The sequence below is a fragment of the Streptomyces sp. MS06 genome, assembly GCF_047200655.1.
Classification (GTDB): Bacteria; Actinomycetota; Actinomycetes; order Streptomycetales; family Streptomycetaceae; genus Streptomyces.
Genome location: NZ_JBJZOJ010000002.1, coordinates 1 through 56,908, shown reverse-complemented (window position 1 = coordinate 56,908; position 56,908 = coordinate 1). Strand labels below are relative to the sequence as shown.

Sequence of the window (56,908 nt, the reverse complement as noted above, 5' to 3'; positions counted from 1 at the left end):
CGTGGTGCGTCCACCACAAGGATGGACGTGGCGTGGGGTGGCGAAGTGTGGCGTTTCGCCGTTCCGTGTATTTCTCTCCGCCTCCGCCACGGGAGGATGGGGCACGGTCGTCGGTGGATAGGACGTCCGTGCCGGACACGAGGTTCCGGGCGGCCCCCACCACCCAAGGTCCTTACCAAGGTCCTTACCGAGTACGTACCCATCACGACCGTTGTGACGCTCTGTGGAGCAAGCCCAGTCGACCGCAATCACCCTTTACCCGAGGCAGTTTTCAGCCAACTTAGCCAATCCGCAAGGGGTTACCGGCGGGAGCCGCCGAAAGTCCCGCACCCCTCTCGGACACCAGGAATCCCAGCAGGACAATGCTGGACATCCCCTCACGAGTGCGTGTACATGTGGAGACACTGCTACCGGCGCAGAATGACATGGGGGTCTGCGATGCCTTTGAGCAATACGCACCGGTCGGAAAGCCGGACGCCATGAACGCCCCGCACCCTTCGAAAGTGGCTGGAATCGATTCAACGGTTCCATCCCCCGCACACACTGTCGCGCCCGCGCCCGCAGGCCCCGACAGTCCGCACGTCCCCCCGCCGCACCCGCCCGGCGCACTGCTCCAGGACCGCCTTGCCGGCTGGGTGTCGGACCTGACGACACTGCACGAACTCACCGAGCGCCTCGCCCGCACCGACACCCTGGACGGCGCACTGCGCGAGGCGCTGCGCGCCGGCGCGGCCCTCGTGGGGGCCCGGCGCGGACTCGTCGTCCTGGAACCGGCCGACGGGCAGGGCCCCGACAGTACTACCGGTCTGGGTCTGGCCCGCTCCGACCTGGGCCACATCGAGACCGTGCCGCGCAGCTCGCTGTCGTACGGCAGGATCCTCGACGGCCTGCCCGGCTGCGACGGCGCCGTCGCCCAGCCCGACCTGTTCGCCGAGGACGGTCTCCACCCACGGCACCGCGAGGTCGCCGCCCGCCTCGGCTACGCCGCCAGCTACGCCCTCCCGCTGTCCACCGAGGCGCTCGGACGGCTCGGCGCCGCGGTCTGGCTGTACGACGAGCCGGCCGAGCCGTCCGAGCGCCAGGAGCACCTGATCGGCCTGTACACCCGCTACGCCGCCGAACACCTCGCCCGGCTGCTCGACGTGGAGCGCTCGCGGGCCTGTCTGGCGACGATCTCCGAGGAGCTGCTGCCGTCCCGGCTGCCCAGGATCGCGGGCGTGCAGCTCGCCGCCCGCCGCCGCACCGGTCCCCGCGGGGGCGGTGACTGGTACGACGCGCTGCCGCTGCCGGACGCGGCGCTCGGCCTGGCGGTCGGCTCGGTGACCGGCTCCGGGCCCAGTGCGGTCGCGGCGATGGGCCGGCTGCGGGCCTCGCTGCGGGCGTACGCGGTGATGGAGGGCGAGGACCCGGTGGCCGTCCTCTCCGACCTGGAGCTCCTGCTGCGCCTGACCGAGCCGGCCCGCTCGGCGACCGCGCTGTTCGCCTACTGCGAGCCCACGCTGCGCAGGATGACCCTGGCCGGGGCGGGACACTGCCCGCCGCTGCTGATCGGCGAGCGGCGCACGGAGTTCGTGGAGACGACCGTCTCCGCCCCGCTGGGGATGCTGTCCTGCTGGGAGGCGCCCAGCGTGGAGGTGGCGACGGAACCCGGCGAAACGGTGCTGCTCTACACCGACGGGCTGCTGCACCGCACCGGCGACTCCGCCGACCGCGCCTTCGCCCGGTTGCACGCGGCGGCGGCCGCCGCGCCCCGCGCGGTCCGCGAGGACCCGGACGCCGTCGCCGAGCACGTGTTGCGCACCGTGCTGCCGGACGGCTTGGCCGACCAGGACAGCGAGGAGGACGTGGTGCTGCTCGCAGCACGCTTCGAGTGACCTCCCCGGACCGGGCGGCAGCACGCCTCGAGTGACCTCCGGAACCGGCCGGCAGTGGCGTCGGTAACAGGTCCTCCGCCCCTGGGCCCCTTCCGTACGACCGTACGATGGAGGGGGTCCAGTGCCGTATCCAAGGAGGAACCGTGGCCGAAGAGCTCCCGGACGACAAGAACCCCGCAGCTCCCGAGGCGGGGCCGGAAGCCTCCGAGGAGGAGCCCGTCAAGCAGCGGAAGAACGGCCTCTACCCGGGTGTGTCCGACGAGCTCGCCGAGAGCATGCGGTCCGGCTGGGCCGACACCGAGCTGCGCGACCTGGAGCCCATCGCCCAGGCCGCCGAGACCGCCGCTCGCCGAGCCCGGCTGTCCGCCCGCTTCCCCGGCGAGCGGCTGGTCGTCCCCGCGGGCAACCTGAAGACCCGCTCGAACGACACCGAGTACCCCTTCCGCGCCTCCGTCGAGTACGCCTACCTCACCGGCAACCAGACCGAGGACGGCGTACTGGTGCTGGAGCCGCGGACCCTGCCGGACGGCAAGCCCGCCCACGAGGCGACGCTCTACCTGCTGCCGCGCTCGGACCGGGAGAACGGCGAGTTCTGGCTCTCCGGCCAGGGCGAGCTGTGGGTCGGGCGCCGCCACTCCCTAGCCGAGTCGGAGCGGCTGTACGGCATCCCCGCCGACGACGTGCGCGAACTCGCCGGCAAGCTGCGCGAGGCCACCGGACCGGTGCGCGTGGTGCGCGGGTACGACGCCGGCATCGAGGCCGCGCTGACCGACAAGGTCACCGCCGAGCGCGACGAGGAGCTGCGGGTCTTCCTCTCCGAGGCCCGGCTCGTGAAGGACGCCTTCGAGGTCGGCGAGCTGCAGAAGGCCGTCGACTCCACCGCGCGCGGCTTCGAGGACGTGGTGAAGGTCCTCGACAGGGCCGAGGCCACCACTGAGCGCTGGATCGAGGGCACGTTCTTCCTGCGCGCCCGCGTGGAGGGCAACGACGTCGGCTACGGCACCATCGCCGCCGCCGGCCCGCACGCCTGCACGCTGCACTGGGTGCGCAACGACGGGCCGGTGCGCTCCGGGGACCTGCTGCTGCTCGACGCGGGCGTCGAGACGCACACCTACTACACCGCCGACGTCACCCGCACGCTGCCGATCGGCGGCCGCTTCAGCGAGTTGCAGAAGAAGATCTACGACGCCGTGTACGAGGCCCAGGAGGCCGGCATCGCCGCCGTGCAGCCGGGCGCCAAGTACCGCGACTTCCACGACGCCGCCCAGCGGGTGCTCACGGAGAAGCTGGTGGAGTGGGGTCTGGTGGAGGGCCCGGTGGAGCGGGTACTGGAGCTGGGCCTGCAGCGCCGCTGGACCCTGCACGGCACCGGCCACATGCTCGGCATGGACGTCCACGACTGCGCGGCCGCGCGCACCGAGACGTACGTGCAGGGCGTGCTGGAGCCCGGGATGTGCCTGACGGTCGAGCCGGGGCTGTACTTCCAGGCCGACGACCTGACGGTGCCGGAGGAGTACCGCGGCATCGGCGTGCGGATCGAGGACGACATCCTCGTCACCGAGGACGGCAACCGGAACCTGAGTGCCGCGCTGCCGCGGCGGTCGGACGAGGTCGAGGCGTGGATGGCCTCGCTGCGCTGAGCGGGTGACGGAGTCGGCGGCCGGAGCACCGGGGGTGCCCGGCCGCCGACTCCGTCCCCGGTCCCGTCGTCTCCCGGTCCCGTCGTCTCCCGTCGTCTTCCGGTCCCGGCCGGAACGTTCGGGACCGCCGCCTGCGGTGCCGGGCTGCGGTGCCGGGCTGCCATGCTCGCCACCGTGCCCGGCTGCCGGCCGGGCCGGGCACCGCCGGGCGGCCGCGGGCGAGTGGCCGGTCGGCTGCCCGCGGTGCGGTTCAGACCGCCATCAGGTCAGACCGCCATCAGGGGGGCGTTGTCCCGCCATTTGAGGATCTTGTCGAAGCGCACCACCGCACCGCGTTGCCCCGGCTCACCGCCGATGTCCACGTGGTCGGCGAGTTGCCTGATCAGGTAGAGGCCGCGGCCGTGCTCCTCGTCCTCGTACGGCCGGCGGAGGCCCCGGTCGGCGACGGTGAATCCCGGTCCGGAGTCGGAGACTTCGATACGGCACCGCTCGCCGTCGAGGTGGGCGGTGACGCGGTAGGCGCCCGGCGCGGCGTCCCCGCCGTGCTCCACGGCGTTGGCGCAGGCCTCGCTGAGGGCGACGCAGAGGTCGTGGGACACGTCGGGGTCGACGCCCGCCGTCTCCATCGCTCCGCGCAGCAGACGACGGGCGAGCGGCACGCTCGCGGCCTCGCGCCGCAGCTGGAGGGACCACCAGATGCTCATGCTCCCGCCTCCCGGCTGCCGCTCGACATACGGATACGTATTGCCGTGCCGACCCACGAGTAAGCACGGATTTGACGTGATGCCGCCCATATGGGGGATGTGCCGAGGGCGGCATTCCGTGTATGTGGCACTCGACCGCTTCACTACCGCGGGACGCGATCTCCCGTATGTACGGAATTTCGGACCTGGCGTCGGGGCCCTGCGGGGGCAGTGGAATGATGGGCCCGCCATGTCTGCCCCCCAGCCGCCCTCGGCGCGAACCGGACGCGGTGTCCGGCTCCTGCGGGCCGCGGTGTTCGCCGCGGTCTGCGTCGTGCTGGCCGCGGCCGGCCACGCCCTGGCGTCCGGGGCAACCGTGCCGCTGTGGTCGCTGGGCGCGGGTTTCCTGGCAGCACTGCTGATCGCGGTGCCGCTCGCCGGTCGCGCGCGTTCACTGCCGGCCATCGCCGTACTGCTCGCCGTCGGGCAGACGGTCCTGCACACGCTGTTCGGCCTGGGCCAGCAGGCCGCCGCGGCAATCGCCCCGCCCGCCGCGAACGGGCCGAACGGGGTGAGGTCCGCCGCCGACGCCGCGCTCATCGCGCGGGCGTCCCGGCTGGTGTGCGGGCACACCGCGGCCGCGCTCAGCCCGGCCCAGGCGCGGCGCATCCTCTCCGAGGCGCGGGTCGGCACGGGCGGTCCGGTTCATCAGCCGGACGCCCTGTTCGGCTCCGGGGGCTGCTCGGGGTCGCTGGTGCCCTCGCTGCCGATGCTGCTCGGTCACGTGCTCGCCGCGATCACCGCGGGCTGGCTGCTGCGCCGTGGCGACCTCGCCCTGCTGCGGATCAGCGAACTGGCCTCGCTGTCGGCCCACGGCGTCGCGGAGGGCGCACTCGTACGGGCCCTGCGCGCGGCACTCGCCCTGGTGCTCGCCCTGCTCGCCGGACTGCCCTCGGCACCGCAGCGCGGCCCGCGTCCGCCGCGGCCCGCGGAGCTTCCGCCGGCGCGTCCGCGTGCGCCGATGCTGGAGCACACGGTGATCCGCCGTGGCCCACCGGCCGCCGACTGCCGTCTCGCCGCCTGACGCGACGCCACCGCGACCCGCACTCCGGGAAACGAGTCCGGGCGAAAGGGCGTCCGCCGTCGAGCGGCCCGCGCCGCTACGCGCGTACCACCTTTCGTCCCCGCAGACCCGCAGACGCACAGAACGCAGACGTGCAGAGGCGCAGAAGCGCAGTTGCACAGACGCGAAGACGGGTCTGCCTCGTTAGCCTCACTCGAAGTGGAGTGCTGCCTTCCATGAAGGTCTCCCGCATTGCGGCCGCCGGCGCGGTCGCCGCGACCACCGTCCTCGCCCTGGGTTCCCCCGCGTTCGCCCACGTCACCGTCCGGCCGGAGGGGGTGGCCGCCAAGGGCGGCTACGCGGTCATCGACTTCAGGGTGCCCAACGAGCGCGACAACGCCTCGACCACCAAGCTCGAGGTCAGCTTCCCCACCGACCACCCGCTGGCCTCGGTGATGCCGGAGCCGGTCCCCGGCTGGCAGGCCGAGGTCACCCGGTCCACCCTGGCCAAGCCGCTGGAACTGCACGGGAAGAAGATCTCCGAAGCCGTCTCCAAGGTCACCTGGACCGCCACCGGGAAGGGCATCGAGCCCGGCTACTTCCAGAAGTTCCCGCTGTCCGTCGGCGCCCTGCCGGAGGACACCGACGAACTCGTCCTCAAGGCCATCCAGACGTACTCCAACAAGGAGGTCGTGCGCTGGATCGAGGTGGCCCAGGACGGCCAGGAGGAGCCGGAGAACCCCGCTCCGGTGCTGCAGCTGTCGGCCGCCGGCGACGCGGACGCGCACGGCTCCGCCGGGGCCCGGAAGGCCTCCGACTCCTCCGGCGGCAGCACGGCGGCCGCCGAGGCCTCCGACTCCTCCGGCGGCAGTGACACCATCGCCCGGATCCTCGGCGTGGTGGGCATCGCCGTCGGTGCCGCGGGCGTGGCGTACGGCGTGCTCGCCGGTCGCCGGCGCGGCGGCACCGCCTGATCCCTGTCCGACCGCGGCGCGCACGGGGGCCGTCGCAGGGCCCACCGGCCCGGACCGACGCCCCCGGGCGCGCCCGACCCCGCCAAGCAACCTCGGGAACTCTCCTCCATGCGTACGAAGACCTTTGCCGCGGCGGCCCTGCTCGCCGCCGCCTCCCTGACCCTTTCCGCCTGCGGCAGCAGCGCCGGCGACGGCGACGCGGTCGCCTCGGTGTCCCAGGACTCCGCCTCGAACCAGGCCGTCACCGTCCTCGACCAGCCGTTCCAGAAGCCGGAACTGGTGCTGACCGACACCCACGGCAAGCAGTACGACCTCCGCAAGGAGACCGCGGGGAAGCCGACGCTGATCTACTTCGGCTACACGCACTGCCCCGACGTCTGCCCCCTGACCATGAACAACATCGCCGTCGCGAAGAAGCAGCTGTCCGCGGCGGACCAGGCCGAGCTGCGGATCGTGTTCGTCACCACCGACCCCGAGCGGGACACCCCGACCGAGCTCGGGACCTGGCTCAAGGGGATCGACCCGCAGATCGTCGGCCTCACCGGCGACTTCACCACCATCCAGGCGGCCGCCCGCAAGCTCGGCATCTTCATCGCGGCGCCGCACAAGGACAAGAACGGGAAGATCGTCTCCTCGCACGGCACCCAGGTGATGGCCTTCTCGCCGAAGACGAACGCCGGGTACCTCGTCTACAACAAGGACGCGACCGTCGACGACTACACCAGGGACCTCCCCAGGATCATCAAGGGGGAGAAGCCGTGACGCGGTCCGCGGCGTCCGCGGCATCCGCGGCGGCGCCGACCGGAGCCCTGCGCAGCGGGAGCGGCAACCCGACGTCCGCGGCGCTCGGGCAGCGGGTGAGGCAGGGCGACAGGGCCCGTCTCGCACCGCACCTCGCCGGGTCCGGCACCGTCCGGGGCGAGATGCCGGTGACGTCGGCGACCCGTGTCCCGGCGAACGGGCGCTGAGGGGCCGACACCGTGACGCCGACCCCCGCTCCCCGCCTGCGGACCCTGATACTGCTGCTCCTGGCCGTCACCGGCGCCCTGCTCGCGGGTGCCGCACCGGCCTCCGCGCACGCCGCGCTGACCGGCAGCGACCCCGCGCAGGGGGCGGTGGTGGGGATCGCGCCCACCCGCGTCTCGCTGACCTTCTCCGAGGAGGTCGCGATGGGCGACGACGCACTGCGCGTGCTCGACCCGCGGGGCAACCGCGTCGACGCGGGCCGCCCGGCTCCCGCCGGCGGAACGACCTACTCCGTGGCGCTCCGCGGCGGGCTGCGCGACGGCACGTACACCGTGACCTACCAGGTGGTGTCGGCCGACAGCCACCCCGTCTCCGGCGCCTACACCTTCTCCGTCGGCGCCCCCTCCCGGACCGTCGTCTCCCTCACCGGTCAGGGCGCCGGCGGGGGTCTGGTCGGCGCGCTGTACGGCATCGGCCGGTACGCCTCCTACGCCGGCTTCGCCCTCCTCGTCGGTGGAGCCGCGTTCGTCCTGGTCTGCCTGCCGCGCGGGTCCGGGGTGCGCCCCGTTCAGCGGCTCGTGGTCTCCGGGTGGGTGGCGCTGACCGCGGGAACCCTGGGACTGCTGCTCCTGCGCGGCTCCTACACCACCTCCGGCAGGCTCCGGGACGTCGCGGACATGGGGCTGCTCGGACAGGTGCTGCACACCGGGACCGGTACCGCTCTGGTCTCCCGGCTGCTGCTGCTCGCCGCGGCCGCGCCGCTCGTCGCGGTGCTTTTCGGGTCCCACCGGAAGCGCGAGGGGGAGGAGCGGTGGGGCGTCGCCTCCGGACCGGCGGTCGGCGGCCTCGCCGTCGCGGTCGGGCTCGCCGCGAGCTGGGCGACGTCCGAGCACGCCTCGACCGGGCTCCAGTCCGGCATCGCCGTGCCCGTCGACGTCGTCCACCTGCTGGCCGTCGCCGCCTGGCTCGGCGGACTGGCCGCGCTGCTCGTCGCGTTGCAGGGCGCCCCCGCCGGGGCGCCGGTCGATGGCCGGGCCGTGCGCCGCTTCTCGGCCGTCGCTTTCGGCAGCGTGGTCGTCCTGATCGCCACCGGGACCTACCAGTCGTGGCGCCAGCTCGGCTCCCGGGCCGCCCTGACCGACACCTCCTACGGCCGGCTGCTGCTGGTCAAGCTCGGGCTGGTGGCCCTGCTCGTCGTCCTCGGGCGGTTCTCCCGGCGCTGGACGGCCCGACTGGCAGCCACGGCGCCGGTCCCGGCAGGCCAGCCGGAGCGGGGGTCCGCGGGCGTCCGACGGGGGACGGGTCCGGCCGCCCGCCCCGAGCGGCCTTCGGACCCGCTCGCCGCTCCCAGGTCGACGGCGGGTGCGGACCCCGGCCCCGAGCGGGCGGCGGGCAGCGGCACGGGCGCTGCTCCCGGTCCGGCAGCGGATCCGGCCGCCGGATCCGAGGGAGCCGGGGATGCCTCAGGGCACGCGGGGCCGGGAGGCCCCGACCCCGAGCGGGCCGCGCAACTCGCGCGGCAGCGCGCCGCCAGGGAGGCCGCGCTCCGGAGGCGGCTGCGCGACGCGGACCCCAACCGGTCCGGGTTGCGCCGCTCGGTGCTCGCCGAGGCGGCCGTCGCCGTAGTCCTGCTCGCCGTCACCACCTTGCTGACCCAGACCGAGCCGGGACGCACGGCCGAACAGGCACGGGCGGCCGCGTCCGCAGCGCTCCCCGCCACCACCGCCTCGCCGGCGCAGCAGGTCCTGGACATGCCCTTCGACACCGGCGGCCGGAACGGCAAGGGCGTGATCAGCATCGGTCTCGCTCCCGCGCGGCCGGGCCGGAACACGATGCACCTCCTCGTGACCGACTCGGACGGCCGTCCCCTCGACGTCCCCGAGATCAAGGCGGCCTTCACCCTGAAGGCCAGGGACCTCGGACCGCTGTCCGTCGTCCCCGACCACATCGCCACCGGACACTGGTCGGCGAGTGGCGTGCAGCTCCCCCTGGCCGGTGTCTGGAAGGTCGCCGTGACCGTGCGGACCTCCGACTTCGACCAGGTGACCGTCTCCAAGAACGCGCAGATCGGCTGAATCAGATGACCGACCAGTCCCCTTCCGAGACCCGGACCCCCGCCGACCGGCCCTCCTCCGCGGGCGCCCGCACCGGGGAGGGCCTGTCCCGGCGCACGCTGCTCGGCACCGCCGGTGCCGGCGGTCTCGTCCTCGGCGCTGCCGGCGCGGCCGTCGGATACGCCGCGGCGCCCTCCCAGGCCGCCGCTCCCCTCACCTCGGTGGGATCGGACCGGGCGATGTTTCACGGGAAACATCAGCCCGGTATCACGGAGGGTCTCCAGGCGCGAGGCCACATCGCGGCCTTCGACCTGGCGGCGGGCGCGGGACGCAAGGAGGCCGCCGCACTGCTGCGCCGCTGGTCGCAGACGGCCGAACGGCTGATGGCTGGAGAACCGGCGGCCCACGGCGACACGGATGTGGCCCGGGACGCAGGCCCCGCGTCGTTGACCGTGACCTTCGGCTTCGGCCGCAGCTTCTTCGGCCGGACGGGCCTGGAGAAGCAGCGCCCGGGTGCCCTCGACCCGCTGCCCGCCTTCTCCTCCGACCGGCTCGACAAGGCTCGCAGCGAGGGTGACCTGTGGGTGCAGATCGGCGCGGACGACGCCCTCGTCGCCTTCCACGCGCTGCGTGCCCTCCAGCAGGAGGCCGGCACCGCCGCCCGCCTGCGCTGGCAGATGAACGGCTTCAACCGCACCCCGGGCGCGACCGCCCGCCCCATGACGGTCCGCAATCTGATGGGGCAGGTCGACGGCACGCGTAATCCGCAGCCGACCGAGACCGACTTCGAGCGGCGGATCTTCGTACCTTCCTCGGGAGAGCCGACCTGGATGGCGAACGGCTCCTACGCCGTCGTCCGCCGGATCCGCATGCTCCTCGACGACTGGGAGAAGTTGTCGGTCAAGGCTCAGGAGGACGTCATCGGGCGCCGCAAGTCCGACGGTGCGCCGCTGACCGGGGGCACCGAGACCACCCCGATGGACCTCGACAAAACGGACGGGAACGGCGACCTCGTCGTACCGGTCAACGCGCACGCCCGGATCACCCGGCCCGACCAGAACGGCGGCGCGGCCATGCTGCGGCGCGGGTTCTCGTACCACGACGGCTTCGACGCCGAGGGGGTGCCGGACAGCGGCCTGCTGTTCATCTGCTGGCAGGCGGATCCGCTGCGCGGTTTCGTGCCCGTCCAGCGCAAGCTCGACCGGGGCGACGCGCTGTCGACCTACATCCGCCACGAGGCGAGCGGGCTGTTCGCGGTGCCCGGCGGAGCGGCGAACGGCGAGTACGTCGGCCAGCGCCTGCTGGAGGGATGAGTTCCACGGCGGGTCCCGGCACGTCACCCCTGAGAGGGGCGGTGGCCCGAGGGGCGCGCCGGGTCGGGACAGGCCCATTAGGGTGAAGTCATGCCAGCCAGCTATGCGTACCTCGGCCCCGAGGGCACTTTCACCGAAGTCGCCCTGCGCACCCTCCCGGAGGCCGCGACCCGGGAGCTGATCCCGTACGTGTCCGTGCAGTCCGCACTCGACGCGGTCCGCGGGGGCGAGGCCGAGGCCGCGTTCGTGCCGATCGAGAACTCCGTCGAGGGCGGCATCACCACCACCCTCGACGAGCTGGTCGCGGGCGCCCCGCTGATGATCTACCGCGAGGTGCTGCTGTCGATCACCTTCGCCCTGTTGGTCCGCCCCGGCACCGACCTGTCGGACGTCAAGACGGTGACCGCGCATCCGGCTGCCCAGCCGCAGGTGCGCAACTGGTTGAAACGGAACCTCCCCGACGCCCTCTGGGAGTCCGCGGCCTCCAACGCGGACGGCGCCCGCCTGGTCCAGGAGGGCCGATACGACGCCGCCTTCGCGGGCGAGTTCGCGGCGGACCGGTACGGGCTGGTGCCGCTGGAGACGGGCATCCACGACGCCGAGAACGCCCAGACGCGGTTCGTGCTGGTGGGCCGGCCCGCTCGGCCGGCCGCGCCGACCGGCGCGGACAAGACGTCCGTGGTGCTCTGGCAGCGGGACGACCATCCGGGCGGGCTGCGCGACCTGCTGGGCGAGTTCGCCACCCGGGGCATCAACCTGATGCTGCTCCAGTCCCGGCCGACCGGAGCCGGCATCGGCAACTACTGCTTCTGCGTGGACGCCGAAGGCCATATCTCCGACCGCCGGGTCGCCGAGGCGCTGACGGGGCTCAAGCGGATCTGCCTGGAGGTGCGCTTCCTCGGTTCCTATCCGCGTGCGGACGTGGTCGCGGGTGACGTGGACGCACCCCGTCCGGGAACCTCGGACGAGGAGTTCGTGACGGCGGCGGACTGGGTGGCGCGCTGCCAGGACGGCCGTTTCTAGCCGGCACCGTCCGTCCTACCTGCATATATTCGTTATCCACAGCGGTTATCCACAGGTTGGCTTCTCGACCTGGGGACAAGTCGACACGCAAGCGGCGCCCAGTCGACAAATCGGCCTTCAATGCCGCGACGGGGCTTCTGTCACCCGAACCCCCCTTCGTCCACCGTTTTCCTTCGATCAACCCGCAAGAGCGAACACCTTCCACTCGAAAGTGCGGACAAAAGAGGTATGCGCCGGGAATCCCAAGGCCCGGACAGCACACCGGATTGATCAATTCCGGAATCCACAGATCTTCCTCACACCCTGTGGATAACTTTTCGAACGTTGTGGACCGCTGTGGACGGCGGCACCCAAGTCCCCCTCCTCGCAAGGGAATCCGGTCAACCCCGAGCCCCCGAGGTGCCTCGTCCCGGGGAGCGGGACAGCACCGCTTGACACGATGAGCAATTGCCCTGATACGGAATGTAAGCCGCAATTCGGCCGTCCGCGAATAGCGAGTCGTGAGCCGCCACCCCGCACCGGTAGCCTGGGGCGCGTGATTGACCTTCGTCTGCTCCGTGAGGACCCCGACCGTGTGCGCGCTTCGCAGCGCGCCCGTGGAGAGGACGTCGCGCTCGTCGACTCCCTCCTCTCCGCCGACGAGCGGCGCAGGTCGTCCGGCGTCCGTTTCGACGAGCTGCGCGCCGAGCAGAAAGCGCTGGGCAAGCAGATCCCCAAGGCCTCGGCCGAGGAGAAGGCCGAGCTGCTCAAGCGCGCCGAGCAGTTGAAGGCCGACGTCAAGGCCGCCGACGCCGAGCGCGACGCAGCCGACACGGACACCCAGCAGCTGCTGCTCCAGCTCGGCAACCTCGTCCACCCGGACGTCCCCGTGGGCGGCGAGGAGGACTTCGTCACGCTGGAGACGCACGGCGAGATCCGCGACTTCACCGCCGAGGGCTTCGCGCCCAAGGACCACCTGGAGCTCGGGCAGCTCCTCGGCGCGATCGACGTCGAACGCGGCGCCAAGGTCTCGGGGTCCCGCTTCTACTTCCTCACCGGAGTCGGCGCGCTGCTCGAACTGGCTCTGGTGAACGCGGCGATGGCGCAGGCCACGGCGGCCGGCTTCACCCCGATGCTGACCCCGGCGCTGGTCCGCCCGCAGTCCATGGCCGGCACCGGCTTCCTCGGCCAGGCATCCCAGGACGTCTACCACCTCGACAAGGACGACCTGTACCTGGTCGGCACCTCCGAGGTGGCGCTGGCGGCCTACCACATGGACGAGATCATCGAGTCCGCCCGGCTGCCGCTGCGCTACGCCGGCTTCTCGCCCTGCTTCCGCCGCGAGGCGGGCTCGCACGGCAAGGACACCCGCGGGATCTTCCGCGTGCACCAGTTCGACAAGGTCGAGATGTTCTCCTACGTCGCCCCGGAGCAGGCGCAGGAGGAGCACCGGCGCCTGCTGGAGTGGGAGAAGCAGTGGCTGAGCTCGCTGGAACTGCCGTTCCGGGTGATCGACGTCGCCACCGGTGACCTCGGCGCCTCCGCCTCCCGCAAGTTCGACTGCGAGGCGTGGATCCCGACGCAGGGCAAGTACCGCGAACTGACCTCCACCTCCGACTGCAGCGAGTTCCAGTCGCGCAGGCTGTCCATCCGCGTCCGCGAGGACAAGCGGGTGCGGCCGCTGGCCACGCTCAACGGCACGCTGTGCGCCGTACCGCGCACCATCGTGGCGATCCTGGAGAACCACCAGCAGGCCGACGGTTCGGTGCGGGTGCCCGAGGTCCTGCGGCCGTACCTGGGCGGCCGGGAGATCCTGGAACCGGTGAGCGCGTGAGCCGCACCGCCCCCGTCGCGGACTTCCCGTACCGGCTGATCGCGACCGACCTCGACGGCACACTGCTGCGTTCGGACGAGTCGGTCTCGCGGCGCACCCGCGACACGCTGGCCGCGGCCGCCGCCGCGGGCGCCGCGCACATCGTCGTCACGGGGCGCGCGGTGCCGTGGACCCGTCACATCCTCGACGACCTCGGCTATCAGGGCCTCGCCGTGTGCGGGCAGGGCGCGCAGGTGTACGACGCCGGCGCCCACCGCCTGCTCACCTCGGTCACCCTGGACCGGCAGCTCGCCGGCGTGGCCCTCGCCAAGATCGAGGCGGAGGTCGGTCCGCTGTACCTGGCGGCGAGCCGGGACGGGCTGGACGGCGAGGTGCTGGTCGGTCCGGGCTACACGGTGCAGGGCCGGCTGCCGGCGACGCCGTTCACCGACGCGTCGGACCTGTGGACCGCACCACTCAACAAGCTGTACATCCAGCACCCGAGGCTGTCCGACGACGAACTCGCCGAGGCCGCCGTGGGCGCGGCCGGCGGCTTCGTCACCGTCACCATGGCCGGTGAGGGCATCGTCGAGCTGCTTCCGCTCGGCCTGTCGAAGGCGACGGGCCTGTCCCTGGCGGCACGCCGCCTCAAAGTGAAGGCCGCCGACACCATCGCCTTCGGCGACATGCCCAACGACGTCCCGATGTTCGCCTGGGCCTCCTACGGCGTGGCCATGGCCAACGCCCATGAGGACCTGAAGGCGGTGGCCGACGAGACGACGTCCTCCAACGAGGAGGACGGGATCGCGGCCGTGGTGGAGCGGTTGCTGGGCTGACAGCCGGTCGGACGGAGCGCGGGCCGGTGCCCTGCCACTCGGTCGATCCTCCGGGTGGGCGGCCCACGCGAACGCGGGTTCGCGTGCTCGAAGCGGCCGCCCCGGGCGGCTCTCCCGCGGGGCTCGACGGCGGAGTGACTACTCCGGAGCCTGCCGCGGGCCGCCCTGCCGGGAATCGGGCGTACTGCCGTGCATGGACACCGCCCGACTCCTCTCCCCGTCGGTGACGCCGCGGACGTGCGGCGGACACGGCACCACTGTGCCGGTCCCGCACACCGCGCGCCACTGGATTTCCCGGCGGAGAAACCGGGCGGCCTCCCGGCGGAGGGCAACGGCCTCCCGGCGGAGGCGGCGGCCCCCGGCGGAGGAGCACGGACGGCTACCGGCGCCGCCATCTGCGCCGTCGCGCCTTGCCGAAGAACCATCCGGCAGGCGGCTCGTCGGACCGCCAGGGCTGCGGCTCCGGCTGCTCCCGGCGCCAGCGTGCCGCGAGCATCCGGGCACGGGCGGACGGCTCGGAGGCCTCCGCGGACCGGACGAAGTCCTCGTCCAGGACGAGGCCGTCCCATTCCGCGCCCGGGAGCGGATCGGCTCCGCCTCCGTGCCCCGGCCGATAGCCGTCGCGCCCGGCTCGGGCCCGGTCCTTCCCGGCAGGGTCCTCGCCCGTGCGGGCCCGGTCCTCGCCACGGCGCTCCCCGGCACGGGCCCGGTCGTCCCCGGGCCGCGCGCCGTCCGCCCGGCGAGGGGTGCCGTCCGCCATGCCGTCCTCCCGTTCCTCTACGCGACAGGTCCGCTTCGCCCAGTGTGCCCGCGCCGGGGTGAACTCCCCGTCAAGGTCGCCCGCCCGCTGCCCGGCGCCCGCCGCTACTCCTCCCCCGCCAGTGTCAGCGACCGGAGTTTCTGCCCCGCGTACCAGGTGGCGAGCACGGTCACCGCGACGAGCAGCACGGTGGCCGTGGTCAGGCCGACGTCGGAGGTGACCAGGTCGCCCCCGGTGACCCGGTGGGCGACGGCCAGCGACCACTGCTGGATGCTGAGCGTGCGCGCACCGGCCACCAGGGAGCCGAACAGGGCCTCCCAGACGAGGGCGTAGACGAGCCCGAAGACCACGGCGTGCCGGGACACGGTGCCCAGGAGCAGGAAGACGGCCGTGTAGGCGATGGAGGCGACCAGCGCGGCCACCGTGTAGGCGACGGCGATCTGCTGGCCGTTGCCGTTCAGCACCAGCCCGGCGATCAGAGTGGGGACCGCCGAGAACACCATCGTCACCGCGATCGCGACGACGAGCTTGGTGAGGATGATGGTCGGCCGCCCGATCGGCTTGGCCAGCAGGTACACCACGGAGCCGTCGTCGATCTCCGGGCCGATCGCCCCGGTGCCGGCGATGACGCCGATGATCGGCACCATGGTGGCGAGCGCGAACCCGCCGAGGACGTCGGCCGCGGTCTGGTCGTCGGCACCGGTCAGTCCGCGGACGACCGCGGCGATCACGATGAGCAGCAGCGGCAGCGCCCCCAGGACGAGGGCGCGGCGGCGGCCGAGAAGGGCCCGGTAGGTGAGCCGGGCGACGGTGGGGTCGTACATCTTCGGCCTCCTACGCCGCGACCAGATACGAGAAGACGGACTCGAGGGACTCGTCGGACGGCGAGACCGTGAGCAGCCGGATGCCGTGGTCCCGGGCCACCCGGGGCAGCAGGGCGGTGAAGCGCGGGAAGTCGACGGCCTGGACGCGCAGCGCGCCCTCGGCGAGGTCGAACTCGATCCCGGACGTGGACGGGTCGGCGATCAGCGCGGCCGCGAGGGCGCGGTCGTCGCTGGAGCGGACCAGGTAGCGGTGCGGGCGGTCGGTCATCAGGCGGCGGATCCGGCGGAAGTCACCGCTGGCCGCATGCCGCCCGGCGACGATGACCTCGATGTGCCGGGCCAGTTGTTCGACCTCCTCCAGGATGTGGGAGGAGAACAGCACGGTGCGGCCCTCGTCGCCCATCCGCCGCAGCAGTTCCATCAGCTGCATGCGCTGGCGCGGGTCCATGCCGTTGAACGGCTCGTCGAGCAGCAGCAGGGACGGGTCGTGGACCAGGGCGCTCGCCATCTTCACGCGCTGGCGCATGCCCTTGGAGTAGGTGGCGATCTTCCGGTCCTGCGCGTACTCCATCTCGACCGTGGCCAGCGCCCGCCGGGCGGCCTCGGCTCCCAGCCCGTGCAGTTCGGCGTTGGCGACGACGAACTCGCGGCCGGTGAGGAAGTCGTACATCGCCTCGCGCTCCGGGACGAGGCCGATGTGCCGGTAGATCTCCTCGTTGCGCCACACCGGCCTGCCGTCGAGGGTGACGGTGCCGGTGGAGGGGGCCAGGAAGCCGCCCATCATGTGGATGAGGGTGGACTTCCCGGCGCCGTTGGGCCCGAGCAGGCCGGTGACGCCCGGGCCGATGGTCATGGTGATGTCGTTGACGGCGACCACGTTGCCGAACCAGCGGGAGACGTGGTCGATGGAGAGGGTGCTCATCGGCGCAGGCCGTTCTGCGAGGGTGACGGTGACGGACGGGTGGCGGGCGCGATCACAGTCCCGCCTTCCGGTAGCGGCGGATCAGCAGGCCGTAGCTCGCGGCGACCAGGCCGAGGCAGAGGAGTAGGTACACGGCTCCCTGCGCGCCGGTGGGGCCCTGGCCGCCGGGGAAGGCGCTGGAGGCGCCGAGGAAGGCGGACTGCACGCCGTCGATCAGGGTGACGGGCGAGAACAGGCCGAGCCAGGCGACGGCACCGGTGCTGTCCTGGTGGAAGGCGATGGCCTGGACGACGGAGACCGCGCCGTAGGAGATGATCAGCACGGCGATGACGGCGGCGATACCGAAGCCGCGGCGCGGTGTCAACGACGCGATGACCAGGCTGATCCCGGCGAACAGCAGCGAGAGCAGCGCCACGGAGAGCAGCCCCTGCGCGCAGCCGGCGGTCTGGTCGGCGAAGTCGAGCTTGGCCAGCAGCGCGCCCGCGTACAGCACCAGCAGCGGTGCCGCGGTCAGCACGAACAGGGCCGAGGCGAGGGCGGCGTACTTGGCACGGACGTAGTCGGCGATCTCGATCGGCCGGGAGAAGTACAGCGGAACGGTCTTGAAGCGCAGGTCGCGGGAGACCGACTGGGGCGCCTGGGAGGCGACGTACAGGCTGATGACGGCCTGCATCACGATCGCGTACCGCGTGTAGTCCAGCGGCAGCTCCTTGGCCTTGGTGGCGACGGCGACCGCGACCATGATGGCGGCCGGCACGCACATCACCACGAACAGCAGCATGGGCAGCACCTTGGACTTCACCGAGCGGCCGAGGCCGTAGGCGCCGCGCAGGGACTGCGAGTAGAGGGAGCGGGTGGCGTAGGAGCGGCCGAGGCGGGGGCCGTCGTAGCCGCGGTAGCCGATGTCGTGGATGCGGCTCTCGTCGCCGCGGCCGGCGGCTGCCGTACCGGCGGCCGGATACTCAGTCGCCATGGACGGCGGCCTCCTTCCGCGCGACCTGCGCGTGCTCGTGCTCGTGCCCGTCCTCGTCCCGGAAGACCTCCGCGATGTGGTGCCGGCGCTGTTCCATGCGCACCAGGCCCAGACCGAGGTCGGCGACGAGGTCGCGCACCAGGTCGTAGGTGTCCTCGCCGGCCGCGGTGAGCAGCAGCGTGCGGCCCGCGCCGGGCAGCGCGCCGCCGTCCTGGACGGCGGCGCCGCGGGCACGCAGTGCCTCGCGCAGCGCGGCGGTGCCGTCGGGGTGTTCGTCGCTGTCGGTGACCTCGATCGCGAGGGTGGTGGTGGTCTGGGTGAAGTCCGTGGTGGAGCTGGAGCGCAGCAGTCGGCCGCCGTCGACGACCACCACGTGGTCGCAGGTGCGTTCCAGCTCGCCGAGCAGGTGGGAGGTGACCAGGACCGAGATGCCGAAGTCGCGGTGGATGCGGCGGATCAGGCCCAGCATCTCGTCGCGGCCGACCGGGTCGAGGCCGTTGGTCGGCTCGTCGAGGAAGACCAGTCGCGGATCGTGGACCAGGGCCTGGGCCAGTTTGACGCGCTGCTTCATGCCGGTGGAGTAACCGCCGATGGGGCGGTAGCGCTCCTCGTAGAGCCCGACGTGGCGCAGCGTGTCCGCGGTCCGCTCGCGGGCGGCGGACGGCGGCAGTCCGGACATGCGGGCCATGTGCACGACGAACTCGGTGGCCGAGACGTCGGGCGGCAGGCAGTCGTGCTCCGGCATGTAGCCCACGCGCTCGCGGATGGCGGCGCCGTCCGCGGCGACGTCGAGGCCGAGCACCTCGGCGCGGCCCTCGGAGGCGGGGGACAGCCCCAGCAGGATCTTGATCAGGGTGGACTTGCCGGCCCCGTTGGCTCCGACGAGTCCGGTCACACCGGGCCCGATCTCCATGGACAGCCGGTCGAGCGCGGTCACCCGGGGGAACCGCTTGCTCAGGCTTTCGGTCACGATCACAGTCACGTCGTCGACGGTAGTGAGCCGCGCCGCGGTCGTCATCAGACCGCAGAGGCGTCCTGACGTCAGACCCAGGTCGTACGGGACCCTAGGGGATCCCCTGCCGGAGGGGCACACGCGGTCGGGGACGCCCGCTCGGAAGCGCTCGCCGGGGGTTCTCGGAGGCGCGCGATCGGGAGCGCCGCGCTCCCCGCACCCTATTGACGTCACGTCTAACAACTGACAGATTCACTCCCGTCACATGACGGGCACGTACCGCAGTCGACGAGGTCAGGTGGGGTGCTGGTGGGCACGGCAACGGCAGTGGCTCGGGGAGTCGCCACCGAACTGGAGGGCTTCCGGCGGGTGCAGCGCCTCGCCTACGCGTGCGCGGAGGCGGTGGCCGCCCGGCTCGAACCGGGCGTGACCGAGCGGGAGGCGGCGCGGATGCAGCGGGCGTGGCTGCACGAGCGGGGCGTACGGGACTGGTTCCACTTGCCGTTCGCCTGGTTCGGCGACCGCACGGCGTTCGCCGGTTTCCGGGTGCCGCTGCAGTTCTTCCCGACCGACCGCCGCCTGGAACCGGGGATGCCGTTCATCCTGGACATGGCACCCGTGCACGAGGGCTGCACGGCCGACGTCGGCTACTCGGGTGCGCTCGGCGCGAACCCCGTGCAGAGCCGGCTGATGGCCGACCTGGAGGCACACCGCGAGCTGATCCTGCGCGAGGTGCGCGAACGGCGGCCGCTGCGCGAGATCTACCGGGACGTCGACCGCCTCATGGTCCGCCAGGGATACGCCAACCGGCACCGCGCCTACCCCTTCGGGGTGATCGCGCACAAGGTGGACCGGATCAGCGCACGGCGCTTCTCACCGCGGGTGTTCGGCTTCGGCACCCGGGCCCTGAAGGGGCTGGCAAGCGACGCGCTGCACGGCCACCGCGAGGGCTGGTCCCCGCTGTGGTCGCCGTACCGCTTCTCCGACCACCCGCCGCAGCCGGGCCTGTGGGCGGTCGAACCGCATCTGGGCTTCCGCGGCACCGGCGCGAAGTTCGAGGAGATCCTGGTGGTCACCGACTCCCGGGACCCCGAGCAGAGCGCCTACTGGCTGGACGACGACCTGCCGCACGTGCGGCGCTGGGCGGAGGAGAAGTGAGACCGACGGGCATGCGTGAGCGCCGGGTGCGCAGTGGCGACGTGGAGCTGTGCGTGGCCGAGCTGGGCGATCCGGGACGGCCGACGGTGGTCCTGGTGCACGGCTACCCGGACAGCAAGGAGGTGTGGTCCGAGGTGGCCGGGCGACTGGCCGAGCGGTTCCACGTCGTCCTGTACGACGTGCGGGGCCACGGCCGCTCCACCGCGCCCCGCCCGCTGCGCGGGGGCTTCACGCTGGAGAAGCTCACCGACGACTTCCTTGCGGTGGCGGACGCGGTCAGCCCGGGCCGGCCGGTGCACCTGGTCGGCCACGACTGGGGCTCGGTGCAGTCCTGGGAGTTCGTGACGGTGCGGCGGACGGAGGGCAGGATCGCCTCCTTCACCTCGATGTCCGGGCCGTCGCTGGACCACTTCGGCCACTGGATCGGCCGGCGGCTGAGGCGCCCCACGCCCCGCCGCGTCGGGCAACTCCTCGGACAGGGCGCCAAGTCCTGGTACGTGTACCTGCTGCACACCCCCAAGCTGCCCGAACTGGCCTGGCGCGGACCGCTCGGCAAGCGCTGGCCGAGGATCCTGGAGCGCTTCGAGGGAGTACCCGGCGGCGACTACCCCACCTCCTCGCTGCCCGCGGACGCCGCGCACGGCGCCTGGCTGTACCGCGACAACGTGCGGTCCCGGCTGCGCCGACCGCGACCCGACGCGCACGCCCACGCGCCGGTGCAGCTGATCACCCCCCAGGGCGACGCCTTCCTGTCGGAGCGGCTCTACGACGAGCTGGGGGACTGGGTGCCGGAGCTGACCCGCCGCACCCTGCCGGCCAAGCACTGGATCCCGCGCACCCGGCCCGACCGGGTGGCCTCCTGGATCGGGGAGTTCGTCACCGCCGTGGAGGACGAGCAGCCCCGGCCCGCGGCGAGCGGCCGGTACGCCGAACGCTTCGGCGGGCAGCTCGTCCTGATCACCGGTGCGGGCAGCGGCATCGGCAGGGCCACCGCGTTCGCCTTCGCGGAGGCCGGGGCGCGGGTGGTGGCGGTCGACCGGGACGCGGAGGGCGCGGCCCGTACCGCCGAGCTGGCACATCTGATCGGAGCGCCGGAGACCTGGGCGGAGACCGCCGACGTCTCCGACGAGCAGGCCATGGAGAAGCTCGCGGAGAAGGTCCACAGCGCGTACGGCGTGGTGGACGTGCTGGTCAACAACGCCGGGATCGGCCTGTCGGGCGGCTTCTTCGACACCGGCACCGAGGACTGGCGCAAGGTGCTCGACGTCAACCTCTGGGGCGTCATCCACGGCTGCCGCCTGTTCGGCCGGCGGATGGCGGAACGCGGGCAGGGCGGGCACATCGTCAACACCGCCTCGGCCGCCGCGTACCAGCCCTCCCGGGCCCTGCCCGCCTACAGCACCTCCAAGGCGGCGGTGCTGATGCTGAGCGAGTGCCTGCGCGCCGAGCTGGCCGGACAGGGCATCGGGGTGACGGCGATCTGCCCCTGGCTGGTGAACACCAACATCACCGCCACCGCCCGCTTCGCCGGCTCGGACCCGGCGGAGGAGCGGCTCCACCAGCAGCGCACCGCCCGCCTGTACGGGCTGCGCAACTACCCTCCGGAGAAGGTCGCCGACGCCGTTCTGCGTGCCGTGGCGCGCAACGACGCGGTGGTCCCGGTGACGCCGGAGGCGCGGGGGGCGCATCTGCTGGGCCGGTTCGCGCCGGGGCTGCTGCGGGCGGTCGCGCGGTTGCGGCCGCCGGTGTGACGTGCCGGCCGCCCGGTCGTGGATCAGTTGTCCACAGAAACGCCAACCGGCCTGTGGATAACTTGACTTGACTGTGGATCAAACCTGCCGGAGAAAAAAGAATGCGTGATCCGCGTCTCCTCGCCATGCTGAGACCATGGACGACAGACGCGTGGTCAAGGTGTCGAAGTACCTCTCACGGCATCTGCGCCACCGGCCCGACCGCATCGGGCTCACGCCCGACGCGGCAGGGTGGGTGGAGATCGACGTCCTGCTCGCGGCGGCCGCGGCCCACGGCTTCCCGCTCACCCGCGAGGAGCTCGACCTCGTGGTGGCGCTCAACGACAAGCAGCGCTTCGCCGTCGAGGGGGACCGGATCCGTGCCAGCCAGGGCCACAGCATCGACGTGGACCTGGGCCTGCCACCGGCGACCCCGCCGCCGTACCTCTACCACGGCACGGTGGCCCGGAACCTGGACGCCATCCGCGCCGAGGGCCTGCGGCCCATGGGCCGGCACGACGTGCACCTCTCCGCCGACCGGGAGACCGCCGCCCGGGTCGGCGCCCGGCGCGGCCGCCCGGTCGTGCTCGCCGTGGACGCCGGCGCCCTGCACCGCGACGGCCACGTCTTCCACGTCAGCGCCAACGGGGTGTGGCTGACCCGGGCGGTCCCGGCACGCTACCTGCGGCCCACCGGGCCGCACTGAACGGAGCACGCAACCCCTGATCCGGGCCGCACCGACCCAAGCGCACAGCCACCCGCACGGGCCGCACCGACCGAAGCAGGCTGCCACCCGCACGGGCCGCACCGACCCGGACACGCGGCCACCCGGCCGGGCCCGCCGGTCCCGCGGCCGTCTGCGGGACACCGGACGGCGCAGGGGCTTCGCGCCCGCCGGGCCCCCGCTGCCCGGCCCCGCCGCCCGGTCCCGGCCCGGAAGGCGGACGGTGGCAGGCCGGTCGGCGGGTGCGCCTCACCGGGGATAGTTGCCGAGCCTGCTGGTCAGGGTGGCCAGGGTGGAGGCCGCCTCGGAGGCGTCGTCGACCCCGGAACCCCTGCCGTCGATGCCCAGCATGGTGACGACGTTCCCGGACCGCACGAACCACTCCTGCGCATCGGACGGCAGGTTGTTCTCGCTGGCCGGTGCGCCGCCGGCCTCGCGGGCCACACTGCGGTAGGCGAACCCGTCGGGGCCGGCCGCGGTGCGGGTGATCCGCCAGGTGACGTCGGTACCGGTATCCAGGTCCTTCGTGTGGCGCGCGTTCATGGCGTCGGCGCAGCCCAGGTAGTCCTCCCGGATCAGGTCCAGGGCGTGCTGCGCGGCGTCCGCGTCCTTGAAGTAGAAGGTGTCCTGGAACGCGTAGGCCTGCGAGTCCCGGGAGCTGCCGGCGGTGGCGTCGAACTCCCGCACCTCGATCGTGGCGTCGTGCAGCACGTCGTTCACGTCATGGGGCCCGCCGCAGACCCACAGCCACTGGAAGACGTTCGGGACGGACACGGGCTTCGCCTCGTGGGCCCGCCACCCGAACTCGTCGCCCAGCGGCACTTCCGAAGCGGTCAGCCACGTGCCGGGCACGTACCGGCCGGGAGTGGCTCTGGCCCCCTCGGCGGTCGCGGTGGGCGTGTCGGGCACGGCGGGAGGGCGGGCGGAGGAGGACGGCGTCGCGGGCGGCGAGGAGGACGGCGAGGAAGCCGACGAGGACGGTGAGGACGTCGGCGACGCCGTGGCGGTCGGACCGGACCGGGTCGGCGACGGCACCTGCGACACCGTGGTCGCCGGCTGGACCGTGCGGCCGCCGGTGACCTCCGTACGGTCCAGGGCGACGTACCCCAGGACACTCGCGGCGGCGAGGCCGACCAGCGGCAGCGCGACGGTGTAGAGGTGCCGGGTGCGCCGCACGGTCCGGGCGGGCGGAGCCGCCGGACGCAGATCGTGCACGCCGACCTCCTCGGCGCGGGCCCGCAGCGCCATCCGCAGCAGTGTCTCCGTCGGGCTGGGCACCGCGTTCCCCTCGTCGTCGGTCGGGCCGGCAGCCGACCTGCCCGCGGCCTCACCGGTCGGGAGGCCGTTCGCGTCGTCCGGCCGGGCGGCTTCGGTGGTTTCCACGGCTTCGGCGGCTCCGGCGGCTTCGGCGGCTTCGGCGGCTCCGGCGGCTCCGGCGGCTCCGGCGGCCTCGGTGCTGAGAGCGGCGGCGGGGCCGCGGTCGGGGCCGGGGCCCGGGGGGTGTGCCGGGCCGTCCGTCGGGGGCTGCACGGCCGCCGGGGTGTCGTCTCCGGCGCCACGGAATTTGCGGAATCGATTCATCGCACGTGTTCCAGCTTCTTCTCAAGAGCGTCCAGGGCCCGGCTGGCGGTCGACTTGACGGCGCCTCGGGAGAGGCCGAGGGTCTCGGCGATCTGCGCCTCGGTCAGGTCCGACCAGTAGCGCAGCACCAGCACCTCCCGCTGGCGGGTGGTGAGCTGCTGCAGCGCCACGAGAACGCGGCGGTGCTCGTCGTGGTGGACGGCGTGGTCCTCCGCGGAGGCGGCGTCCGGCTCGTGCGGGGGCACGTAGGCGCGCGCCGTCTGCCGTCGCCGCAGCACCGAGCGGGCGTTGTTCACCACCGCGGTGCGCAGGTAGGCGAACGGGTTGTCCAGGCCGTCCAACCGCTCGCCGTGGCGCTGGTACAGCGCGGCGAACGCGTCCTGGACCACGTCCTCGGCGATCTGCACCTCGTCCACCAGCAGGACCGCGAGGCGGACCAGCCCGAGCCGGTGAGCGTGGTAGAGGTCGGTCACCGTCGGACGGGGCTCCTCCTCGGACCGGTCGGCGCCGCCGCGCAGCAGCCTGAACCGCGGGCGGCGCGCGCCGGCGGCCCCGCCCCCGGGGCCGGCCCGGTCGATCGCGGCGCCGTCCGCCGTCTCGGCGCCGGCTCCGCCGGCCGCCTCGGCCCGGGTGCCGAACAGCACCAGGCGCAGCCATCCGGCAGCACCGCCGGTGCTCTGCCCTCTCCGGTACGGCTCGACCACCGGAGCGTAGGCACTCAGCACTGACATACATCCCCCCTGGGACAGTTCACTTGATCATCAGAGACTATGCGTGGTCGCGGCGGCGGCTCCGGACCGCCCCGAAGGCCAGGAAGCCGAGCGCGGCGGCGACCAGGCCGGCGAGCAGGACCGACGTGGCCCGGCCTCCGCCGGTGGCCGCCGCGGCCGCGACCGGAGCGCTCATCGCCGTGTCCGGGGCGGGCTGCGCGGCGGCCGGGGGGACGCCGTCCGGCACCGTGCCGGCGGCCGGCCCGGTGGACGCCGGGGCCGGGGCGGCAGGTTCGGCGGTCGCCTCGGCGGCGGGCGTCCGCGCGGCGGGCCGGGCAGCGACGGGGGCGGGCTCGGCGGCCGAGGGCCCCACGGCGGCCGACGGGGTGCCGGAGGCGGCCGGGGTGCCGGAGGCGGCCGGGCGGGAAGGCTTCGCCGCCGGGCGGACGATGTCGACGTTCCGGACGGTCACCGGCCCCGACGGGGGCAGTTGCAGGGACCCGTCGGCGGAGACGGCGTCGTAGAGCTGAAAGGAGTGCACGGCCGGCGGGAGACCGGGTGCCACCGTCAGCCGGAAGGTCCCGGTCCACCGGGCGCCCGCGGCGAGCGCGTGGTCGACCAGCGCGCTGTCGACGCTGAACGTCGGGTCGCAGCCGACCGCCGTCGGAACGGTCTTCCAGACACCGCCGACAAGGGCCTCCAGACGGGTGTTCCGCGGGCTAAGCCCACCGTCCTCGGTCCAGCCGTAGATCCCGAGTTCGACGGAGACGTTCTCGTAGTCCGCGCCGGTCCCGTTGTACTCGGAGAGCGTGAAGGTCCACGGCTCGCCGACGGTCAGCGGGCCGTGGGCGTCGCTGCCGAGCGTGAGGATCCCCTGGTGCGTCCCGGGCTTCTCCGCCGGCTGATCGCCCGGACGGACGACGCGGTGCGCGCCGCCGCAGGTCGTCGGCGCGGCGGCCTCGTCGGCCGCCGCCGCGTCGGCGGTGCCCGCCACCGTCGCGAGGGTGGCGGCGGCAAGGATGACATTCTTCGTGAAACGCCTGGAAAAGGGCGTACGCATGACAGGGTCCCCCTGGGATCGGCTGGGTTGGTGGTGAACATCGGTCCGCGGGTGTCGGTACCGGACTCACGGGCCCCGCTCGCCGGCCCGGCTCACCGGCCCGACTCGTGGGCGCCGCTCGTGGGCCCGTTCCCCGCGCCCTCGAACCTAAAGACGTCCATCCCCCACGGGGGTTGCAGGTGACCTCGGAAGTTTTTTCGCGGGCCCGGAACCCCGGCCGGCAGGGGGCGCCCCACCGCGCCCGATGCCCGTTTCCGGGGGAAAGGACCGGTCAGGGCACTACGCTGAGGGCATGCGGGTACTGGTTGTCGAGGACGACCCCGGGATCGCGGACCTCCTGGTGCGCGGGCTGCGCCGAGCCGGCTACACGGCCGGCAGCGTGTCCAGCGGACACCAGGCGCTCGCGGCCGCGCCGGAACCCGATGTGGTGCTCCTGGACCTGGGGCTGCCCGATCTGGACGGCGTCGACGTCTGCCGGCGGCTGCGGCGCCGCTCGGACGTGGCGATCATCGTCGTCACGGCCCGGGGCGAGGAGGGCGACCGGGTCGCCGCACTCGACGAGGGGGCCGACGACTACCTGGTCAAGCCGTTCGGCCTGGCCGAGCTGCTCGCCCGCATCCGGGCCGTGCTGCGGCGCGTGCATCCCGTCGACGCCTCGGGCCCGGAGGTACTGCGCCACGGCCCCCTGGAGATCGACCTGCGCACCCGCAAGGTCACCGTGGCGCAGCGGGAAGTGGCGCTCACCCCGAAGGAGTTCGACATCCTGGAGTCGCTGGCCGTCGACCCCGGCCGGGTGGTGACCCGGCAGGAGATCCTGGAGCGGGCCTGGGACGCCCACTGGTACGGGCCGACGAAGGTGCTGGACGTCCACATCGCGGCCCTGCGGCGCAAGCTCGACGTCCCCGGACTGGTCGAGACGGTGTACGGCAGGGGCTTCCGCCTGGGAACGGCGGACGCGGACCCGGCAGGACCCGTACGGCGATGACCCGGCGGATCGCACTGTCCGTCATGGCCCTGATCATCGTGGTCCTGGCACTGGCCGTCGTACCGCTCGGGCTGTCGCTGGTGGGACGCGAGCAGACCTCCTTCCGGGACAGCACCGAGGCGGCGGACCAGGCCATCGCGTCCGCCGCGGAGGAGTACCTCTCCGACCGCCGCTCCCCCGCCTCCCTGCAGCAGTTGCTGGTGCGGACGGAGCAGACCGGCGACTGCGCCGCGGTGTTCGACTCCCGCGGGCGCCGCACGGCCGCCACCCCCTGCCCGGACCAGACCGAGGGGGAGGCCGAGCGGGCCGCCGAGGACTGGGCCGCGCTCGCCCGCCGGGTGATCGACGCGCCGGCGACGGTGACCCTGGAGCGCGACGACCGGCTCCTCGTCGCGGTACCGGTCGGCGACACCGCACAACCCGTCGGCGCCGCCGTGCTCTCCCGGTCGACGGAGCCGATGAACGAGCGGATCTCCGCGATGTGGTGGCGGATGGCGCTGCTCGGCGTCACCGGACTCGCCGCCGGCGCGCTGCTCGCCGTGACCCTGGCCCGCTGGGTCGGCCGCCCGCTGCGCGCCGTGGACGCCGCGGCCCGGCAGCTCGGCGAGGGCGACCTGGAGGCCCGGGCGGCCGGCGGCCGCGGACCGGACGAGGTGCGCAGGCTCGCGGCGACCTTCAACACCATGGCCGCCCGGCTGGAATCGCTGATCCACGGTCACCGGGTCGTGGTCGCCGACGTCTCGCACCAACTGCGGACCCCGCTCACCGCGCTGCGGCTGCGCCTGGACGTCCTCGCGGCGGACGCCGACGACGACACGGCCTCCGAACTCGCCTCCGCCCAGGAGGAGATCGCCCGGCTGTCCCGGCTGGTCGACGGGCTGCTGGCGGTGGCCCGCGCGGAGAACGCGGTACCCCGCCCGGTTCCGGTACGCGTCGACGAGGTGGTGGAGGACCGGCTCGCCGCCTGGAGGCCGGTGGCGACGGAGCGGCACATCGCACTGACGTCCCGCTGCCGGCCCGGGCTGACCGCCGGGCTCGGTGCGGGCGACCTGGAGCAGGTCCTCGACAACCTGCTGGCCAACGCGCTCGACGCGCTGGGCGAGGGCGCCCGGGTGCACCTCGAGGGGCTGGCCCGCCGCGACCGCGCCGTACTGACGGTGGCCGACGACGGCCCCGGGATGAGCGCCCCCGCACGCGAGGCCGCCTTCCACCGGTTCGGCAACCCGGAGGCCTCGGGCACCGGCCTCGGACTGGCCATCGTGCACCGGCTGATCACCGCCAACGGCGGCACGGCCCGCCTGGAGGAGACCCCGGGCGGCGGCCTGACCGTCGTACTGGACCTGCCCGCGGCAGGTCTTAACCAGTTCTGAGGATTTCCTGAACGCGTTCCTGAACGGCCGCACGGCAGGGTTGAAGTCGGAGAACACCTCACTGCGAACCTGCAGTCGGAGAACACCTCGCTGCCGAGGAGTCAAGCCATGCCTCTCCCCGACCCCGCCGTCCGAGCCGCCGTGCACCGGCGCGCACAGGGACGGCGTCGCGTGGGCAAGACCACCCGCTGGGTGCTGGCCACCGCCGTCGCCGGCACCGCCGCGCTCGGCGCCGGATACGCGCACGCGATCCCCGGCACCCACCCGGCACCGGCCTCCACCACGCCCGACAACGGCACCAGCAGCACCCAGGGCGGACTGCGCGCCCCCGGGCAGGCTCCCGGGACGACCTCGCAGGCGCCGCAGACCCAGTCGGGTGCGTCATGACCGCCCCCGTCACCCGGCCGCCGAGCCGGGACCCGGCCCGCACCTCGATGCGCGCACTGGGGACCACGGCCGTACTGCTCACCGCGGACCCGGCCCGGGAGGGCCGGGCGCTGGACGTGCTGCGGGCCGAACTCGACGCCGTCGACGCCGCCTGCAGCAGGTTCCGCGGCGACTCCGAACTCAGCCGGGCCAACGCGGCAGCGGGCACCGGCCGCCCCGTCCCGGTCGGGCCGCTGCTGGCCGAGGCCGTGGACGCGGCACTGCGCGCCGCCGAACTCACCGGCGGCGCCGTGGACCCCACGGTGGGTCCGGCCCTCGTCGCCCTCGGCTACGACCGGACGTTCCGCGAGGTCCCCCCGACCGGACCGGAACCCGTGCTCAGGCCCGCCCGCGGCTGGCGGGCGGTCGGCTGGGACCCGGCACTGCGGCTGCTGCGGCTGCCCGCCGGAACCGCCCTCGACCTGGGCGCCACGGCCAAGGCGCTCGCCGCCGACCGGGCGGCCCGCCGGGCGGCCCGGGCGGCCGGCTGCGGAGTCCTGGTCAACCTCGGCGGCGACCTGGCGGCGGCCGGGCCGCCCCCGGACGGCGGCTGGCGGATCGCCCTCGCCGACGACCACGCCGCCCCGCTCCCCCGGCCGGGACCGGTCGTCACCGTTCGGGACGGCGGCCTCGCCAGCTCGGGCACCGCGGTCCGCACCTGGCGGCGCGGGGGCCGGCTCCGGCACCACATCGTCGACCCGGCCACCGGCGACTCGGCGCCCGAGGTCTGGCGGACCGTCAACGTGGCCGCCGCCACCTGCGTGGACGCCAACACCGCCGGCACCGCGGCGGTCGTCCTGGGCGAGCGGGCCCCCGGCTGGCTGCGCCGCACCGGCCTGCCGGCCCGGCTGGTCCGCCCCGACGGACGCGTACTGCGGGTGAACGGATGGCCCGCCGACCCGGGGGGAGGCCCCCGATGACCGGCTCCGCAACCGCCCTGAGCGCACTCGCGTCCGGCCCGAGCCCGCTCTGGTACGCCACCCGGGCCTCCGGCACGGCCGCGCTCGTCCTGCTCACCGCCACGGTCGCGCTCGGTGTCGCGGCAGGCGGGCGGTACGCGCCCCCGCGGATCGCCAGGTTCGAGGTGTCCGCGCTGCACCGCAACCTCTCCCTGCTCACCCTGTCCTTCCTCGGCCTGCACATCGCCACCGCCGTCGCCGACGGCTACGCCCACATCGGCCCGGCGGCCGCCGTCGTACCGTTCGCGTCGGCGTACCGGCCGCTGTGGGTGGGCCTCGGCGCGGTGGCCCTGGACCTGCTGCTGGCCGTCGGGGTGACCAGCGCCCTGCGCCACCGGCTGGGTCGCCGCAGGTGGAAGGCGGTGCACTGGCTCGCGTACGGGGCCTGGCCAGTGGCGATGTTCCACGCCGCCGGCACCGGCACGGACACCCGGCTGGGCGCCCAGCTCCTGCTGTACGCGGGCTGCCTGCTGACCGTGCTCGCCGCGGTCGGATGGCGGCTCGCCCGCGCCGCCGGAGCCTCCGGGCGCCGGGTCCGGCTCTGGGCGGTGCCCGCCACGGCGCTGGTGCCGGTGGTGCTCACCGCCTTCCTCGCCGCCGGGCCCCTCCGGCCGGGCTGGGCGCACCGGGCCGGCGGCTCCGTGCCCGCCACCGCCCCGGCCCGAACCCCCGACCGGCCGAGCACATCACCCACGACCACCCCTCAGCCGACGACCGGCGAGGACGACACGGAGGGAGGGGACGGCGAGTGAACCCCGACACCGTCACCACGTCCACCGCGCCGGGCATCCGACCGCCGGACGGCCCCTACGGCATCCGCCTGCTGCACGGCTGGTACCGGACCGGCGGGCCCGCAGGCCTCGCCGAACACCTGGACCGCTACGGGCCCGCCCCGCTGGCAACCGCACGCGGATCGCTGGTGGACGCCGTCGAGCGGGCCGGGCTGACCGGCCGGGGCGGGGGCGGGTTCCCCACCGGCCGCAAGCTCGCCGCGGTCGCCGGAAAGCGGGGGCCCGCCGTCGTGATCGCCAACGGCATGGAGAGCGAGCCGGCCAGCCGCAAGGACGCGACGCTGCTCCATCTCGCCCCGCACCTGGTGCTCGACGGGGCCGTGCTCGCCGCGGAGGCGGTCGGCGCCACCGCGGTGCACGTGTGCCTGGCCCGCACCCGCGAGGACCAGCACGGCGGGCTGGCAAGGGCGCTGGCGGAGCGCCGGCGGGCCGGGACGGACCGCGTCGCGGTGCACGTGCACACCCTGCCGCACCACTTCGTCTCCAGCGAGGAGACCTCGCTGGTGAACTGGCTGAACGGCGGTGAGGCCCGGCCACAGGCCACCCCGCCCCGCCCGTTCGAGAAGGGGGTCGACCGGCGCCCCACACTCGTCGACAACGTGGAGACCCTGGCGCATCTCGCGCTGATCGCCCGCTACGGGCCCGGCTGGTTCCGGGAGTACGGCACCCCCGAGGCGCCGGGCACCACCCTGGTGACGCTGTCCGGCGCGGTGCGCTCCCCGGGCGTGTACGAGGTCCCGGCGGGCAGCCCCGTCACCGGGGCGCTGGACGCGGCCGGCGGGCCCACCGGACGACTCGGCGCGGTGCTCGCGGGCGGCTTCTTCGGCCACTGGCTGCCCGTGCCGTTGGAGGCCGCGGCCCTCGGCCGGGGCGCCGGGGTGCTGGCGGCGCTGCCGGAGGAAGCGTGCGGTCTCGCGGAGACCGCCGCGGCACTGGGCTACCTGGCGGCGCAGAGCGCCCGGCAGTGCGGACCCTGCCGGCTCGGACTCCCCACCGTGGCCGAGGACTTCGCCGAACTGGCCTGGGGGCGGTCCGTTGCCGCGGCGCTGGACCGCCTGAACCGGCGCCTCGGCCTCCTCCCCGGCCGCGGTGCCTGCCGCCATCCCGACGGCGCCGCCCGGCTCGCCGCCTCCGCGCTGCGGGTCTTCGGCGACGACGTGCACCGGCACGCCCGCCACGGGCCCTGCGCCGCCGCGCACGCCCCGCTGACCCTGCGGGTGCCCGCCGCCCGGCCACCGGAGGAAGGGGAATGGCGATGACCCGGGAGCGCGCCCTCACCATCGACTTCACCGCCTGCGACGGCCACGGGCTCTGCGCCGAGCTGCTGCCGGAACTCGTCGAGCTGGACGAGTGGGGCTACCCGGTGTTCCGTGCCACGACCGTCCCCGCCGGGCTGGTGCGCGATGCCCGCAGTGCCGTCGCCGCCTGCCCGATGATGGCGCTCCGGCTGACCCCCGCCCCCGCCCCCGACCGGGCCGGGCCACCGGGCGGCACGGCCCGCCGGGAACGCACGCCGGAGGCGGGACTGCGCTGAACCTGCGGTCCGGGACGGCCGTCAGGGGCGGCGGGCGACCACGGTGACCGCCCCCGCGCCGACCACCACCAGGGCGAAGCCGGCCCCGAGCAGCAGACCGGACGAGTCGCCGCTGCCGGTGGAGGCGAGCTGCGGCACGGCGGAGGCCGCCGTGGAGGGGAGTGCGGTCGGCGAGGCCGGCGCGTCTGCGGTTCCCGTCGTCGCCGCGGCCTGCGCGGCGGTACGACCGGCTGCCGGAGTCGGGTCGGTCTGCGGGGGCGCGGTCTCGTCCGGGGTCTGCGCCGGTGCGGTGCTCTCGGCGGGGAGGCGGACGATGTGGAGGGTGTGTCGCCGCACGGTGCCGGAAGGCTCGGTACCGAGGAACACGACGATGTCCCGCTGGTCGGCCGGCGCCTTGTCGGAGAGCGCGACACGGAACAGGAAGCGGGCGGCGTGGCCGCTGTCGAGGTGCTGCGCGAGGACGGACGTGTCGGGGTTGATGACCGGGTCGCAGGAGTGGTGCACCGGGAGGGTCTTCCACTGTCCGCCGGTCATGACCTGGACCGTGAAGTCCTCCGGTCGGAGGTTCGTGGGACCCCCTGCGCCCGAGCCCGACTCCAGGTTGTCGAAGCCGAGCACGGGCCGGAGGTCCTCGTAGGCCGCTCCGGTGAAGTTCGCCATCTCCACGGAGAGTTCGACCGGTGCACCCCCCGCGGTGAGGGAGCTGGGCGTGCCCGGCAGGAAGGAGATCTCCGGGTCGCCCTCGTGCTGGGCGGTGGCCGGGGCCGACGCGGTGGTGTCGCCCCCTCCGCAGGCGGCCCAGGCCGCCGGAGCCCCCGCGAACAGCGGCACGGCCGAGCCGAGCACGGCGGCGGCGGCCGCGGAGACGAGGAAACGGGAACGGCGGCGGTTGAAGCGGGCAGACATCGGAGGACCCCCTGGAACACGGACACGGACACGGACACGGACACGGACACGGTGGCGAACACGGACGCGGTGGCGGCATGGCGGCGTGGCGGCTTGGAAGTGCGTCCCGCCCCCTCGCCGCTTTCGCGGCGGAAACCCGGCGGACGCTCTGTGATGATCCTCTCACCGCGATGTCGCTTCATGATCGACACCTCGTCACGGCGGCGTAACAGGCACCGTTCCGTGGGCGCACCCGACCGGGCGCGGCCGGCCGGACGGGGCCCGGCCGCGGCGTGCCCGACCGGAGCGTGTCCAGCCCTGGCGTGCCCCGAACGGAGCCTTCCCGCCAGAGGACGCCCATCCGAGACGTGCCCCGAACGGACCGATCCCACCAGAGGACGCCCATCCGAGAGGTGCCCCGAACGGACCGTTCCCGCCCAGGCGTGTCCGGTTCGCGGAACCTGCGCGCCGGGCCGCTTCAGCCGAGTTGGGCGAGGGCCTCCGTGGCGATGGACTCGAACACGGTCGGGTCGGCGGCGAAGTCCGAGTCGGGGATCGGCCAGTGGACCACGATCTCGGTGAAGCCGAGCTCGCGGTGGCGGCCCGCGAAGTCGACGAAGGCGTCGAGCGACTCCAGTGGCCCGTTCCGGTCCGGGGTGAAGCCGTGGAGCAGGATCCGGTCCAGGTCGGCCGGATCACGGTCGATCTCCGAGCACGCCTTGCCGAGCTTCTCGATCTGGCCGCGCAGCGCACCCACCGACTGCTCCGGGGTCCCCGTCTCGTACAGCTTGGGGTCACCCGTCGTCACCCACGCCTGCCCGTAGCGGGCGGCGAGCCTCATACCGCGCGGACCGGTCGCCGCCACCGCGAAGGGGAGCCGGGGCCGCTGGGTGCAGCCGGGGATGTTGCGGGCCTCCTCGGCCGTGTAGAAATCGCCCTGCTGCGAGACCGCCCCCTCGGTGAGCAGCCGGTCCAGCAGCGGTACGAACTCACCGAACCGGTCCGCCCGCTCCCGCGGCGTCCACGCCTCCTGGCCGAGCACCGCGGCGTCGAAACCGTTGCCGCCGGCCCCGATACCGAGGGTGATGCGCCCGCCGGAGATGTCGTCGAGCGAGATCAGCTCCTTCGCCAACGTCACGGGGTGCCGGAAGTTGGGCGAGGTGACGAGGGTGCCCAGGCGCATCCTGTCCGTGGCCGTTGCCGCGGCCGTGAGAACGGGCAGGGCGCCGAACCACGTGCCGTCCCGAAAGCTGCGCCAGGAAAGGTGGTCGTAGGTGTACGCGGCGTGGAAGCCGAGTTCCTCGGCGCGCTGCCACTTGGCGCGGCCTCCCCCGTGCCAGGGGTCGACGGGAAGGATGACGGTGCTCAGGCGCAGACTCATGCCACCGAGCCTACGTCCGACGCGGGCGCGCCTTCCCGTGCTCCCGAGCCCTGACGGCCGACGCTCCGACCGGAGTTCCCCGGGAGGGCGACGCGGCTGTCGGGCCGAGGCGAGCGGCGCTTCCCGGCTGCCGCTCGCGCCGCGGTACGGCCGGCGTTCGGGGCCCGCCGATGTCGTCTGCGCCTCATCTGTGCGGACTTCTGCACGGGCGTGCAGGCATATGCGGGACAATGGGCGGGTGACCTCAGCGACCCGACAGCCCGAGACCCCGGCCTCCACCGTCCCGCCGCGGCTGATCGCCACCGACCTGGACGGCACCCTGCTGCGCGACGACAAGTCGGTGTCCCCCCGCACGGTCGCCGCGCTGGCCGCCGCCGAGCGGGCCGGCATCGAGGTCTTCTTCGTCACCGGCCGCCCCGCTCGCTGGATGAACATCGTCAGCGACCACGTCCACGGCCACGGCCTGGCGATCTGCGGCAACGGCGCCGCCGTGGTCGACCTGCACGGCGGCCCGGGCGCCCACCGGTTCGTGAAGGTGCGGGAGCTGGCCCGCCGGAACGCGCTGGACGCCGTACGGCTGCTCCGCGAGGCGGCCCCGGGCACGGCGTACGCCATCGAGCAGACGTACGGCTTCCACCAGGAGCCGCACTACCCGAAGCTGCACATGGAGGTCCCCGACATCCTCCTCGCCGCCGAGGAACTGCTGGACCGGCGGGGCCCCCTGCCCGACGAGCCGGTGCTGAAGATCCTCGCCCACCACGCCTCACTCGACCCCGACGCCTTCCTGACCCTGGCCCGACTCGCCCTCGGCGAGCGCGCCGCCGTCACCCGGTCCAGCCCCAGCGCCCTTCTCGAGATCAGCGGCCCCGGCGTCTCCAAGGCGAGCACGCTCGCGCTGTGCTGCGCCGAACGCGGCATCTCCCCCGAAGAGGTCGTCGCCTTCGGGGACATGCCCAACGACGTCGAGATGCTGTCCTGGGCGGGCCGCTCGTACGCCATGGGCAACGCGCACCCCGACGTGCTCGCCGCGGCGTCCGGGCGGACGGTCGCCAACAACGAGGACGGGGTGGCGGTCGTCATCGAGGAACTGCTGGCCGGGCTCCCGTAGTCAGCCGACCGGCACCCCGCGCGCGGCCAGCCACGGCACCGGATCCAGCGCCGATCCCATCTCCGGGGTGACCCGCACCTCGAAGTGCAGGTGCGGGCCGGTGGAGTTGCCGCTGGTGCCCGACTGGCCGATCCACTGTCCGGCAGCCACCCGCTGCCCCTGGTCCACGGCGACCGCCGCCAGATGCGCGTACTGCGTGTAGTAGCCGCCGGTGTGCTGGATGACGACCTGGATGCCGAAGGCGCCTCCGCAGGACACCCTCACCACGTGGCCGGCGCCGACCGCCCGCACCGGTGTGCCGATCGGCACCGCGAAGTCCTGCCCCGTGTGCCGGTGCGCCCAGCGCGCGCCACCGCTGCCGAACCCCGCGGAGAGCCGGTACGTCCGCACCGGCGCGACCCAGGTACGCGTGCCGTCGAGCGGCGGCTGGTCGAGCCGTACCGCGCCCCGGCAGCTACCGGCCGCGACCGCCTCGTCGGCCTGCCCCTGCAGCCGCCACCGCGCCTCCTCCAGCTTCGCCCGGATGCTCTCCTGCAGCGACGCCAGCTCGGTGTTGCGCTTCTCCAGTTCCCGCCAGGCAGAAGCCGCCTTCGCCTCGTCCGCCGTGAGTCGGGCCTCGGCGTGCCGGCTCCTGCTGATGGCCTGGTTGACGGCGGTGTCGGCCTGGGAGAAGAAGTGCTGCCCGCGCATCAGCTCCTCGGGGCTGTCCGCGAGGATGATCCGCGCGGCCAGCGGGATCCCGCCGCCGCTGCGGTACTGGGCGCGTGCGATCCGGCCCAGGTCGTCGTGCAGTCCGGCGATCCGCTGCCGCTCCCGGTCGAGGAGTTCCTCGACGTGCTGGGCCCGAGCCCGCTGCTCCTCCGCAGCGCGGCGCCCCGCCTCGTACCGCTGCGTCGCCACCGCAGCGTCCTGGTAGAGCCGGGCCACCTGCGCACTGAGCGCGGGACCGTCACCGGAGTCCCCGTCGGCCGCCGTGGGGCGCGCCGCGAGTACCGCGAACACGCACAGCAGGGCGGGAACGAGCAGCGGAAGGCGGCGGGATGAGCGCATATCAGCGATCGTGTCGCGGTTGCCCGGTCCGGTCCTGTTCACGTCGTACGGCTGGGGGATCCAGCGCCCCGAACGGGTCAACGAGCCTGCCGCGAGGAGGCTCTGACCGGGTGTCCGCACGGGACCGTTCCCACACCGACGGCGGGGAGGGCCCGCCCGGTCCGGGAGCGGAGCAGTGAACGGGGTGCGGGGGCGCGGGCGCAAACGGGGTTCGGGGAGCGGGCGCAGACCGGGGTCCGCGGCGCGCCGTGCGGGCTCGGCTACCGCGCGGCCGCCAGGAGCTCCTGGGAAGCCTCCTCGCGCTCGATCATCCGCCGCAGTGGACCGTCCACCACGGCCAGCTCCCCGTAGGCGCCGCGCTGCACCACCCGGCCGTCGGCCAGGACGACCACCTCGTCCACCGCCTCCAGCCCGGCGAGGCGGTGGGTGATGAGCAGCGTCGTCCGTCCCTCGGTGGCCGCCAGGAGGTCGGCGGTGAGCGCGTCGGCCGTGGGCAGGTCCAGGTGCTCGGCCGGCTCGTCCAGCACCAGCACGGGAAAGTCGGCGAGAAGGGCGCGGGCCAGCGCCAACCGCTGCCGCTGGCCGCCCGACAGCCGGGCCCCGTGCTCGCCCACCATCGTGTCCAGGCCGTCGGGAAGGCTGTCGGCCCAGTTCAGCAACCTGGCCCGGGCGAGCGCGTCGCGCAGGTCCTCCTCGGTCGCGTCCTTCCTGGCCAGCAGCAGGTTCTCCCGGACCGAACTGTCGAAGAGGTGGGCGTCCTGCGCACACAGCCCGACCAGCCGACGCACATCGTCGCCGTCGAGGGAGCGGGCGTCCGTCCCACCGAGTGTGTAGCTACCCGCGTCGGCGTCCAGGAAGCGCAGCAGCACCTGCGCCAGGGTCGTCTTTCCGGAGCCGGACGGCCCCACCACGGCGATCCGCTGCCCGGGTACCAGGGTCAGGTCGAGACCGGCCAGGGCGTCGCGCTGCTGTCCGGCATGGCGTGCGGTCAGGTTCCGGAGGACGACCGGGAAGGGGTTCGGGGGCGCCGGGAGCGGCCGGACGGGTTCCCGCACGGGCTCGGGGGAGTCCAGCACCTCGTACACGCGCTCGGCGCTCCTGCGGACCCGCTGCCGGTACTGGACCGCCGCCGGCAGCCCGAGGACGGCTTCGAAGGCGGCCAGCGGCACGAGGACGACGACGGCCAGGGCCACGCCGCTCAGCCGGCCCTCGGTGACTCCCCGGGCGCCCGCCAGAGCGGCGGCGGCGACCGTCAGCCCGGAGGCCAGAGCGGTCAGTCCGGCGCCGAGCGCAGTGGCGGTCGCCGCACGGGAAGCGATCCGGGTGAGAGTTCCGTCGGCCTGCTTCGCGGCGGCCGTGCGGGCTGGCAGCGCACCGGCGACCGTCAGCTCCGCGGTGCCCGTGAGCAGGTCGGCCACTCGGGTGGCGAGTTCTCCGCGGGCGGGTGCGAGGCGGCGCTCGGCACGGCGCGCCACGGCGCCGGTGAGCAGCGGCACACCGACACCGGCGGCCAGCAGCCCGGCGGCGAGCACGGCGCCCGCCTCGGGCAGCAGCCAGGCGGTGAAGCCGACGGACGCGGCCGAGACCAGCACGGCCGTGCCCGCAGGCAGCAGCCAGCGCAGCCAGTAGTCCTGGAGAGCGTCCACGTCGGCCACGACCCGTGCGAGGAGGTCGCCGCGCCGGGAACCGCGCAGTCCTGCCGGTGACAACCGCTCCAGTCGCCGGAAGACCGCGACCCGGGTGTCGGCCAGCATGCGCAGCACCGCGTCGTGGGAGACCAGCCGCTCGGCGTAGCGGAACACGGCCCGCCCGATACCGAAGGCGCGGGTCGCCGTCACCGCGACCATCAGGTACAGCACGGGCGGCTGCTGGGAGGCCCGCGAGATCAGCCACCCCGACGTGGCCATGAGGCCGACGGCGCTTCCCAGGGCCAGGCCGGCGAGCAGCAGCGCGAGCAGGAGGCGGCCGCGCCGGGGACCGGACATCGCGCGCACGCGGGCCAGGACCGAGCGGCCGGTCGACGGCGCCACCGCGGTCACGGGCTCTTCGGACGCGACGGCCCGCACGGCCGCGGCACGGTCCGGCTGCCGGTCCGCACCGGGTGCGCGGAGCGGACGGGATGCGGTCGAGTCGGCGGGCTGCTCGGCGGGTTCCGCGAGCCGTACCACCCGGTCCGCCACCGCCAGCAGAGCGGGCCGGTGCACCACCAGCAGTACGGTGCGGCCGACCGCCAGTCGGCGTACCGCGGCCACGACATCGGCCTCGGTCCGTCCGTCGAGTGCGGCCGTCGGCTCGTCCAGCAGCAGTACCGGCCGGTCGGCGAGGAAGGCCCGGGCCAACGCGAGCCGCTGGCGCTGCCCGGCGGAGAGCCCGGCCCCGTCCTCGCCCAGCACCGTTTCAAGCCCGTCCGGCAGGGAGTCGACGAAGTCGAGCGCACCGGCGTCGGACAGCGCCTGTCGTACGGCGATGTCGTCGGCGCCCGGCCGCGCCAGCCGGACGTTCTCCGCCACGGTGCCGGCGTACAGGTGGGGATGCTGCGGCACCCAGGCGACGCGCGCTCGCCACTGTTCCAGGTCCAGATCGACCAGGTCGGCGCCCCCCACCCGCACCCGGCCGGCCACCGGGGGGACGAATCCGAGCAGGGTGTGCAGCAGTGTCGACTTCCCTGCACCGCTGGGGCCGACGAGCGCGACTGTCTCCCCGGGCGCCACGGCGAACGACATCCTCGTCACGGCGTCGGCGGCCCGGCCTGGATAGCGGACCGTCACCTCCTCGAAGGCGATGCCGCCCGCGGGCACGGAAGCCGATCCGCAGACCGGCGGCGGCGTCTCCAGCACGGCGAAGATCTCCTCCGCCGCCGCCAGACCTTCGGCGGCAGCGTGGTACTGCGCGCCCACCTGCCGCAACGGCAGGTATGCCTCCGGCGCGAGCACGAGGATGACCAGTCCGGTGTACAGGTCCATCTCGCCGCGGACGAGGCGCATCCCGATGGACACGGCGACCAGGGCGACCGAGAGCGTGGCGAGCAGTTCGAGGGCGAAGGAGGAGAGGAAGGCGATGCGCAGGGTCTTGAGGGTCGCCTGCCGGTAGTCGCCGGTGATCCGACGGATGGACTCGGCCTGCGCCTTGGCCCGGCCGAAGACCTTCAGCGTGGGCAGTCCGGCGACGACGTCCATGAAGTGGCCGGACAGCCGGGACAGCAGCCGCCACTGGTGCTCCATACGGGCCTGTGTGGCCCAGCCGATCAGCATCATGAAGACCGGGATGAGCGGAAGGGTGGCGACGATGATGGCGGCCGAGACCCAGTCCTCCGTGACGACCCGGGCGAGCACCGCGACCGGCACGACCACCGCGAGCCCCAACTGCGGCAGGTAGCGGGAGAAGTAGTCGTCAAGGGCGTCGACCCCTCGGGTGGCCAGGTTGACCAGGGACCCGGTCCGCTGTCCGCCCAGCCATCCGGGACCCAGTGCGGTGGCCCGCTCCATCAGACGGCCGCGCAGCTCCGACTTCACCGCCGCGCTCGCCCGGTGGGCGGCCAGTTCGGTGAGCCAGGAGACCAGCGCACGCCCGCAGCCGACAGCCACCAGCAGGAGCAGGGGAGTGCGCAGCTCGGCGACCGACATGCCCTGCTGGAAGGCTCCGACCACCGTCTCGGCGATGAGCATCGCCTGAGCGATGACCAGTGCCGCGCCGACAGCACCGAGGCCGACGACCGACAGGAGGAAGAGGCGGGTGGCTCGGGCGTAGCGGAGAAGTCGTGGATCGACAGGTTTCACGTGGAACATGCCCTTCGACACAGGGAGGGCGTTTCACGTGGAACATCGTGCGTGACACGGCACACGTCACGGAGCATCGTGAAACCCCCTCCCGGTCAGACTCAGTGCAGGGACTCGGCTGCGGCGTCGGCGGCGATGTGCTGCGTGCCGATCCGCTTCCTGAACACCCAGTAGGTCCATCCCTGGTAGAGCAGAACGATCGGGGTGGCGACCCCTGCGCACCAGGTCATGATCTTCAGGGTGTAGGGACTGGAGGAGGCGTTGGTGACGGTGAGGCTCCAGTCCTCGTTCAGTGTGGACGGCATGACGTTCGGGAAGAGCGTCAGGAAGAGCATCGCCACCGCGGCCACGATGGTGACACCGGACAGGGCGAACGACCAGCCTTCCCGGCCGGCCTGATTGGCCGCCAGCGCACCGACCAGTGCCAGGACGGCCACCACCAGCGCGACCAGGCTCTTGGCGTCACCGTTGTCCACCTGCGTCCACACCAGGAAGAGCAGTGCCAGCACGGCGGTGGCGGCGCCCACCCGGAGGGCCAGCGTCCGTGCCCGCTCCCGGATCTCGCCGACCGTCTTGAGGGCGGTGAACACCGCACCGTGGAAGGTGAACAGGGTCAGCGTCACCAGGCCGCCGAGGAGGGCGTAGGGGTTGAGCAGGTCCCAGAAGTTCCCGACGTACTCCAGGTTCTGATCGATCTTCACGCCCCGCACGATGTTCCCGAACGCCACGCCCCACAGGAAGGCGGGGAGGAGTGAGGTCCAGAAGATCGCCGTCTCCCAGTTCCGCTGCCAGTGCTCATCGGACCGCTTCGCCCGGTACTCGAAGGCGACGCCCCGGACGATCAGGCAGAGGAGGATGAGCAGCAGCGGCAGGTAGAAGCCGGAGAACAGGGTGGCGTACCACTCGGGGAAGGCGGCGAAGGTCGCGCCGCCGGCCGTGAGCAGCCACACCTCGTTGCCGTCCCAGACCGGGCCGATGGTGTTGATGAGCACCCGCCGCTCGGTCCGGTCCCGGGCGAGCAGCCTGGTGAGGATGCCGACTCCGAAGTCGAACCCCTCCAGGAAGAAGTAGCCGGTCCACAGGACGGCGATCAGGACGAACCAGACGTCGTGCAGTTCCATGACTGTTGAGCTCCCTCGGCCTAGTACGAGAAGGCCATCGGCTTGTCGGCGTCACGGGAGTCGCCGCCGATCTTCGTGGGCGGATTCCGGTCGGAGTCGGTCAGTTCCGGCGGTCCGGCCTTGACGTACTTGGCGAGCAGTTTCACCTCGATGATCGCGAGGATCGCGTAGAGAGCGGTGAAAACGACCAGCGAGGTGAGGACCTCGCCCTGGGACACTCCGGGCGACACCGCGGCGCGGGTCTGCAGCACGCCGAAGACGACCCACGGCTGTCGGCCCATCTCGGTGAAGATCCAGCCCCAGGAGTTGGCGATCAGCGGGAAGCCCAGAGTCCAGATCGCGATGCGCCAGGACCACTTCGTCAGGTCCGGACCGAGCGCCTTGTTCCTGAACAGGACCAGGTGCGGAACCTCGTCCTCACCGACCCGCAGATGCTGGGGGAGCAGGAACTTCTTGCGGGTCAGCCACAGCCCGGCCGCTCCGACGGCGAGCGAGGCCATACCGAAGCCGATCATCCAGCGGAAGCCCCAGTAGGTGACGGGGATCACCGGGCGGTAGTCGCCCGGGCCGTACTTCTGCTGTTCGGACTTGTTGACGTCGTTGATGCCGGGCACGTACGAGTGGAAGTCGTCGTTGGCGAGGAAGGACAGCAGGCCCGGAACCTCTATGGCGACGTCGTTGTGCCCCTTCTCCACGTCGCCGTAGGCGAAGATCGAGAAGGGCGCGGACTCCTGGCCGTCCCACAGCGCCTCGGCAGCCGCCATCTTCATCGGCTGCTGCTTGAACATGACCTTGCCGAGCGTATCGCCGCTGATCGCGGTGAGCAGACCGGCGATCACGATGGTGACGAGGCCCAGTCGCAGCGAGGTCTTCATCACGGGGATGTGCTTCCTGCGGGCCAGGTGGAAGGCGGCGATGCCGACCATGAAGGCGCCACCGGTCAGGAATGCCGCGGTCAGGGTGTGGAAGACCTGGCTGAGCGCGGTGTTCTGGGTGAGGACTGCCCAGAAGTCGGTGAGCTCCGCGCGCCCCTTCTCCTGATTGATCCGGTAGCCGACCGGGTGCTGCATCCACGAGTTGGCCGCGAGGATGAAGTACGCCGACAGGATCGTGCCGATCGAGACCATCCAGATGCAGGCCAGATGAATCCTCTTGGGCAGTTTGTCCCAGCCGAAGATCCACAGGCCGATGAAGGTCGACTCGAAGAAGAAAGCGATCAGGGCCTCGAAGGCGAGCGGGGCCCCGAAGATGTCACCGACGAAGCGGGAGTAGTCCGACCAGTTCATACCGAACTGGAACTCCTGCACGATACCGGTGACGACACCCATCGCGATATTGATCAGGAAGAGCTTGCCCCAGAACTTGGTCGCCCTGAGGTACTTGTCCTTCTCCGTGCGCACCCAGGCGGTCTGCAGGCCGGCCGTGAGGGCGGCGAGCGAGATCGTCAGGGGGACGAAGAGGAAGTGGTAGACAGTCGTGATGCCGAACTGCCAGCGCGCCAGTGTCTCCGGCGCCAGAGCCAGGTCCACGTCGTTCTCCTTACATCGCCGCGGTACGGCGGCATTTTGCCCCTTTTGCCGCCCTCAATGGCGGAGCAATCGAGACACGCTTGTGAACGCGTTCACATTCACAAGCAATTATGGCGCATGCCCGTTCGATACCGCAGGGGTGGGGGGTCCCTGAGGCGACCCCGACCGGCCCCACCAGGGGGAACCATTGCGCACCTGGCGCCGCACCCCCTCCTGCTGCCGACCGCTCAGAGGGCGCCAGGAACTTCAACACGTCGTTGAATCCGCGGCATGCACACCTCGCACACCGAGACCTGCGTCACGCCGATACGGGTACGGATCTCCTGGTCGGTCGCTGTTCCACGTGAAACCTATGCCCAGTAGGTCGTCGAGCCCGGCACCGCGGCCTTCTCGACGGACGGCCACTCCCTCGCGCTGGCATACAGGCCCACGCCCCTCTCCCTGGAGAAGGAGTACCGCTTGGCGACCCGCTGCAACGTCTCCGGCCGCCTCGACAGCGACCCCGGTCGGCTGGCGACGGTCCACGACGATGACCTGATGCGGGTGGAGGTCACGGACTCCTGACACCCGGCGCAGGCGCGAACAGCGCGGCGTCCGGGTGCAAGACCGGCATCCGAGCGCCGGACGGGCTTCCGGGTGCGGGGATGGGTGCGGGGATGGGCTTCCGGGTACGGGGATGGGCTTCCGAACTCGTGCGGGACAGGCGTCCGAGCTCGTGCGGTGCAGGCCTCACCGCGCTCAGCGGCCACGTGCGATCGGAATCTCGCCCGTGGGCGGGGAGGGATCCGGCCCTGTCGCGGACCCGCACCGGGTAAACGGCGGAGCCGGCCGCGACCGGCGCTGGGCCTCTCGCCGGCCAGGCCTACCACTCCGCGTGGAACTCTCCCCGCCGCCTTCAGGAACTACCGCTCCTTGCGGAGCTCCCCCGCCACCTTCAGGAAGATGTCGTTCGCCTCGTTCTCCCCGATGGTCACGCGCACCCCCTCGCCCGGGAACGGCCGGACCACCACACCGGCCTGTTCACACGAGGCCGCGAAGGCGGCGGTCTGCTCGCCCAGCCGCAGCCACACGAAGTTGGCCTGGGTCTCGGGCACCGTCCAGCCCTGGGCGCGCAGCGCGTCCACCACTCGCGTGCGCTCGCACACCAGCGAACCGACCCGCCCCAGCAGCTCGTCCTCCGCCCGCAGGGAGGCGACGGCCGCCTCCTGCGCCAGTTGGCTGACCCCGAAGGGCACCGCCGTCTTGCGCAGGGCAGCCGCCACCGGCTCGTGGGCGATGGCGAAACCGACCCGCAGGCCGGCCAGGCCGTAGGCCTTGGAGAAGGTGCGCAGCACGCAGACGTTCGGCCGGTCGCGGTACAGCTCGACGCCGTCCGGAACCTCCTGATCGCGGATGAACTCCCGGTAGGCCTCGTCCAGCACGACCAGCACGTCCCCGGGCACCCGGTCCAGGAACCGCTCCAGTTCGGCCCGGCGGACGACCGTACCCGTGGGGTTGTTCGGGTTGCAGACGAAGATCAGCCGGGTGCGCTCGGTGATGGCGTCGGCCATCGCGTCCAGGTCGTGCACATCGCCCGGTGTCAGCGGCACTCGCACGGAGGTGGCCCCGCTGACCTGCGTGATGATCGGGTAGGCCTCGAAGGAGCGCCAGGCGTAGATGACCTCGTCACCCGGGCCGGACGTCGCCTGGAGCAGTTGCTGGGCGACTCCGACCGAACCGGTTCCGGTGGACAGGTGGGAGAGCGGGACGCCGAACCGGTCGGAGAGCTCGTTCATGAGCGCGGTGCACGCCATGTCGGGGTAGCGGTTGAAGGAGTCGGCTGCGGCCGTGACACTCTCTATCACGCCGGGCAGCGGGGGGTAGGGGTTCTCGTTGGAGGACAGTTTGTAGGCCACCGGGCCACCGGCCGCGGCGGGCTTGCCCGGCTTGTAGGTGGGGATACCCTCCAGCTCAGCGCGCAGCTTGGGGCTCGTCTCGCTCACCGCAGTCCTCCTCGCGACCACCGGCGGCCCCGTCACCGCCGCCGGCATCCAATACTGCTCACCCTATGAGGATTCCGCGCGGCTGCGTACAGGTGAGCGGGGAAAAGCCGGTTCCGGGCACGAAACCTCACCGCCCCTCCGCCCTCCCTCGCAACAGAGGCATCAGCACATGAACGCCTTCGAAGTGCGCGAATCGGGGGGCGCGCATCACATATATCTACGCGCCGGTGGCTCGCGCCGTAGCGCGCATCCCTCGTGAAGGTGAGTTGAGACCTCTTCGAAACATCACGAGCTTGGCAGGCCTCCGCGCGTCGACACGGCATGTCTTGTTGTTGAAACTTTCAACTGCCTTGATTTCCATGGCAGTTGCCCGCTTATGATCATGCAGAAACGTGCCTGTCAATGCGTGCATATGCGTCCGCCCTACCCCACCGCATGAGCCCTACTATCGGCTCGCCATGACAGCAGCAGGGAAGCACCAGGTGAGCCGCGCGGAAACCTCACGCCGAGGAAGCCGGCCGGGCCGGGCGGGCATCAGAGACGTGGCCGCCGCCGCCGGAGTCTCCATCACGACCGTCTCCGATGCCCTGAACGGCAAAGGCAGGCTCCCCGATGCCACACGGCGCCATGTCCGCGAGGTGGCCGAGCGACTCGGCTACCGGCCTTCCGCGGCGGCCCGCACCCTCCGCACCGGTAAATCGGGCCTGATCGGCCTGACGGTGACGACATACGGGGATGAACCTTTCACCTTCACAGAGTTCGCGTACTTCGCGGAGATGGCGCGCGCCGCCACCTCCGCCGCGCTCGCCCGCGGATACGCGCTCGTCATCCTCCCCGCGACCTCCCGCCACGACGTGTGGTCCAACGTCGCCCTGGACGGCACGGTCGTCATCGACCCCTCCGACACGGACCCGGTCGTCAGCGAACTGGTCAAACAGGGTTTACCGGTGGTCTCGGACGGCCGGCCGGCCGGCACTCTCCCGGTCACCGCCTGGGTGGACAACGACCACGAAGCCGCCGTCCTCGGCATCCTGGACCACCTGGCCGACGCCGGAGCCCGCCGCATCGGACTCCTGACCGGCACGACGACGGACACCTACACACACCTGTCGACCACCGCCTACCTGCGCTGGTGCGAGCGGGTGGGCCAGGATCCGGTCTACGAGGCCTACCCCGCGCACGACCCCTGTGCCGGCGCCGTCGCCGCGGACCGGCTGCTGGCCCGGCCGGACCGACCCGACGCCGTGTACGGCCTGTTCGACCCCAACGGCACCGATCTGCTCGCCGCCGCCCGCCGGTACGGACTGCGCGTCCCCGAGGACCTGCTGCTGGTGTGCTGCAGCGAGTCCACGGTCTACGCCAGCACCGAGCCGCCCATCACGACCCTGTCCCTGAAACCCCGGCGCATCGGCACCGCCGTCGTCCAGCTGCTCATCGACGCCATCGAGGGACTCGAATCGGACCAGCCGGTCGAGCAGGTGATACCGACCGAGATGATCGTGCGCACCTCCTCCCAGCGCCGGGCCCCGCGGAGGACGGTCAGCCCGCCCCGAGCGCCGGAGGAAGGGTGACGGAGGCCGACCGGAACGGCTGCGCCCCGGGCCCGCAGCACCGGCCGGGAGGCTCCCTGGAGGGTCGGCCGGACCGTCGGGGCGGGCGACGGCACCGTGTGCACACGGGGGCCGGACGCCTCCCGGCGGCGCCGTCGGTCGCCCGCAAGGCGGCGCGCCGTCCGCACGGCATGGTCTCCCGGTTCCCGGTACCTCGGGACCCGGCGGCCCCGGGGACGCCCGGCGGGTCACACCTTCCCAATCGGGGCGAAAGCCACGGTGAACCGGAGTCTTGCTCCGATTCACCACCCCTGGGTCATCACACGGCGCGATCCGCGTTCCTATGATGGGCCCACGACACCGCGGGCCGCTGCGACCAGGCAGTCCGATGCGGTGCAGCTGCGGCGCGATGGTGGAGGGGTCGATGACTCAGGGGGCCGGTCAGGGATCCGAGGCGGAGCGGACGGCGACGCTGCGCGACTTCCGGGTGCCGGCGTACGTCCACGAGGCCGGTCCGCACCCGCCCGGCACCGACCCCGAGGAGGCTCTCGGCCCGGCGGACCGGACGGACCCCCCGGAGGGGTACACCCCCACACAGCGCGATCTCCCCGTCATCAATCGGGGTGACACCGTCCAGGTGCCCGTCGGCCCGGCCGCATCCGTACCGGCCCAGCAGCCGGACGTTCGCCCGGGTGCCCTCTACGTGGTCGGCGACGTGCACGGCTACCTCGACGAACTGGTCGCCGCCCTCCGGGCCGAGGACCTGATCGACGCGGACGGGCACTGGTGCGCCGGGACCACCCGGCTCTGGTTCCTCGGCGACTTCACCGACCGCGGCCCGGACGGCATCGGCGTGATCGACCTCGTGATGCGGCTGTCCGCGGAGGCGGCCGCGGCGGGCGGCTACTGCAAGGCGCTCATGGGCAACCACGAGCTGCTGCTGCTCGGTGCGAAGCGGTTCGGCGACACGCCCGTCAACTCCGGTGCGGGCACCGCCACCTTCCAGGCCGCCTGGCTGCTCAACGGCGGCCAGAAGACCGACATGGACCGCCTGCAGGACCACCACCTGCAGTGGATGGCCCGCCTCGACGCGGTCGAGGAGGTGAACGGCTACCTCCTGGTCCACTCGGACACCACCGCCTACCTCGACTTCGGGGACTCGATCGAGGCGGTCAACGACACCGTCCGCGAAACCCTCACCCGCAACGACGCGGACCAGTGCTGGGACCTGTTCCGCAAGCTCACCCGGCGCTTCTCCTTCCGCGACGAGGGCGGCGCCGACGCCGTGCGCTCCCTGCTCGACACCTACGGCGGCAAGCGCATCGTGCACGGCCACAGCCCCATCCCGTACCTGCTGGGCGAGGTCGGCTCGGAGGACGGCGAGGACAGCAGGGACCCCGTCGTCGAGGGCCCGCACGTCTACGCCGACGGACTGGCCATCGCGATGGACGGTGGAGTGACGATGGCCGGAAAGCTGCTGGTCCGGGAACTGCCGCCGCCCGACTGACCTGTCACCTACCGGTCGGACGCCCACCGCGCGCCGACGGCGAACGGCGCAGAACCGGACGCAATTTCCGGAAACCCCCTGTCACCGGTTGCCGTAGCGGCTCTACCATCGGCATGTCCGTAGCAGGCTCCCCTCCGTTTCTGCCCGACGGCTCGTTGGCATGCGAGCCCCAAGCCCTACGGAGCATCGGGGGATGCACATGAACAACCTTCCGCAGCATCTTCTCAGCGAGGACCGCCCGGAATTCGAGCGAATCCTCGATGAGGCGCTGCGCTCCGCACCACACCACCCGGAACTGGCCGCTGTCGGACAACGACTCAACCCGGAACAGTTGCGGACCATGGCGCTCAACGCCACCGCACTCATCACGGCCGCCGCGGCGACCGAGTACCAGCACTACGTCAAGGTCCGCGAGGCGCTCCGCCACCCGGAACCGCCCGCCCCGGAAGCCGACGGCACCGACGACGGGGCGGAGCCGGACACCCGTGCAGCGGGCCTCGCCGCCACGGTCGAAGAGGTCGCCGAAGCATCCGGTGCGGGTGCCGTCGCCGTCGTGGCGGTCCTGGCGCCCGTTCTCGCCGGCACGGCAGCGGTGATATTCCTGCTGGTCGGCTACCTCCTGAAGATGCTGGACCCGCAAGCGGCGTTCGCCCGGACCATGCTCACCGTCGGCTGGGCCTTCGGCGCGCTGACCGCGGTCGCCATCCTCATCGCCACCGCCGGCCTGCTGATCACCGCGCTGCGCAACCGGCCGTCCTCCGACTCCGGCTCCTACAGCGCCGGGCGCAAGGAGGTGGCCCAGGCGCAGAACGCCTGGCGCGAGGCGTTGCTGGACCGCGGCATCCTTCCGTTTCTGCGGGAGGCGCTGGCCGACCCCGGTACGGCCGCGATGCGGGCCACCGCACCGTCGCCGCAAGGACGCATGCCCCGGCTGGGCTACGACCGGCCGGGCTTCAGCAGCCCGGAGGACGGCACCGTCGCCGGCCGGCGCCCCAGTTTCAGCAGCCCCGACTTCAGCAGCCCTGACTTCGGAGGCCCGGACCACCAGCCGGAGTAGCCGAACGACTGCTCCGCGCCGCGAACCGGCCGGGGCCCAGGCCGGCCGGGACGGTTGGGCCGCCCCGGCAGGCGGCACCCGTGAGCGCACCACCACGAGTGCCGCCCGGCGGCCTCAGTCCGCGATCGGCAGATACACCCGGTTCCCGCTCTCCGCGAACTCCTTCGACTTCTGCAGCATCCCCTCGGCGACCTCCTCGGGAGACGCCTCCTCAGCCGCAGCACCGCCGAACCGCTCCGTGATGCTTTGGCTGATCTTCATCGAGCAGAACTTCGGCCCGCACATGGAGCAGAAGTGAGCCGTCTTGGCGGGCTCAGCCGGCAGGGTCTCGTCATGGAACTCCCGTGCCGTGTCCGGGTCCAGGGCGAGGTTGAACTGGTCCTCCCAGCGGAACTCGAAGCGCGCGTCGGACAGCGCGTCGTCCCACTCCTGCGCACCCGGGTGTCCCTTGGCGAGGTCGGCGGCGTGCGCGGCGATCTTGTAGGTGATGACGCCCGTCTTGACGTCGTCCCGGTTGGGCAGGCCGAGATGCTCCTTGGGCGTGACGTAGCAGAGCATGGCCGTACCCCACCAGGCGATCATCGCGGCACCGATGCCGGAGGTGATGTGGTCGTAGGCCGGAGCGACGTCCGTCGTCAGCGGACCGAGCGTGTAGAACGGAGCTTCGTCGCAGATCTCCTGCTGGAGGTCGATGTTCTCCTTGATCTTGTGCATCGGGACGTGCCCCGGGCCCTCGATCATGGTCTGCACGTGGAAGCGCCTGGCGATGCGGTTGAGCTCCCCGAGCGTGCGCAACTCCGCGAACTGCGCCTCGTCGTTGGCGTCCGCGATGGAACCCGGCCGCAGCCCGTCGCCGAGGGAGTACGTGACGTCGTAGGCGGCGAGGATCTCGCAGAGCTCCTCGAAGTTCTCGTACAGGAACGACTCCTTGTGGTGCGCCAGGCACCAAGCCGCCATGATCGATCCGCCTCGCGAGACGATGCCCGTCTTCCGCTGCGCGGTGAGCGGTACGTAGGGGAGGCGGACGCCCGCGTGGACGGTCATGTAGTCCACGCCCTGCTCGGCCTGCTCGATGACGGTGTCCTTGTAGATCTCCCAGGTCAGCTCTTCGGCTTTTCCGTCGACCTTCTCCAGCGCCTGATAGAGCGGCACGGTGCCGATCGGTACGGGAGAGTTGCGCAGCACCCACTCGCGCGTGGTGTGGATGTTGCGCCCCGTGGACAGGTCCATCACCGTGTCAGCGCCCCAGCGTGTCGCCCACGTCATCTTCTCGACCTCCTCCTCGATGGAGGAGGTCACAGCCGAGTTGCCGATGTTCGCGTTGACCTTCACCAGGAACCGCTTGCCGATGATCATCGGCTCGATCTCCGGGTGGTTGACGTTCACCGGAAGTACCGCCCGGCCGGCGGCGATCTCCTCCCGGACGACCTCGGGGGACACGTTCTCCCGGACGGCCACGAACTCCATCTCCGGCGTGATCTCCCCTCGCCTGGCATAGGCGAGCTGCGTCACCGGCGCTCCGTCACGGCTGCGACGCGGCTGACGCGGACGTCCCGGGAAGACGGCGTCGAGGTTGCGCAGACCGCCCCGCGGCGCGGTGTGCTTGATCCCGTCGTCCTCAGGACGGACCGGGCGGCCCGCGTACTCCTCGGTGTCGCCGCGGGCGATGATCCAGTTCTCCCGCAGCGGGACCAGGCCCCTGCGGACATCGGTGTCGACGAGTGGATCGGTGTACGGCCCCGATGTGTCGTACAGCGTGACGGATTGCCCGTTGGTGAGGTGCACTTGGCGGACCGGCACCCGGAGGTCGGGGCGCGAGCCCTCGACGTATCCCTTGTGCCAGCCGATGGACTTCCCGGCCCCCGTATCGGCCGATCCCTCGGCCGCTATCTGAGCGGAGGCAGGCGTGCGTGCGTCCTTGTCGGTCATGAGACCTACTCCCTACGCCGGCATTACCCGGTAACAGGTTCGGCGGTCGACGCAGCGGCCACCGTCTTCGAGATTTCGGTGGAACATCGCTCGTTCCACGTGAAACATCGCAAAGACGGACGTCAGCGCCCTCTCAGCCCGGTGCTCCGAGCTCCCGCGTGTGCAAAGGTGCCTCCACGCTAGCGTCATTTCGGGCGCGGTGAACAGAGGGCCCCCTTTGTTCTTGCGATGATCGCTCGGTGACCACGACTCGTCAGCATGCGTATCCGCCACCGGGACCACAGCCGGGTCCGGACTCGGAGGACCGGACCCCGGATGTCGGAGACGACCACGGACACGGGCACGGGGAGGGCCACCAACACGGTCCAGCGCAAGGGCACGGGCACGGGCACGGGCACGGGCACGGGCACGGGCACGGCCACGGTCCGGCCGCTCCCGTCTCCCGGCACCTGCGCAAGGTCATCGCGGCCGTCCTGGTGCCGTTCGCCGCGGCCGTGGTCGTCGGTCTGGTGGTGCTGTGGCCCGCAGGTGCTCCGCCGCACCAGCGCACCGGCGTGGGATTCGACCGGCAGACCCAGCAGGCGACGGTCACCAGGGTGGACGGGGTGAGCTGCGCGTCCGTCCACGCCGCGGGAGCAGGAGCCCCGGACGGCACGGCCGACGCCGGAGGCGACTCGACCCGGCAGGAAGGGGGCAACGCCTGCCGGAAGGCGACCATCCGGGTGGACACCGGCAAGGACAAGGGCCGCACGTTCACCGAGATCGTCCAGCCGGACCAGTCACGGCAACTGCACAGTGGCGAGAGGGTCGTGGTCGCCTACGAGCCCTCGGCGCCCAAGGACCTGCAGTACTCGGTCGCCGACGTCGACCGCCGGTTCCCGATGGCCCTGCTCGCCGGAGTCTTCGCGCTCGCTGTCGTGATCGTCGGCCGGATGCGCGGGGTGATGGCGCTCGTCGCGCTGGCCATCAGCTTCCTGCTGCTGAACTTCTTCATTCTGCCCGCCATCCTCGAGGGGGCGAACCCGTTGGTGGTGGCGGTGGTCGGATCGAGCGCCATCATGCTGATCGCGCTCTACCTCAGCCACGGGTTGTCCGCGCGGACGTCGGTGGCGGTACTCGGAACCCTGATCTCACTGCTGCTGACCGGGCTGGTCGGTGCCGTGTTCATCGGCTGGGCCGCACTCACCGGCAACACCGACGACAACACGGGCCTGATCCACGGACTCTATCCCTCCATCGACATGAGCGGTCTGCTGCTGGCCGGGGTCATCATCGGCTCGCTCGGCGTCCTCGACGACGTGACGGTCACGCAGACCTCGGCGGTGTGGGAACTGCACGAGGCGAATCCGTCGATGGGATGGCGCGGGCTGTACCGCTCGGCCATCCGCATCGGACGCGACCACATCGCCTCCGTCGTCAACACGCTGGTCCTGGCCTACGCGGGCGCCGCCCTGCCACTGCTGCTGCTCTTCTCGATCGCGCAGAGCAGCGTGGGGACGGTCGCCGGCAGCGAGTTGGTCGCCGAGGAGATCGTGCGCACACTGGTCGGCTCGATCGGTCTGGTCGCCTCCGTGCCGGTCACCACCGTTCTGGCGGCCCTGGTGGTGGCAGCCGACCGCACCCGACCGGTGTCGGCCGGAGCGGGCACGGGCGCGGGCCGGCCGGCGGGTTCACACCCGCCGGCCGCCCTGGCCCGTGGCGGTCGGGGGCGGCGGCGCAAACCCTGACCGGTCGGCCGTCCGCCTGTCGAGCGGTCTGCCCTCGCACCCGGCGCCTGACGACCGGGACGGCTCCGGGGCACTTCCGCATCCCCGGCGTGGCGTCGGCACGGGAGGGCGGAGCGGCCGGCCCGTCCAGGCGGCAGGGCTACGGCTTCACCATCTTGAAGAAGCGTTCCTGCACTCCGGCGACGATGGCGCGGACCGCCTCTGCCGCATGTCCGGCATGCCTCAGCCCGCGTTCTGCTCCTCCGCCAGAATGCGGCCGAGGGCTTCGTCGAGATGGGCGTCGAAGTCGGCGAGGGCGCCCTCCTGCCCCAGCGGCACGAGCTTGTCGGTGCGGTCGAGGAAGGCGAGCAGCGGCGCGGCCGACGAGCGGAACAGCGCATGGTCGCACCCCACCTGGAGCCGGATCAGGACCTCGCCGAGGACGTCCGGTTCGGCGGGTGCGACCTGTACGTCGCCTTCGCCGCACGGCCCGGCGACGCCGTCGATCAGCAGCTCACGACCGAAGGCCCAGGTCACCGGCGCGTCACCGGGCAAGTGAAAGGTCAGCCGCACGGCGTAGGGATCGCGGGTCTCGTAACGCAGTTCCACCGGGATCCGAAAGGAGAGCTCCTCGGACACGAGGAAGCTCATCATGACCTCTGCCTGCACTGCCTCTGCGGACCCGCTCATCGCTTACCCCGTCTTCACTGTCGGCTGGCCGGGAATGACCCCTTGACACTGACGACATTTTGCTCAAAGTGTTCGCTAGATCACAAGGAGTAAGTTTTCAGATGCTGATAGAGATCGCCAGCGTGCCCAGCAGTCGCCCCACCTCGTCGTGCAACCGCCGCGCCGCAGGCAGCAGCCGGTCGGCCCGCTGAACGGGGAGCGAGAGGGCGAACGTCGCGGCGCTGGCCCCCGCGGTGACCGGGATGGCGGCGCAGACCGTCCCCAGCGCGTACTCCTGCCGCTCGAGCACCGGCTCCATCCGCCCCAACCGCTCCAGTCGCCTCAGCAGGGCGCCCCCGTCGGAGACGGTGTAGGGGGTGAGGGACTGCGGCGGATAGCGCTCCAGATGGTCACGTCGGGCCCCGTCGTCCAGTTGGGAGAGCAGACACTGACCGACGGCGTGCGCGTGACCGGTCTGCCGGAAGTCGGCCCATTCCTCGACCGCCGCATTGCCCGGGGTGTCCGAGACGCACATGACATGGATCTCGCCCTCCCGGTAGAGCGCGTAGTACACGGGCACACCGATCACATCACGCCAGTGTCCGACCATCTCCACGATCGTGCTGCGACGTTTCTGCGCCGCTGTACTACTGCCCAGCCGCTCGGCCGACTCACCCAGGAAGAACAGCCCCTTCTCCCGGCGCAGATAGCCTTCGTGCGCCAGCGTCCGGAGCAGGTGGTAGGCCGTGGGAAGGGCGAGCCCGGTCTCGCGGGCCAGCTGTTTGGCGGGAGCGCCGTAGGCGTGCTCGGCAACCGCCTCCAGCAGACGCATCGCACGCTGCACGGAACCGATCAGAGTGGTGGCGGGACCGGCCGGGCCGACAGCGCCGCAGGATGCCGGCCGCTGGAGCGGAGGCGCGACAGGACGGGTCTGCGCCGCCGGCGGGCGCAGGTCCGCGGGTGCGGTGTCAACCGTGACCAAGGATGGCTCCGAAGCGCGAGGGGAGCCCGTGCCGGGGAAACACGGGTGCGGGATGGGCGCCGCGCGCGGGGGTTCCGCGCGGAGTTCCGGACTTTAACCTTCCGTCACCACGGAAGCACAGAATGTCCGGAAAACTTCCCTCGGCCGAGGGAACAGGTGGCCCGTCCGCAACGATCGCCGGTCACCCGGCGCGCTCACCAGTCGTTACGTGAGGACGAACTCGCCGTGAACTTCCGGACCACGTAGATCAGGCCACCGACCAGCGCGACGAACACCAGCGCCTTGAAGAGCAGGCTGATCACGATGCCCAGCACTGTGACTATCAGGCCACCGAACACGACCAGAGCGATGACCGGCACCGCGATCCACTTCACCCACCACGGGAGCCCCGCGAAGATCTCCTGCATCGTCCTCGCCTCAACCTCTCCGCCCGTCCTGGTCCGGGCCGTCGAACCCGGTGCGTGCCGGGGATCGTTGCTGTCCTGCTTCGATGCTAGGGCGCGCGGGAGCGGGACGGGCGCTCTCCGTCCCCCGTACTCCCCTGACCGATCCCCTAGGGATCCCGGGACCGCCCGTCAGCTCTCCGGAGGAGAGAAGACCACGAGCACCCTCAGATCCTCGCTGATGTGGTGGAACCTGTGGGTGGTTCCGGCGGGCACGTACACGACGCTGCCGCGGGCCACGTCGGAGGTCTCCGTGCCGACCGTGAGGGAGGCCCGCCCGCTCACGACGACGTACACCTCGTCCTGGCGATGCGGCTGCTGCGGATCGCGGTCGCCGGCGTTCAGCGCGTACAGGCCGACCGACATGTTCCGTTCCCGCAGGAACTGCAGGTAGGCACCGTCGTTGGCGGCGCGCTCCGCCTCCAGTTCGTCCAGTCGGAATGCCTTCATCGCGGTCGTCCGCCCCTACCTCTCACACACATCTGCTCACGGCCGGTTCTGTCTGCCACGATCAGACACATGAAGAATTTCGTAGTCAAGACGATCGCAAACGCCGGCGCCCTGGCAGTCGCCGTATGGCTGCTCGACAAGATCACCCTGACTGGGGACAGCACGGGCAAGAAGATCGGCACCCTGCTTCTCGTGGCCCTCGTCTTCGGTCTGGTGAACCTCCTCGTCAAACCGATCGTGAAGGTCCTGACCTTCCCCCTGTTCATCCTCACGCTCGGTCTGGTGACCCTCGTCGTCAACGCGTGCATGCTGCTGCTGACTTCTTGGCTGTGCGATCAGCTCGACCTGAGTTTCCACGTCGACGGCTTCTGGGCCGCCCTGCTGGGCGGACTGATCATCTCGATCGTCTCCTGGGCCCTGAACATCGTCCTTCCCGACGGGGACTGAACCGCATGACCTATCGCGTTTGTTTCGTCTGCACCGGCAACATCTGCCGTTCCCCGATGGCCTCCTCCGTCTTCCGCGCCCGCGTCGCGGAGGCCGGCCTCGACGGCCGGGTCGAAGTGGAGAGCGCCGGCACCGGTGGGTGGCACGAGGGCGACGGTGCGGATCCCCGTGCCGTCGCGGTCCTGCGGGACAACGGCTACGAGACCGAGCACACCGCCCGCCGGTTCGAGCCCTCCTGGTTCTCCGGACTCGATCTGGTGATCGCCCTGGACACCGGTCATCTCAGGACTCTGCGACACCTGGCTCCCACCGAGGCAGCCGCGGCCAAGGTGCGTCTGCTGCGCTCCTACTCCGGCGCAATGGCCCCCGGGGCGGGCGGCGGCTCGGCGCCCGGCGCCTCCGCGCCCGAGCTCGACGTGCCCGACCCGTACTACGGGGGCACGGACGGCTTCGAGGAGTGCCTGGAGATGGTGGAGGCGGCGAGCACCGGACTCCTCGCCGCGGTACGCAAGGATCTGGAAGGACGGGCGGCATGAGCACTCCCGACACGGGCGACGGCACGCGCGCGGTACGGGCGGGGCTGCCCGATCCCGTGAAGCACGAGCCGACCCTGCCCGGTCCGACGTTCGCCGCCCACTTCCATCTGCCGGGCGACCCGACCGGCCCGTACACCTACGGCAGAGACGAGAACCCCACCTGGACGCTGCTGGAGCGGGCCATCGGCGAGCTGGAGGCGCCGGGTGCGGATGCGGAGACGCTGGTCTTCGCATCCGGCATGGCCGCCGTCTCCGCAGTCCTCTTCTCCCAGCTGCGCACCGGGGACGCGGTCGTGCTGCCCGACGACGGGTACCAGGCGCTGCCGCTGGCCCGCGCCCAGCTCGAGGCGTACGGCATCGAGGTACGCACCGCGCCCACCGGCGGGGACGCCCAACTCGACGTCCTCGACGGCGCGAAACTGCTGTGGATCGAGTCGCCGTCCAACCCCGGCCTGGACGTGTGCGACATCCGCAGGCTCGCCGAGGCGGCACACGCACGCGGCGCGCTCGTCGCCGTGGACAACACGCTCGCCACTCCACTCGGGCAGCGACCGCTGAGTCTGGGTGCCGACTTCGCCGTTGCCAGCGGGACCAAGCAGCTCACCGGCCACGGCGATGTCCTGCTCGGCTATGTCGTCGGCCGGAGGAACGAGGCCATGGCCGGGGTACGGCGCTGGCGCAAGATCGTCGGGGCGATTCCGGGCCCCATGGAGGCCTGGCTCGCGCACCGTTCGATCGCCACGCTGCAACTGCGCGTCGACCGGCAGAACGCCACCGCCCTGCAGGTGGCCGAAGTCCTGGGGAAGCATCCCGACATCGCCCGGATGCGCTACCCGGGACTGCTCGACGATCCTGCGCACGAGATCGCCTCGCGGCAGATGCAGGGCTACGGCTGCGTCGTCTCCTTCACCCTTTCCACCCGGGCGCGGGCCGACCGCTTCCTCGAAGCACTGCGGCTCGTGGACGACGCCACCAGTTTCGGCGGGGTGCGGTCCACCGCCGAGCGGCGGGGACGCTGGGGCGGCGACGCCGTGCCGGAGGGGTTCATCCGGCTCTCGGTCGGCGCCGAGGATCCCGACGACCTGGTGGCGGATGTGCTGCGGGCGCTGGAGGAATCGGCACG

48 protein-coding genes, 2 pseudogenes and 1 riboswitch are annotated in these 56,908 nt (G+C 72.4%); of the genes and pseudogenes, 29 read left to right on the top strand and 21 right to left on the bottom strand.

Annotation, left to right across the window (positions count from 1 at the left end; translation table 11 throughout):
* Positions 1-362: 362 nt before the first annotated feature.
* Both ACL02U_RS01280 and ACL02U_RS01275 read left to right on the top strand, forming a co-directional pair.
* Positions 363-1,874, top strand: a complete 1,512-nt coding sequence (locus ACL02U_RS01280) for a PP2C family protein-serine/threonine phosphatase (RefSeq protein WP_412788684.1) — start codon at positions 363-365, stop codon at positions 1,872-1,874.
* A gap of 107 nt (positions 1,875-1,981) precedes the next feature.
* Positions 1,982-3,514 (top strand): aminopeptidase P family protein, encoded by a 1,533-nt coding sequence (locus ACL02U_RS01275; RefSeq protein WP_412788683.1) that lies wholly within the window; start codon positions 1,982-1,984, stop codon positions 3,512-3,514.
* Positions 3,515-3,780: 266 nt separating this feature from the next.
* On the opposite strand, the gene ACL02U_RS01270 is transcribed toward ACL02U_RS01275, so the two are convergent.
* The gene (locus ACL02U_RS01270) at positions 3,781-4,218 is read right to left on the bottom strand and encodes an ATP-binding protein (protein ID WP_412788682.1); all 438 of its coding nucleotides are present in this window, start codon (positions 4,216-4,218) and stop codon (positions 3,781-3,783) included.
* Between the two features lie 229 nt (positions 4,219-4,447).
* On the opposite strand from ACL02U_RS01270, the gene ACL02U_RS01265 reads away from it, so the two are divergent.
* The 8 genes from ACL02U_RS01265 (at position 4,448) to ACL02U_RS01230 (ending at position 14,218) form a co-directional block, all read left to right on the top strand.
* Entirely contained in the window at positions 4,448-5,281 is an 834-nt protein-coding gene (locus ACL02U_RS01265) for a hypothetical protein (RefSeq protein WP_412788681.1), read from the top strand.
* A 215-nt stretch (positions 5,282-5,496) separates the two neighbouring features.
* Positions 5,497-6,234 (top strand): YcnI family protein, encoded by a 738-nt coding sequence (locus tag ACL02U_RS01260; RefSeq protein WP_412788680.1) that lies wholly within the window; start codon positions 5,497-5,499, stop codon positions 6,232-6,234.
* 108 nt (positions 6,235-6,342) lie between these two features.
* Complete coding sequence (locus tag ACL02U_RS01255; protein WP_412788679.1) at positions 6,343-6,996, top strand: SCO family protein; 654 nt, start codon at positions 6,343-6,345, stop codon at positions 6,994-6,996.
* A gap of 218 nt (positions 6,997-7,214) precedes the next feature.
* Positions 7,215-9,275 (top strand): copper resistance CopC/CopD family protein, encoded by a 2,061-nt coding sequence (locus ACL02U_RS01250; protein WP_412788678.1) that lies wholly within the window; start codon positions 7,215-7,217, stop codon positions 9,273-9,275.
* Positions 9,276-9,280: 5 nt separating this feature from the next.
* Complete coding sequence (gene efeB / locus ACL02U_RS01245) at positions 9,281-10,567, top strand: iron uptake transporter deferrochelatase/peroxidase subunit (RefSeq protein ID WP_412788677.1); 1,287 nt, start codon at positions 9,281-9,283, stop codon at positions 10,565-10,567.
* Positions 10,568-10,657: 90 nt separating this feature from the next.
* Positions 10,658-11,590, top strand: coding sequence for a prephenate dehydratase (pheA, locus tag ACL02U_RS01240; RefSeq protein ID WP_412788676.1), 933 nt, complete (start codon positions 10,658-10,660; stop codon positions 11,588-11,590).
* Positions 11,591-12,125: 535 nt separating this feature from the next.
* The gene (serS, locus tag ACL02U_RS01235; protein WP_412788675.1) at positions 12,126-13,403 is read left to right on the top strand and encodes a serine--tRNA ligase; all 1,278 of its coding nucleotides are present in this window, start codon (positions 12,126-12,128) and stop codon (positions 13,401-13,403) included.
* A complete protein-coding gene (locus ACL02U_RS01230; protein WP_412788674.1) occupies positions 13,400-14,218 on the top strand; it encodes an HAD family hydrolase in 819 nt (272 codons plus the stop codon). The genes serS and ACL02U_RS01230 overlap by 4 nt, the downstream gene beginning before the upstream one ends.
* 379 nt (positions 14,219-14,597) lie before the next feature.
* On the opposite strand, the pseudogene ACL02U_RS01225 reads toward ACL02U_RS01230, so the two are convergent.
* The 5 genes and pseudogenes from ACL02U_RS01225 to ACL02U_RS01205 all read right to left on the bottom strand — a co-directional run.
* A pseudogene (locus ACL02U_RS01225) lies at positions 14,598-14,786 on the bottom strand (hypothetical protein); the annotation flags it as partial.
* Between the two features lie 296 nt (positions 14,787-15,082).
* Complete coding sequence (locus ACL02U_RS01220; RefSeq protein WP_412788673.1) at positions 15,083-15,802, bottom strand: ABC transporter permease subunit; 720 nt, start codon at positions 15,800-15,802, stop codon at positions 15,083-15,085.
* Positions 15,803-15,812: 10 nt separating this feature from the next.
* Positions 15,813-16,724, bottom strand: coding sequence for an ABC transporter ATP-binding protein (locus tag ACL02U_RS01215; RefSeq protein ID WP_412788672.1), 912 nt, complete (start codon positions 16,722-16,724; stop codon positions 15,813-15,815).
* Positions 16,725-16,776: 52 nt separating this feature from the next.
* Positions 16,777-17,697 carry an ABC transporter permease gene (locus ACL02U_RS01210; RefSeq protein ID WP_412788671.1) on the bottom strand — a complete coding sequence of 307 codons (921 nt, stop codon included), beginning with the start codon at positions 17,695-17,697 and terminating at the stop codon, positions 16,777-16,779.
* Positions 17,687-18,715, bottom strand: coding sequence for an ABC transporter ATP-binding protein (locus ACL02U_RS01205; RefSeq protein WP_412788670.1), 1,029 nt, complete (start codon positions 18,713-18,715; stop codon positions 17,687-17,689). The genes ACL02U_RS01210 and ACL02U_RS01205 overlap by 11 nt, the downstream gene beginning before the upstream one ends.
* Before the next feature lie 243 nt (positions 18,716-18,958).
* Here ACL02U_RS01205 and ACL02U_RS01200 point away from each other — a divergent pair, with 243 nt between their 5' ends.
* The 3 genes from ACL02U_RS01200 to ACL02U_RS01190 all read left to right on the top strand — a co-directional run bounded on the left by ACL02U_RS01200 (position 18,959) and on the right by ACL02U_RS01190 (position 22,243).
* Positions 18,959-19,807 (top strand): M24 family metallopeptidase, encoded by an 849-nt coding sequence (locus tag ACL02U_RS01200; protein WP_412788669.1) that lies wholly within the window; start codon positions 18,959-18,961, stop codon positions 19,805-19,807.
* A gap of 11 nt (positions 19,808-19,818) precedes the next feature.
* A complete protein-coding gene (locus tag ACL02U_RS01195) occupies positions 19,819-21,558 on the top strand; it encodes an SDR family oxidoreductase (protein WP_412788817.1) in 1,740 nt (579 codons plus the stop codon).
* Positions 21,559-21,694: 136 nt separating this feature from the next.
* Positions 21,695-22,243: an RNA 2'-phosphotransferase gene (locus ACL02U_RS01190; protein WP_412788668.1), complete on the top strand. Its 549-nt coding sequence runs from the start codon at positions 21,695-21,697 to the stop codon at positions 22,241-22,243.
* Positions 22,244-22,510: 267 nt separating this feature from the next.
* Here the strand turns inward: ACL02U_RS01190 and ACL02U_RS01185 are convergent, their stop codons facing one another.
* The 3 genes from ACL02U_RS01185 to ACL02U_RS01175 form a co-directional block, all read right to left on the bottom strand.
* Positions 22,511-23,644 carry a hypothetical protein gene (locus ACL02U_RS01185; RefSeq protein ID WP_412788667.1) on the bottom strand — a complete coding sequence of 378 codons (1,134 nt, stop codon included), beginning with the start codon at positions 23,642-23,644 and terminating at the stop codon, positions 22,511-22,513.
* A gap of 194 nt (positions 23,645-23,838) precedes the next feature.
* Complete coding sequence (locus ACL02U_RS01180; RefSeq protein ID WP_412788666.1) at positions 23,839-24,573, bottom strand: RNA polymerase sigma factor; 735 nt, start codon at positions 24,571-24,573, stop codon at positions 23,839-23,841.
* 37 nt (positions 24,574-24,610) lie between these two features.
* Entirely contained in the window at positions 24,611-25,612 is a 1,002-nt protein-coding gene (locus ACL02U_RS01175; protein WP_412788665.1) for a hypothetical protein, read from the bottom strand.
* 292 nt (positions 25,613-25,904) lie between these two features.
* Here ACL02U_RS01175 and ACL02U_RS01170 point away from each other — a divergent pair, with 292 nt between their 5' ends.
* From ACL02U_RS01170 to ACL02U_RS01140, 7 genes are all read left to right on the top strand, one after another.
* Positions 25,905-26,597 (top strand): response regulator transcription factor, encoded by a 693-nt coding sequence (locus ACL02U_RS01170; RefSeq protein WP_412788664.1) that lies wholly within the window; start codon positions 25,905-25,907, stop codon positions 26,595-26,597.
* Positions 26,594-27,967 carry a sensor histidine kinase gene (locus tag ACL02U_RS01165; protein WP_412788663.1) on the top strand — a complete coding sequence of 458 codons (1,374 nt, stop codon included), beginning with the start codon at positions 26,594-26,596 and terminating at the stop codon, positions 27,965-27,967. The genes ACL02U_RS01170 and ACL02U_RS01165 overlap by 4 nt, the downstream gene beginning before the upstream one ends.
* A gap of 108 nt (positions 27,968-28,075) precedes the next feature.
* Positions 28,076-28,354: a hypothetical protein gene (locus ACL02U_RS01160; RefSeq protein ID WP_412788662.1), complete on the top strand. Its 279-nt coding sequence runs from the start codon at positions 28,076-28,078 to the stop codon at positions 28,352-28,354.
* Positions 28,351-29,313, top strand: coding sequence for an FAD:protein FMN transferase (locus ACL02U_RS01155; RefSeq protein ID WP_412788661.1), 963 nt, complete (start codon positions 28,351-28,353; stop codon positions 29,311-29,313). The genes ACL02U_RS01160 and ACL02U_RS01155 overlap by 4 nt, the downstream gene beginning before the upstream one ends.
* Entirely contained in the window at positions 29,310-30,104 is a 795-nt protein-coding gene (locus tag ACL02U_RS01150) for a ferric reductase-like transmembrane domain-containing protein (protein ID WP_412788660.1), read from the top strand. The genes ACL02U_RS01155 and ACL02U_RS01150 overlap by 4 nt, the downstream gene beginning before the upstream one ends.
* A complete protein-coding gene (locus ACL02U_RS01145) occupies positions 30,101-31,402 on the top strand; it encodes an NADH-ubiquinone oxidoreductase-F iron-sulfur binding region domain-containing protein (protein WP_412788659.1) in 1,302 nt (433 codons plus the stop codon). The genes ACL02U_RS01150 and ACL02U_RS01145 overlap by 4 nt, the downstream gene beginning before the upstream one ends.
* Positions 31,393-31,677, top strand: coding sequence for a ferredoxin (locus tag ACL02U_RS01140; protein ID WP_412788658.1), 285 nt, complete (start codon positions 31,393-31,395; stop codon positions 31,675-31,677). Before ACL02U_RS01145 ends, ACL02U_RS01140 begins: the two co-directional genes overlap by 10 nt.
* 21 nt (positions 31,678-31,698) lie before the next feature.
* Here the strand turns inward: ACL02U_RS01140 and ACL02U_RS01135 are convergent, their stop codons facing one another.
* Both ACL02U_RS01135 and ACL02U_RS01130 read right to left on the bottom strand, forming a co-directional pair.
* The gene (locus tag ACL02U_RS01135; protein ID WP_412788657.1) at positions 31,699-32,583 is read right to left on the bottom strand and encodes a hypothetical protein; all 885 of its coding nucleotides are present in this window, start codon (positions 32,581-32,583) and stop codon (positions 31,699-31,701) included.
* A gap of 457 nt (positions 32,584-33,040) precedes the next feature.
* Positions 33,041-33,943, bottom strand: coding sequence for an LLM class flavin-dependent oxidoreductase (locus tag ACL02U_RS01130; RefSeq protein ID WP_412788656.1), 903 nt, complete (start codon positions 33,941-33,943; stop codon positions 33,041-33,043).
* Between the two features lie 220 nt (positions 33,944-34,163).
* On the opposite strand from ACL02U_RS01130, the gene ACL02U_RS01125 reads away from it, so the two are divergent.
* On the top strand, positions 34,164-35,051 hold the full coding sequence (locus tag ACL02U_RS01125; protein WP_412788655.1) for a Cof-type HAD-IIB family hydrolase: 888 nt from the start codon (positions 34,164-34,166) through the stop codon (positions 35,049-35,051).
* On the opposite strand, the gene ACL02U_RS01120 is transcribed toward ACL02U_RS01125, so the two are convergent.
* From ACL02U_RS01120 to ACL02U_RS01105, 4 genes are all read right to left on the bottom strand, one after another.
* On the bottom strand, positions 35,052-36,101 hold the full coding sequence (locus ACL02U_RS01120; protein ID WP_412788654.1) for a peptidoglycan DD-metalloendopeptidase family protein: 1,050 nt from the start codon (positions 36,099-36,101) through the stop codon (positions 35,052-35,054).
* A gap of 260 nt (positions 36,102-36,361) precedes the next feature.
* Entirely contained in the window at positions 36,362-39,886 is a 3,525-nt protein-coding gene (cydD, locus tag ACL02U_RS01115; RefSeq protein WP_412788816.1) for a thiol reductant ABC exporter subunit CydD, read from the bottom strand.
* A 92-nt stretch (positions 39,887-39,978) separates the two neighbouring features.
* Positions 39,979-40,998, bottom strand: a complete 1,020-nt coding sequence (cydB, locus tag ACL02U_RS01110) for a cytochrome d ubiquinol oxidase subunit II (protein WP_412788653.1) — start codon at positions 40,996-40,998, stop codon at positions 39,979-39,981.
* Between the two features lie 20 nt (positions 40,999-41,018).
* Positions 41,019-42,527 carry a cytochrome ubiquinol oxidase subunit I gene (locus ACL02U_RS01105; RefSeq protein ID WP_412788652.1) on the bottom strand — a complete coding sequence of 503 codons (1,509 nt, stop codon included), beginning with the start codon at positions 42,525-42,527 and terminating at the stop codon, positions 41,019-41,021.
* Between the two features lie 375 nt (positions 42,528-42,902).
* On the opposite strand from ACL02U_RS01105, the pseudogene ACL02U_RS01100 reads away from it, so the two are divergent.
* Positions 42,903-43,091: pseudogene (locus ACL02U_RS01100) on the top strand (cyclophilin-like family protein); the annotation flags it as partial.
* 338 nt (positions 43,092-43,429) lie between these two features.
* Here ACL02U_RS01100 and hisC read toward each other — a convergent pair.
* Positions 43,430-44,509, bottom strand: coding sequence for a histidinol-phosphate transaminase (hisC, locus tag ACL02U_RS01095; protein ID WP_412788651.1), 1,080 nt, complete (start codon positions 44,507-44,509; stop codon positions 43,430-43,432).
* Positions 44,510-44,967: 458 nt separating this feature from the next.
* Between hisC and ACL02U_RS01090 the strand changes: the two genes are divergently transcribed.
* The 3 genes from ACL02U_RS01090 to ACL02U_RS01080 all read left to right on the top strand — a co-directional run bounded on the left by ACL02U_RS01090 (position 44,968) and on the right by ACL02U_RS01080 (position 48,623).
* The gene (locus ACL02U_RS01090; RefSeq protein ID WP_412788650.1) at positions 44,968-46,080 is read left to right on the top strand and encodes a LacI family DNA-binding transcriptional regulator; all 1,113 of its coding nucleotides are present in this window, start codon (positions 44,968-44,970) and stop codon (positions 46,078-46,080) included.
* Between the two features lie 403 nt (positions 46,081-46,483).
* Positions 46,484-47,566, top strand: a complete 1,083-nt coding sequence (locus ACL02U_RS01085) for a metallophosphoesterase (protein WP_412788649.1) — start codon at positions 46,484-46,486, stop codon at positions 47,564-47,566.
* A 193-nt stretch (positions 47,567-47,759) separates the two neighbouring features.
* Positions 47,760-48,623: a hypothetical protein gene (locus tag ACL02U_RS01080; protein WP_412788648.1), complete on the top strand. Its 864-nt coding sequence runs from the start codon at positions 47,760-47,762 to the stop codon at positions 48,621-48,623.
* A 114-nt stretch (positions 48,624-48,737) separates the two neighbouring features.
* On the opposite strand, the gene thiC is transcribed toward ACL02U_RS01080, so the two are convergent.
* On the bottom strand, positions 48,738-50,552 hold the full coding sequence (thiC, locus tag ACL02U_RS01075) for a phosphomethylpyrimidine synthase ThiC (protein WP_412788647.1): 1,815 nt from the start codon (positions 50,550-50,552) through the stop codon (positions 48,738-48,740).
* Positions 50,545-50,720, bottom strand: a riboswitch (TPP riboswitch). (Overlaps the previous gene by 8 nt.)
* Before the next feature lie 71 nt (positions 50,721-50,791).
* Here thiC and ACL02U_RS01070 point away from each other — a divergent pair.
* Positions 50,792-52,279, top strand: coding sequence for a YibE/F family protein (locus ACL02U_RS01070; RefSeq protein WP_412788646.1), 1,488 nt, complete (start codon positions 50,792-50,794; stop codon positions 52,277-52,279).
* 222 nt (positions 52,280-52,501) lie between these two features.
* On the opposite strand, the gene ACL02U_RS01065 is transcribed toward ACL02U_RS01070, so the two are convergent.
* The 4 genes from ACL02U_RS01065 to ACL02U_RS01050 form a co-directional block, all read right to left on the bottom strand.
* Positions 52,502-52,948: an SsgA family sporulation/cell division regulator gene (locus tag ACL02U_RS01065; protein ID WP_412788645.1), complete on the bottom strand. Its 447-nt coding sequence runs from the start codon at positions 52,946-52,948 to the stop codon at positions 52,502-52,504.
* Between the two features lie 97 nt (positions 52,949-53,045).
* Positions 53,046-53,771 carry a helix-turn-helix domain-containing protein gene (locus ACL02U_RS01060; RefSeq protein WP_412788644.1) on the bottom strand — a complete coding sequence of 242 codons (726 nt, stop codon included), beginning with the start codon at positions 53,769-53,771 and terminating at the stop codon, positions 53,046-53,048.
* A gap of 332 nt (positions 53,772-54,103) precedes the next feature.
* Positions 54,104-54,316, bottom strand: a complete 213-nt coding sequence (locus ACL02U_RS01055; RefSeq protein ID WP_412788643.1) for a DUF5326 family protein — start codon at positions 54,314-54,316, stop codon at positions 54,104-54,106.
* Positions 54,317-54,484: 168 nt separating this feature from the next.
* A complete protein-coding gene (locus tag ACL02U_RS01050) occupies positions 54,485-54,802 on the bottom strand; it encodes a cupin domain-containing protein (protein WP_412788642.1) in 318 nt (105 codons plus the stop codon).
* A gap of 69 nt (positions 54,803-54,871) precedes the next feature.
* Between ACL02U_RS01050 and ACL02U_RS01045 the strand changes: the two genes are divergently transcribed.
* The 3 genes from ACL02U_RS01045 to ACL02U_RS01035 form a co-directional block, all read left to right on the top strand.
* Complete coding sequence (locus tag ACL02U_RS01045; RefSeq protein ID WP_412788641.1) at positions 54,872-55,249, top strand: phage holin family protein; 378 nt, start codon at positions 54,872-54,874, stop codon at positions 55,247-55,249.
* A gap of 5 nt (positions 55,250-55,254) precedes the next feature.
* Positions 55,255-55,785: a low molecular weight protein-tyrosine-phosphatase gene (locus ACL02U_RS01040; RefSeq protein WP_412788640.1), complete on the top strand. Its 531-nt coding sequence runs from the start codon at positions 55,255-55,257 to the stop codon at positions 55,783-55,785.
* Positions 55,782-56,908: cystathionine gamma-lyase (locus ACL02U_RS01035; protein WP_412788639.1), on the top strand; the 1,127-nt coding region annotated here is incomplete at its 3' end. The genes ACL02U_RS01040 and ACL02U_RS01035, both read left to right, overlap by 4 nt.

Excerpts from the sequence above, each read along its gene's own strand:
- ACL02U_RS01280 (WP_412788684.1), top strand. The coding sequence starts at position 363 with ATGCTGGACATCCCCTCACGAGTGCGTGTACATGTGGAGACACTGCTA.
- ACL02U_RS01275 (WP_412788683.1), top strand. The coding sequence starts at position 1,982 with ATGGAGGGGGTCCAGTGCCGTATCCAAGGAGGAACCGTGGCCGAAGAG.
- ACL02U_RS01270 (WP_412788682.1), bottom strand. The coding sequence starts at position 4,218 with ATGAGCATCTGGTGGTCCCTCCAGCTGCGGCGCGAGGCCGCGAGCGTG.
- ACL02U_RS01265 (WP_412788681.1), top strand. The coding sequence starts at position 4,448 with ATGTCTGCCCCCCAGCCGCCCTCGGCGCGAACCGGACGCGGTGTCCGG.
- ACL02U_RS01260 (WP_412788680.1), top strand. The coding sequence starts at position 5,497 with ATGAAGGTCTCCCGCATTGCGGCCGCCGGCGCGGTCGCCGCGACCACC.
- ACL02U_RS01255 (WP_412788679.1), top strand. The coding sequence starts at position 6,343 with ATGCGTACGAAGACCTTTGCCGCGGCGGCCCTGCTCGCCGCCGCCTCC.
- efeB (WP_412788677.1), top strand. The coding sequence starts at position 9,281 with ATGACCGACCAGTCCCCTTCCGAGACCCGGACCCCCGCCGACCGGCCC.
- pheA (WP_412788676.1), top strand. The coding sequence starts at position 10,658 with ATGCCAGCCAGCTATGCGTACCTCGGCCCCGAGGGCACTTTCACCGAA.
- ACL02U_RS01220 (WP_412788673.1), bottom strand. The coding sequence starts at position 15,802 with ATGTACGACCCCACCGTCGCCCGGCTCACCTACCGGGCCCTTCTCGGC.
- ACL02U_RS01215 (WP_412788672.1), bottom strand. The coding sequence starts at position 16,724 with ATGAGCACCCTCTCCATCGACCACGTCTCCCGCTGGTTCGGCAACGTG.
- ACL02U_RS01210 (WP_412788671.1), bottom strand. The coding sequence starts at position 17,697 with ATGGCGACTGAGTATCCGGCCGCCGGTACGGCAGCCGCCGGCCGCGGC.
- ACL02U_RS01205 (WP_412788670.1), bottom strand. The coding sequence starts at position 18,715 with ATGACGACCGCGGCGCGGCTCACTACCGTCGACGACGTGACTGTGATC.
- ACL02U_RS01195 (WP_412788817.1), top strand. The coding sequence starts at position 19,819 with ATGCGTGAGCGCCGGGTGCGCAGTGGCGACGTGGAGCTGTGCGTGGCC.
- ACL02U_RS01190 (WP_412788668.1), top strand. The coding sequence starts at position 21,695 with ATGGACGACAGACGCGTGGTCAAGGTGTCGAAGTACCTCTCACGGCAT.
- ACL02U_RS01180 (WP_412788666.1), bottom strand. The coding sequence starts at position 24,573 with ATGTCAGTGCTGAGTGCCTACGCTCCGGTGGTCGAGCCGTACCGGAGA.
- ACL02U_RS01175 (WP_412788665.1), bottom strand. The coding sequence starts at position 25,612 with ATGCGTACGCCCTTTTCCAGGCGTTTCACGAAGAATGTCATCCTTGCC.
- ACL02U_RS01170 (WP_412788664.1), top strand. The coding sequence starts at position 25,905 with ATGCGGGTACTGGTTGTCGAGGACGACCCCGGGATCGCGGACCTCCTG.
- ACL02U_RS01165 (WP_412788663.1), top strand. The coding sequence starts at position 26,594 with ATGACCCGGCGGATCGCACTGTCCGTCATGGCCCTGATCATCGTGGTC.
- ACL02U_RS01160 (WP_412788662.1), top strand. The coding sequence starts at position 28,076 with ATGCCTCTCCCCGACCCCGCCGTCCGAGCCGCCGTGCACCGGCGCGCA.
- ACL02U_RS01155 (WP_412788661.1), top strand. The coding sequence starts at position 28,351 with ATGACCGCCCCCGTCACCCGGCCGCCGAGCCGGGACCCGGCCCGCACC.
- ACL02U_RS01150 (WP_412788660.1), top strand. The coding sequence starts at position 29,310 with ATGACCGGCTCCGCAACCGCCCTGAGCGCACTCGCGTCCGGCCCGAGC.
- ACL02U_RS01140 (WP_412788658.1), top strand. The coding sequence starts at position 31,393 with ATGGCGATGACCCGGGAGCGCGCCCTCACCATCGACTTCACCGCCTGC.
- ACL02U_RS01135 (WP_412788657.1), bottom strand. The coding sequence starts at position 32,583 with ATGTCTGCCCGCTTCAACCGCCGCCGTTCCCGTTTCCTCGTCTCCGCG.
- ACL02U_RS01130 (WP_412788656.1), bottom strand. The coding sequence starts at position 33,943 with ATGAGTCTGCGCCTGAGCACCGTCATCCTTCCCGTCGACCCCTGGCAC.
- ACL02U_RS01125 (WP_412788655.1), top strand. The coding sequence starts at position 34,164 with ATGCGGGACAATGGGCGGGTGACCTCAGCGACCCGACAGCCCGAGACC.
- ACL02U_RS01120 (WP_412788654.1), bottom strand. The coding sequence starts at position 36,101 with ATGCGCTCATCCCGCCGCCTTCCGCTGCTCGTTCCCGCCCTGCTGTGC.
- cydD (WP_412788816.1), bottom strand. The coding sequence starts at position 39,886 with ATGTTCCACGTGAAACCTGTCGATCCACGACTTCTCCGCTACGCCCGA.
- cydB (WP_412788653.1), bottom strand. The coding sequence starts at position 40,998 with ATGGAACTGCACGACGTCTGGTTCGTCCTGATCGCCGTCCTGTGGACC.
- ACL02U_RS01090 (WP_412788650.1), top strand. The coding sequence starts at position 44,968 with ATGACAGCAGCAGGGAAGCACCAGGTGAGCCGCGCGGAAACCTCACGC.
- ACL02U_RS01085 (WP_412788649.1), top strand. The coding sequence starts at position 46,484 with ATGACTCAGGGGGCCGGTCAGGGATCCGAGGCGGAGCGGACGGCGACG.
- ACL02U_RS01080 (WP_412788648.1), top strand. The coding sequence starts at position 47,760 with ATGCACATGAACAACCTTCCGCAGCATCTTCTCAGCGAGGACCGCCCG.
- thiC (WP_412788647.1), bottom strand. The coding sequence starts at position 50,552 with ATGACCGACAAGGACGCACGCACGCCTGCCTCCGCTCAGATAGCGGCC.
- ACL02U_RS01065 (WP_412788645.1), bottom strand. The coding sequence starts at position 52,948 with ATGAGCGGGTCCGCAGAGGCAGTGCAGGCAGAGGTCATGATGAGCTTC.
- ACL02U_RS01055 (WP_412788643.1), bottom strand. The coding sequence starts at position 54,316 with ATGCAGGAGATCTTCGCGGGGCTCCCGTGGTGGGTGAAGTGGATCGCG.
- ACL02U_RS01050 (WP_412788642.1), bottom strand. The coding sequence starts at position 54,802 with ATGAAGGCATTCCGACTGGACGAACTGGAGGCGGAGCGCGCCGCCAAC.
- ACL02U_RS01045 (WP_412788641.1), top strand. The coding sequence starts at position 54,872 with ATGAAGAATTTCGTAGTCAAGACGATCGCAAACGCCGGCGCCCTGGCA.
- ACL02U_RS01040 (WP_412788640.1), top strand. The coding sequence starts at position 55,255 with ATGACCTATCGCGTTTGTTTCGTCTGCACCGGCAACATCTGCCGTTCC.